The sequence below is a fragment of the Sphingomonas sp. GlSt437 genome, from assembly GCF_048015635.2.
GTDB lineage: Bacteria > Pseudomonadota > Alphaproteobacteria > Sphingomonadales > Sphingomonadaceae > Sphingomonas.
This window is the reverse complement of the sequence record NZ_JBPGYA010000001.1, coordinates 57,672-114,089: the sequence shown is the minus strand read 5'-3', so window position 1 is coordinate 114,089 and position 56,418 is coordinate 57,672. Positions and strand designations below refer to the sequence as shown.

The following is a 56,418-nucleotide window of genomic DNA, read 5'->3' as shown; positions in this document are numbered from 1 at the left end:
TCCATTATGACAGGTATGTTGCTCAAGAAAGTAAATATCGATGTACCGATCGAATACGGTTGGCAACCAGACGGTAGCGGAAAGAAGTGGGATAATCTGGCTAAACCACGGGTGGAGATTGAGGGCTACAGTCTTATACTTGCGAAATTGGACTGTGAGGCGAGTGTCGCTGATCCTGGCGAGATCAAAGATGATCTAAAATCCTCGCAATTAATGGATTTGCAAAGAATTTCTAAGACCGTCGCCTATATTCTTTATGCGTTGGTAATTGTCCTTGTAGTACTAATCGTTCGGCTTCGCTGATAAAGATCTATAATTAATACGAAAAGGCTCGAACTGCAATAAGTCCGCCTTTATCGGTCGCGCGCACGTTTCGCCACCCACCGCTCGCGCGACTTACCCCAACACCCCCACCAGCTTCGGGTGCATCGTCTCCGCCAGCGGGTTCACCACCGTCACCCCGCGCGTGATGAAGCCGTGTTGCATATCTTCGGACAGCAGCAGCGCGCAGCCAGCCTCCGCTGTCGCCGTCAGGATCAGCGCGTCCCAATATTGCAGCTGGTGATCGACCACCAGGTCGGCGGCGGCAAGCGCGGTGCGGGCCTCGCTGGCGGGCGCGCCAAAGGCATCGGCGAATTCGAGCAGGATTTGGCGCGCGTCGCTCGCCGTCGCCCCGCTGCGGCGGAGCACGATGAACAGTTCGCCCAGCGCCTGCACCGGCGCAATCAGCGTGGCGGCGGGCGCGAGTCTTTCGATCAGCGACCGCACCGTCGCGATCTTGGCGTCATCGGCGGGCACGCGCGATACCCCCGCCAGATAGGCCAGGATGTTGGTATCGAGCGCGACGCGCATCAATCGTAAAGGTCGGCGCGAGTCCACGCGCCCGAATGGCGGACCGGCAGAGTCGCGACAAAATCGAGCAGCCGGGCAACCGCGCGTTGATCGCCCTCACGGTCGACGGGCAGCACGCGCGCAACGGGCTTGCCGTGCGAGGTGACGGTGAAGCTTTCGCCATCGGCCACGTCGCGGAGCAGTTCCGAGAAGCGCTGATTGGCTTCGCTGGCGGTGATCGCGCGGTCCATGGGGTGGAGGTTAGTGAATTTCACTAAAATTGGCAAGAGGCGCGACGCGGAAGTGAATTCCGCGTCGTCGGTCGGGTTCGCCCTTCGGGCGACCCGCCGGCCGGTCGAGCGCCGTCTCAGGATTAGCCTTGGCTAATCCTGTGCGGCTCGCAAGTCAGGCCGCTTGCGGCCTTACTTGCTGCGCTCGACTTGCTCGAAATCCAGTTCCACCGGCGTTGCGCGGCCGAAGATGCTGACCGAGACCTTGACCTTCGATTTGTCGAAGTCGAGTTCTTCCACCGTGCCGTTGAAGCTCGCGAACGGGCCGTCCAGCACTTTCACCGCGTCGCCGATTTCGTAATCGACCTTCACTTGCTGCTTGGGGTTGGCGGCCGCTTCGTCCTTGGTGTTGAGCATGCGCGCGGCTTCGCTGTCGGGGATGGCCTGCGGCTTGCCGTTCGGCCCCAGAAAGCCCGTCACCTTGGGCGTGTTCTTGACGAGGTGATAGACCTGGTCCGACATTTCGAGCTTGGCGAGCACATAGCCCGGCATAAACTTGCGCTCGACCTGGATTTTCTTGCCGCGCCGCGCTTCGGTAACGGTTTCGGTCGGCACTTCGATGGCTTCGACGAAATGATCGAGGCCAAGGCGCGTCGCCTCGCTCATGATCGCGTCGCGAACCTTGCCCTCAAAGCCCGAATAAGCGTGAATAATATACCAGCGCGACATGTTGGCGATCCGCCCCTTTGCTTGTCTTTTGGGAGTTACTTGGCGAGCGACAGCAGCATCTTGACGATGACCTCAAACACCGAATCGATGCTGAGGAAGAAGATGCCGAGCAGGAACGTCATCACCAGCACCATCACCCCGGTCATGATCGTCTCGCGGCGCGTCGGCCACACCACTTTGCGCGTTTCGGCCTGGACTTGCCGGATGAACTCGATGGGCGTCGTACGTGCCACGGTCGGTCTCGCTTTGCTGTTTCGTCGCACCCGCTTTCGGACACAGTTTCGCCGCGCGGGCCTTTCAGAAGAGCCCGGTAGCGTCATGCCCCCGATGTCGGATTACTGCGCTATCTAGCGCTTGCCCCTCGCCCGCGCAAGTACCGGTGGAAGGGGTGGCAGGAGCACTCGGATTCGAACCGAGGGCCTTCGGTTTTGGAGACCGACGCTCTAACCAGCTGAGCTATGCTCCTACACCTCTGCCCCTAGCTTTGTTGGATTGTTGGAGCAAGGGGGCGGAAGCAGGCGCGCGTCAGGCGGCGCGCGCGTTGCCTTGGGCGCGCTCGACAACGGCGCGGGCTTCTTCCACCGGCAGCGGCCGGCCGAAATAATAGCCCTGGATTTTGGTGCAGCCGAGATCGCGGACGAGGTAATACTCGCTCTCGCTTTCCACGCCTTCTGCCGTCGTCGCCATGCCGAGCGATTGGGCTAGCGCCACCACCGCACGGATGATGGCAATGGCTTCCTTCTTCCCCTTGGAGGCGGCCTGGACGAAGCTGCGATCGACCTTGATCGTCGAAAAGCGCGTCTGCGACAGATAACCCAGCGACGAATAGCCCGTGCCGAAATCATCCAACGCAAGCTTCACGCCCATGTCGAGGATACTTTCCAGCACCTTGGTCGCGCCGGTCCCTTCGCGCATGAACACGCTTTCGGTGACTTCGAGCTCGAGCCGGCCGGGGGGCAAGCCGCTATTCGCGAGCGCCGACGCGACGACCGCGGCAAAGTTCGGGCTGTTGAGCTGATCGGCCGAGACATTGACCGAGACCATCGTATCGCCCGGCCAGCGCGCCGCTTCGTCGCAGGCTGTTCGCAGTACCCATTCGCCGATCGGCGCGATCAGTCGCGCTTCCTCGGCGAGCGGGATGAACTTGGCCGGCGAGATCGGCCCCAGCTCGGGGTGGGTCCAGCGCAGCAACGCTTCGAAGGAGGCCAGCGCGCCGGCTTCGGCGGAAACGACCGGTTGATAATTGAGGTGCATCTCGCCTTTGCGGACGGCTTCGCGCAGTGCGATTTCGAGCACGCGGCGTTCCTCCGCCTGCATGTGCAGCTGTGGCTCGTAGAGATGGAAGACGCCGCCACCGGCATCTTTGGAGCGGTACAGCGCAAGGTCGGCCGAGCGGACCAGCATTTCGGCGGTGCGCCCGTCGCGCGGCCCCACCGCGACGCCCAGGCTGGCGCCGATATAGAGACGATGCTGATCGATCTCATAAGGGCGCGACACGCTTTCGATAATGTTGGTCGCCAGTCGCTCGAGCCGGGCACTGTCGGTCGCGTCGCGGACGACGACGGCAAATTCGTCGCCGCCGAGCCGGCCGACCATCTCGTTATCGGTCATGATCTGCGCCAGCCGCTGGGCGACACGGCCGAGCAAGCGATCGCCAACCGGGTGGCCGAGCGTGTCGTTGACGGCCTTGAAGCGATCAAGGTCGATCATGATGAAGGCGCAGCGCGAGCTCCACTTGTCAGCCTCGGCCATTGCCTTGGCCAGCGTCTCGTTGAGCAGCAATCGATTGGGGAGGCCAGTCAGCGTGTCGAACCGCGCCATGCGGCTGATCTGTTCGGCCGACGCCCGCGCCTCGGTTACGTCGGAGCCGACGCCGCGAAAGCCGACAAAGGCGCCCGAATCGTCGAAACGCGGCGTCGCGGCGATTTCCCACCAGCGGTCTTCGCCCTTGACATGCACCCTGACCAACAGCCCGCGAAAGGTTTCGCGCGCTTTCAGTTTGGCGGCGAGATCGCGCAAGGCTTCAGAAAAGTCGCCGGTTTCCCAGGCGGGGCCCGCCAGCACCTGCAGGAACGGCATGTTGTTGATCTTGATCGGATCAAGGCCAGCGGCATAGGCAAAGCGCGGGCTGGCGCGGACGACGCGGCGGGCGGCATCGATCTCCCACAGCCAGTCGCCTTGCTGATCCTCGCTGCTGCCGTCCTGGTCGTCGCGGAGCAGCAACGCGACGGTTTCGTCACGTTCGGACATGGCGATCTCGTGTGCGCGGATCACGACCAGTGCGCGGGCGCGATCGAGGCAGCCAAGCATCACCAGGATAACGAACATCGCCGCGACCGCCGCCAGCATCGGCCCGGTCGAGACATAGAGCATCGCCACGACGCTGGCGCCGGTTAGAAGCAGGAAGCTGAGCGTCGCCAGCGGCAGCGCCGCCATCGCGACTGCCGATGCCGCCATCAGCACCGCCAGCACGGCCCAGAAGCCGAGCACCTCGGCCGTGGCGCCATGATTGGTGGCGACAAGCGGCGGCAGCGTCCAGATCAGCCCCAAGGCGAGGCCGTCAGCCATCGTCGATCGCACGTCATGCAGGCTGGCGCTGATCGCGTCGCGATGACGGCTGGCCAGGCGGCGGAAAGTGACGGCGGCGGCGACCGCAGCCACGATCGCGGCCCAGCTTTCGGGCATCCATGCGGGGAGAAAGCGCCGCGCGATGACGGTGATGATCGCCGCGCCGATCACATTCGCGGCGAGCATGAACAGCGCAAGCTGCCGCCCGGCATGCAGCTGGGCGGCGCGAATCGGGCCCCAATCGGTCGCGTCTGCCGGGTCGTAAAGCCCTAGCAACGCTCGCGTATCGATGCGCGGCTGCGCAAATTGTGATGTCGTCTGCTTGCTCACGAGGCGCAGAATAGCGCGCGGCTGGTTAGCGGATGGTTAGGTTTCGCTCCGCATTGACCGAAATTCGCGACGAATTATGCGGCGATGGCGTAGGGTTTGATCTCGCCGGCGAGATACAGGTTGCGCGCTTTCGATCGGCTGAGCTTGCCCGAGCTGGTGCGGGGCAGGGTGCGCGGCGGCACCAGCTCGATCACGCAGTTCATGCCGGTAACGGCGCGGACGCGCTCGCGGATGGCTTCCAGCAAGCGCTGGCGCTCGTCGGCGTCGGACGTGCGGCACTGGACGAGCACGGCGGGTGTTTCTTCGCCGCCGGGGGTGGTGATCGCAAAGGCGGCGATGTCGCCGGCCTTGAACCCCGGCAGCTGCTCCACTGCCCATTCAATGTCTTGCGGCCAGTGGTTCTTGCCGTTGATGATGATCATGTCCTTGGCGCGGCCGACAATATAGACATAGCCGTCCGACAAATAGCCCATGTCGCCCGTATCGAGCCAACCATTCACCATGCACGCCTCGGTCGCGGCTTCATCGCGGAAATAGCCGGACATCAGCGATGGCCCCGTGCACCAGAGCTTGCCGATCGCGCGTTCGGGCAGTGGCGCGCCGTCTTCATCGCGGACCTCGACCGACATGCCGAGTACCGGCTTGCCGCAATTGACGATGGCGCGATAGCGCTGCGGGCGTCCCTCAGCGGCGGGCGAACCTGACAGCTCGGTCTCCTCGACCAGCTCGACGCGGATCCCTTCGCCTGGCGGCATGATTGATACCGCCAGCGTCGCTTCGGCAAGGCCATAGCTCGGCAGGAAAGCGTTCGCCTTGAACCCCGCCTCACCGAAGGCATCGACAAAGCTCTGCATCACATCGGGACGGATCATGTCGGCGCCATTGCCGGCGAGCCGCCAGCGCGACAGGTCGAAACGATCAAAGGCGCGCGTCTGGCTCGAAATGCGGCGCGCACAAATATCATAGCCGAACGTCGGCGAGTAGCTCACCGTCGTGCCCTGATTGCGCGTGATGAGGTCGAGCCACGCCAATGGCCGGCGCGCGAAATCCTCGGTCTTGAGGTAATCGACCGACAAGCCATTCGCCATCGGTGACAGGAAGCACCCGACCAGCCCCATGTCGTGATACCAGGGCAGCCAAGAAACGCAGCGATCGCTGTCGACAAGGGCCATGCCATGGCCATGCGCGGCGAGGTTCGACATCAATGCGCGGTGGGTGATGATCACGCCGTGGGGAAAGCGCGTCGAGCCGCTCGAATATTGGAGATAGGCAATATCATCAGCGCTTGCCTGGTGCAGCGGCACGACGGGCGCTGCGCGCGTGGCGAACTCGGCCCAGTCGATGCCCTCGACGCCGTTCAGCCGCGCCGCCTCTGCCGCCATCGCCGTCAATTCCGGCGGGAAGAACAGCATCACCGGATCGCTGCTCAAAAGCTGCACGCGGATTTGGTCGATGTAGGAATCGCGCGCACCGAACGAGGTCGGCAGCGGCAGCGGCACGGGCCAGGCACCGGCGTAAACCGCGCCGTAGAACAGCGCGGCGAATTCGGCGCCGGTCTCGGCAATCAGCGCGATCCGGTCACCGGGCTTCACGCCGGCGGCGATGAGGCGGAAAGCAGCGTTGATGGCGTCGCGGCGCAGATCGGCATAACGATAGGCACGCACCAACGTGCCGCGCGCATCGTGAAAATTCAGGCCAAGATCGCCCGCGGCGACATAGTCCAGCGCTTCGGTCAGCGTCTCGAAATCGCTCAGCCGGCGCGGCAAATCGTCTTGCGTTGGGGTGGGGGAGAGCGCCTGCTCTTTCACCGCCACGTCCAAACTACCATCAATGGCCATCCTAATGCGCCCTCTAACGCGGTTTCCCCAAACCGCTAGCTGGTAAATCCCTTGTGTCCTTTAGGGAACACCAACGTTCAAAATCGAGCCCGACTATGGCACAATGATGGCGAAATGCCCCGCCAGGCCCGCAATCTGCCCCCGCTCGATCGTGCCACGCTGGAACGCATGGCGCTGCGCTATGTCGAGCGCTTCGCCACAACCCGTGCCAGGTTGGAACGTTATCTGCGCCGCAAGATCGCTGAGCGGGGATGGGAAGGCGAGGCTGCGGACCCTGCCGGCCTGGCCGACGCCATGGTGTCCCGCGGCTATGTCGATGATCGTGCTTATGCCGATGCGAAAGCGCGCTCGATGCACGGCCGCGGGCTTGGCGCGCGCCGGGTCGGGGACGCTTTATGGGCGGCGGGTGTCGCAGAGGGCGATCGCGCGGCGGTCGCTGAGGAAAATGCGCCAAATGCCGCCATTGCAGCGCTGGCCTTTGCCCGGCGGCGTCGAATCGGTCCGTTTGCTGAAATTCCCGCCGACCGACCGCTGCGCGACAAGCATCTCGCCGCCATGCTGCGCGCCGGGCACGACATAACGCTGTCGCGGCAGATCGTGCGGATGGCGCCGGGCGAGGAAATCGACGAGTTGATTGCAGGAAATGATTGAGCAGCCGCAATGAAATGGTTGACAGTTTTTTCCAGATAGAGGCACCCTTATTGTGATAAAACGTCAGCCGGGGGACTGATGGCAATGACCAGGGGGCGGGACGCGCTGGCGCGCGAACACGTCGAGGATGAAGAAGGCAGCCAAGCCGTGCCGCAGGTTGATGCGGCGGGGCGGGATTGCCATTTGTCCGGTGCCATCAAGTGGTTCGACTTGACGCGCGGCTTTGGCTTCATGGTCGCCGATCAGCCCGGTTATGGCGACGTGCTCATTCATTTCTCGGTGCTGCAGCCGCTGGGTCGGCGCAGCTTGCCCGAAGGCGCGCGGCTTGATTGCATCGCGGTGCGGCGCGACCGTGGCTATCAGGCTCGCGAAGTCAGCAATATCGACTTGAGCAGCGCGATCGAGCCGCAGCCCCGCGCGCGGCCGCCCATCGATCGGATCGACCCGATCGACCTGATCGACGAGGCCGGCCCGTTCGAGCCCGTGATCGTCAAATGGTTCAACCGGCTGAAAGGCTATGGCTTTCTGGTGCGCGAAGCCGATGGCGCCGACGTCTTCATCCATATGGAAACGCTGCGCCGCGCCGATATCATGCTCGTCGAGCCCGATGAGCGGTTGCGCGCCCGCATTGTCGATGGACGCAAGGGGCCGCTCGCGGTCGAGATCGACTTCGACTGATCGCCGCCGCGCGAAACGCGGTTGATGGCGCCAGCCCGGCGGGCTAAGCGCAACGGCCATGGGCATCCTCGGCACGATCTTCACTTGGTGGAACGGCGCGACCTTCGGCACGCGGCTAGGCCTGCGCGGCAAGACGCGGGTGGGTGAGGATGCGCTCGGCAACGTCTATTATGAAGGCGGCACCGATCCCAATGGCATCACGCGGCGCTGGGTGATCTATAACGGCGCCAATGACGCGAGCCGCGTGCCGCCCGAATGGTTCGGCTGGCTGTCGCATCAGGTCGACGCCTTGCCCGAGAAGGCGCTGCCGCCGCGTCGCACGTGGCAAAAGCCGGCGTTGCCCAATCTGACCGGCACGCCCGCTGCTTATCGGCCCGCCGGGGCACTGGAGCGCGGCGGCCATCGCGCGCAGGCGACGGGCGATTACGAAGCCTGGACGCCGGGCGAATGAACAAATGGCTGATTGCCGGCGGCGGGGTACTGCTGCTCGGCCTCGCCATTCTGGTCGGCGTCGGCGTTTATCGCAGCTACAATCCGCCGTCGTCGGGCCCGGTAAAGTCGCAAGGATCCTCCGCGCTCGACGAAGCGCAGACCGAGGCCGGCGTTGCGACCGTTGACCTGTCGACCGATCAGGATCCGGCCAAAGGCGCGACGCCGATGAAGGATCGCGTGGCGGTGCTCGGCCTGCTCAACAAGCGCAACGGCGTCAGCCGCGACGTGACGTTGAAGCCCGGCCAGGCGGTGCGCTTGAACGACGTCATCATCCGGCTGCGCGCCTGCGAGCAGACCGCGCCGTGGGAGCAGGATCATTATACCGGCGCGTTCGTGCAGGTGGATGTCGAGCAGGTCGATCGTACCTGGCGGCGGGTCTTCTCAGGCTGGCTGTTCAAGGAGCGGCCGGCGCTCAACGTCGTCCAGCACCCGGTTTATGACGTCTGGACCAAAAGCTGCGCGATGAGCTTCCCGTTGACCGGCGCCGAATCGGCGAGCGATGCCGCGCCGACCCGGTCCAAGGCGAAGAAATCGGCCAGCGACGGCGCGGCGAGTGCCGACAACGGCACCGCACCGCCGCCCGCAGCCGCTGCATCGCCGAGCCCCGACAAGGCAGCGGACAACAGCCCGAGATAATCGGCGCGCGAAATCTCGACCGCGCCGAGCGAGGCGAGATGATCGGTCTGGAACTGGCAATCGAGCAGCGTAAAGCCTCCCGCGCGCAGCCTTGCAACGAGCCAGGCCAGCGCAACCTTGGAAGCATCGCGCGCGCGGCTCACCATGCTTTCGCCGAAGAACGCGCGGCCGAGCGCCAGGCCGTACAGGCCGCCGACCAGATCATCGCCGTCCCAGCATTCGATCGAATGCGCAAAGCCCATGTCATGCAGCCGGCCGAACACCTCGGCGATCGAGCTGTTGATCCAGGTTTCGGGGCGGTCGGGCGCGGCCTCGCCGCACAGGGCCAGCACGTCGCCAAATGCCTGATCGGCGGTCACGCGATAGCGATCCTGCGCCAGCACTTTGCGCAACGAGTGCGACAGCCGGAACCCGTCGAGCGGCAGCACCGCGCGCCTTTTTGGTTCGACCCAATAAACCGTCTCGGCGTTGCGGTGATCGGCCATCGGAAAAACGCCCACGGCATAAGCGCCGAGGACGATTTCCGGGTCGAGCCACTTCATCTGCGCCACGGCGAACTCCCTAGTCGCCATGGAACCATGCTTAGCCTTTGCGCACCAGCCGTTTTTCGATCGCCTGCCACAATTGCGCGAACGATTGCGCGGCGGGCGACTTGGCCGCGAACGCTCCAACTGGCGCGCGCCGCGCGGCCATTTGCTCGATGATGCTGGCCATCGGCACCACCGGCCAATCGGCGTACCGCGCAACCGCCTCGGCGTGGAGCTTGCGCCGCCGGTCGACCATCGCGTGGACCGGCATCACGGGTGCCTTGCTGCCCAGCCGCTCGAGCACGCCTTCCAGCGCGCGTTCGGACAAGGGCGAGGGGATGACGGGTACCACGATCAAATCGGCAGCGCGCATCACCTGGTCGCTCGTCTCGGTCAGCCCCGGCGGGCAATCGAGCAGGATGCGGTCATAATCCTTGAGCAGCCCGTCGAGCAGCTTTGCCAGCCGGTTCTTCTTGTCGATTTCATGGAACAATATGTCGAGCCCGCGCAACGACGCGTCGGCGCCGATCAGGTCGAGCCGCGGGAAAGCCGATTTGCGCACCAGCTTTTCCGGGTCGACATCCTTGGTGAAGATCGCCTGCGCGCTGTCCTTGCCCTTGCGATCGCTGAGCAGAAAGGTGCTCGCGGCCTGTGGGTCTAAATCCCACAACAGCGTTCGGCGCGATGACAGGGTAGCGGATGCCCAGGCGAGGTTTACCGCCAGGGTGGTTTTGCCAACCCCGCCCTTCAAACTGTAAATCGCGATCGTCGCCAACCCGCTTGCGCTCCTGTTCTGTTGCTCGTTGCGGCTATGGTGCCGTAGCGAGCGGGGGAGGGCAAGCGGGGTCGGCGCAGCGCCGCTAAATCGCGCGGGTTACTTCTTGCAGGTCTGGGTGCCCTTGGGCGTTTCCAGCGTGATCGCGTCGGGCGTGCCGGTCAGCGAATAGCCGTCAGCCTTTAGCGGGTCGCCATTCTTGGCGGCGGTCAGCTTGATGATCGGGCCATCCTTCTCGGTGCGGAGATTCGCCTGGGTGTTGCCGCTGAAAAAGTCGACATAAACCAGGCTGTTGTCCCTGCAGCGCAGCGTGACCTGCGCCTTGATCGACGGCGGCAGCTGGATGGGCGCCTGCTTGTTGAGCAGCTCGGCCTGGGGATCGGGCGCTTCGGCCGTCACGGTCTGGGTTTTTTGCTCGCAAGCAGCGAGCGGCAGGAGCAGCGGCAGCGCCGCGATCAGGATGCGTTTGGTCATGATGGACTAGCGCTTCGCCGATGCCCTCGTGTGCGTCAAGGCGCTTTGTGCGGCGCCCCCCGGAAAGCGACCAAAGCAGGTAGCAATCGGCACCGTAAGGGCGAAAAACGTAACAAATCCGCCATAAATCGCGTGGTTTACTCGTGGAATTCGGCGGCTTCGGGAATGCGGCCAAAGGCGATCTTGGTGCCGACGCGGTCGAGGCGGCCACCCGTCATCGGCCCCACCGATACGGCATGGCGGCCGAAGCGCTCGTTTAGGCTATCCATTGCGCGGCTCAGCGCCAGCCCACGCGTTTCGCGCGCGAGCGGATCATTAGGGTCGAGCAGGCCGAACAACGATCCCTGCTCGCCATCGGTCGGCGCGATTTCGGACAGCGTGACGCCGATCATCCGAACCTGAAAGCCGCCGCCTTGCGCCTTGGCCGCATCGAGCAGGCGCGGGAACAGCGCATCGAGCGCGTCGAGGATCACGAAGCTGTCCTGGGTCGCCGGCAATCGGACGGACCCCTGCCATTTCGCCTTGTTCGTTTCGAACCGGGCGTGGAGCACGAGCAGCCGGGCGCGATAGCCTTTGCGGCGCAACCGGCTCGCGGCTTTGAGCGTCAGTCGTCGCGCGGTAAGGCGCGCCGGTTCCGCCCCGCGCTGGCGGGGAGAGAGGACGTGGCTGTGCCCGATGGTGCGGCTCTGCGTCGGCTTGTCGGGCAAGTCGACGCCGTGGAGCAGATACCAGAGCCGGTCGCCATTGGTGCCGCCCCAGGCGGTGCCGGCGTCGCGCGGTCGGCGGGCGCATAATTGGCGGATATCGTTGATGCCATCCTGCGCCAATCGCCGCTCCATTTTCGCACCGATGCCAGCGATCTCACGCAATTTTAGGCCGAACAGCGCGTGCGGCAGCATCTCGGCGCTGAGCACGATGAGGCCGTCGGGCTTTTGCAAGTCGGAGGCGAGTTTCGCGAGCAATCGGTTGGGCGCAATGCCGACCGAGCTTGTCAAGCAGTCCCCGACATGGGCGCGGATGCCCGCCTTGATTCGCCTGGCGAGCGCAACAGCGCCGTCGCGATCATTCTCGTTGTCGAGCAACCGGCAAGCGACTTCGTCGATCGAGCAGACATGGGCGACGGGGATGTGGCGCCATACTTCCTCGATCACCGCGTCGTGGAACTCGACATAGCGGTCATGCCGCGCCGGCGTGATGAGCAACTCGCGGCACAAGCGCTTGGCTTCCCACACCGGCGTGCCGGTCGAGATGCCATAACGTTTGGCCTCGACCGAGGCGGCGATGGCGACGGTCGTGTCGCTGTCCACCGGCGCGACGATGATCGGCTTGCCGCGCAGCTCGGGCTGGAGCTGCTGTTCGACGCTGGCGAAATAGCTGTTGAGATCCAGGTACAGCCAGCGCAGCGGGCGCGGCGGCAAGACAAGATCGGCAGCGTTCGACATGGTTGGAACAATAGCAGAACGCGTGCTCACGGCAAGGCGCCACGGGTCGGCCAAGCCAGTATTGGCTGCGCCCATTTGCAACGCTTATTGCGGTCGGCCCGTGACGGCTTATTGAAGGCGCATGACCATCGCTCCCACCAGCATCGCGCTTATCGGCAACACCCCGCTTGTCCGGCTGAAGGGGCCGAGCGATGCCGCCGGCGCCGAGATTTTCGCCAAGTGCGAATACACCAACCCCGGCGCCAGCGTGAAAGACCGCGCGGCGCTCTACATCGTCCAGGATGCCGAGGAACGCGGCGCGCTGAAATCGGGCGGGACGATCGTGGAGGGGACGGCGGGCAATACCGGCATCGGCCTCGCGCTCGTCGGCAATGCCAAGGGCTATAAGACGATCATCGTGATGCCCGAAACGCAGAGCCGCGAGAAGATGGACACGCTGCGCGCGCTGGGTGCCGAGCTGGTGCTGGTACCGGCGGCGCCCTATGCTAATCCCGGCCATTTCGTCCACACCAGCCGCCGCATCGCGGAAGAGACGCCCGGCGCGATCTGGGCCAATCAGTTCGACAATATCGCCAACCGCAAGGCGCATATCCTGGGCACGGCTGAGGAAATCTGGGAGCAGATGGACGGCCGGATCGACGGCTTCACTTGCGCGGTCGGTACCGGGGGGACGCTGGCAGGCGTTGGCCTGGGACTAAAATCGCACGACGAGAATGTTACGATCGCGCTGACCGATCCTTACGGTGCCGCGCTCTATAATTACTACGCGCATGGCGAGCTGAAAGCCGAAGGATCGTCGGTCGCCGAAGGCATTGGTCAGGGCCGCATCACCGCCAATCTCGATGGCGCGCCGATCGACACGCAATTCCGCATCTCGGATGCCGAGGGCCTTGAATGGGTCGAGCGGTTGCTGAACGAGGAGGGGCTGTGCCTTGGCCTCTCCTCGGGCATCAACGTTGCCGGGGCGATCGAACTGGCGCGCCAACTGGGGCCGGGCAGCCGCGTCGTGACCATCCTGTGCGACACAGGCTTCCGCTACCTCTCGACGCTCTACAACCGCGAGTGGCTGGAGGCGAAGGGCTTGCCGGTGCCGGCGCATTTTCGCGCTCATTGACGTCGTTGCCGCTACGGCAAGCACAGGGGTTCGACAACGCGGCCGATCGGCGCTAAATTGTGCACCGGGCCATGACGAACGACATTTCCGATACTGCCCAGGCAATGCAGCGCATCAAGGTCGGGGTAACCGGCCTGGCAGCGGTGCTGTTGCTCATCCTGCTTGCAAGCGCGGTGCTCAGCTGGGCCAGCAAGGAAAAGCCTGTCGCGGTGGCCGGCTCGGCCAAGCCCGATGTCGTCGCCAATATGACTCAGGCCAATGCCAGCACGCCGGCCGATGCGCCCGCCAAGGAACCGCTCGCCGAGCTGGGCGTCGCCCCGAGCGCTGCGCCGGGCGGCGCTGCCAACAGCGCCGCACCCGCATCTCGCGGCCATTGATCGTGGCTCGCGCAGCGAGTCGTCTTGCCGGGCGCGCCACCTCTGCCGCCGCAATACTTGTCGCGCCCGCGCCAACCCAAGAACAAGCCATGAACATATCGCCCGATCCCCGTTTTCACCCCGATCCCGGATAGAAATTCCCGCGATTTCCCCTCTAAAACCCATTTCGCCCGTTGCATCCCAACCACACCCCTGATACCGATACGGTTAACAGGGGCGGGCACCCTCTTATTCGTTGGTGATCGGCGAAGGGCGCGACGGCGCGCTTTTCGGCGGGAGGAAGTGCGCGCCCCGCAAGTGAGGGCGGCGTGTCGGGGAAGGGGATCTATCAGGGCTATGCCTTGCAGGCGGTCGACGACAAGGGTCGCGTCGCGATCCCGTCGTCGCTGCGCGCAACGCTGATCGCCCGGGCGCCGGCCGGCGTCGATCCCAAGGACGCGATGAGCGTCGTGCTCGGCTTTCACGAAAGCGACCCCTGCCTGATAGGGTATGACGCTGGCTATGCCGAGGCGCTCCACGCTGAGCTCGCCGAGCGCGCCCGCGCCCATGCCGGTGCCGACGGCGCGCCCAAGGGCGCCATCCTACGCAACGCGATGGCCGCCGAGACGCTGCCCTTCGATAGTAGCGGCCGCTTCATCCTGCCCCCGTTCCCGCGCCGCCGGATGAACATCGGCCGCTACGCCTTCTTCTACGGCATGGGCGACTGGTTCGAGATGTGGGACCCCGCCACGCTCGTCGCCAGCGACGCCGCCAGCGATGTGATGAAGGACGCCGTTCGCTTCTTCATGGAAGAGCGGGGCGAAACGCTGTGAGCGATGCCCGACACACCCCCGTATTGCTCGACGAAGTGATCGATGCGCTCGCCATCGCCCCCGGCGAGCGCCATGTTGACGCGACCTTCGGCGCCGGCGGCTACACCCGCGCCATGCTCGGCCAAGGCGCCGAGGTGATCGCTTTCGATCGCGACCCTGATGCGATTGCCGGCGGCCAGGCGCTGGTTGCCGAGGCGGCGGGGCGGCTGACGCTGATCCACGCGCCTTTCTCGGCGATGGAGAGCGAGCTTGCCGCGCGCGACAAGCTGCCCGTCGACGGCGTCGCAATGGACATCGGCGTCTCGTCGATGCAGCTCGACCAGGCCGAACGCGGTTTTTCGTTCCAGGCGGATGGCCCGCTCGACATGCGGATGGGCCAGGCGGGCATGAGCGCCGCCGATTTCCTCAACACCGCCGACGAAGCCGAAATCGCCGATGTCATCTATCTGTACGGCGAGGAGCCGCGCGCCCGGCGCGTCGCGCGCGCGATCGTGGCTGCCCGCCCCATCGCGCGCACGGGCGAGCTGGCGCAGATCGTCCGTCGCGCGCTCGGCCACAAGCCGCACGACAAGAAGGACCCGGCGACGCGGACCTTCCAGGCGATCCGCATCCATGTGAATCGCGAGCTCGCCGAGTTGACCGAGGGCTTGTCGGCGGCGGAACGCGTGCTGGGCGAGGGCGGCCGGCTGGCGGTGGTGACGTTCCATAGCCTGGAGGACCGCATCGCCAAGCGCTTCTTCAAGGAACGCGGCGGCGCCTTGCCGGCGGGATCGCGCCATTTGCCCGCGCAGGCGCCCGCTGCGGCACCCAGCTTTGCTCGCGTCAGCCGCGCGATCCGCGCGAGCGACGAGGAAACCGCCCGCAATCCGCGGGCACGATCAGCAACCTTAAGGGCAGCGATGCGTACCGGCGCTGCCCCGTGGCCGTTGGGAGAAGCACGGTGACGGCAGCGTATCGAATGCGGGGTTTGGGCTGGTTCATGGCGGTCGTCGCCATGGCGCTGGGGTTCTATCTGGTATCGCTGCAGGTCGCCGCCGAGCGCAAGAAGCTCGATGATGTCAATCGCGCGATCGCCGCCACCAACCGCACCATGCGCCAGTTGCAGACCGAATTCGATACCCGCGCCAATCTCGCCCAGCTCGAGCGCTGGAATGGCACGGTGCTGGCGATGGCGGCGCCCAATGCCGATCAGTTCATGGCGGATGACGCGCAGCTGGCGATGGTCGATTTCCACACCGGTGAGGCGCCGGCGGTGGCGCGTAGCGCTACCTATGTCGTGCCGGCGCTGCCGGTGGATGCTGATCGCGGATCGGCGCCTGCTCCGGCGACTGCCCAGCCTTCGCCCGCTTCAAAAACGCCGCAACCTGCGGCTCGGCCGGTCGCACCGGCGCGTGTCGCGCCAGTGGGCGCAGTCATGATGGCATCGGCAACCCCGCACAAGGCGGCGCCCGCCAAGGTCGTGCCTGCCAAGGCCACGACGCGGCTGGCCGCGCCAACCCCCGCACCGACGGCTGTCGCGATGCTCAGCCGCCGCGCGGCCGACGATCGCACGCTAAGCGATCTGCTCAGCCGCGCCGATGTCATCACCGAGCGGGCGCGTTGAGCGTCATCGTCGCCCGTATCGCACCGATGCGCCGCCCCGCCGCCGAGCGGCAGTCAGCCGTGGCGACCACGCAGGTGCGCCTGATGGTGCTGATGCTGATGATCGCCGCCGGCGTGCTCGCCATTATCTTGCGCCTTGCCTGGCTCGCGGTCTTTTCGAGTCCGGCCACGACGCTGGAAGGCGCCGCTGCGCTCGTACCGCTGCGGGGCGACATCGTCGATCGCAACGGCGCGCCGCTGGCCCGCACGATCGATGCCTGGTCGATCGGCATCCACCCCAACAAGGTGATCAGCGACAAGCACGAGCTGGCGGAGAAGCTGGCTGAGCTGATTCCGACGCATGATGCCGGCTGGTATGAAGCACTGCTTCGTTCGGGCGCGAACTTCGCCTATCTCGAGCGCCGCGCGATGCCCGATGTCGTCGCCAAGGTGAACGCGCTTGGCGAGCCCGCCATGGCCTATACCCGCGAGCCGGAGCGGCTCTATCCGCAATCGGAAATGGCAGCGCAGACGCTTGGCTTTGTCGATCTCGACGGGCAGGGCAATGGCGGCATGGAGCGCGCGCTCGAAGATCAGCTGAGCAAGCCCGAGCGGCGCGGCCAGCCAGTGGCGCTGTCGATCGATTCGCGCGTGCAAGCAGCGATGGAAAGCGAGCTGGGCGCGGCGATGGCGAGCTTCCACGCCCGCGATGCCGCCGGCGTGGTGCTCGATGTGCAAACGGGCGAAGTCGTCGCGATGACCTCGCTGCCCACCTACAACGCCAATCGCGTGCCGCCGATCCTCGACCCCAATAACCCCGATGATCCCGGCGCGATGGCGCGGCGCAACAATGTGACACAGTCGATCTATGAATTGGGCTCGACCTTCAAGCCGATCACCATGGCGGCCGCGATCGACGATGGCGTCGTCACCTCGATGGCGCGGCGCTTCGACGCGACCCAGCCACTCGAAATCGGTCGCTTCAAAATCCATGACGATCATGCCCAGAAGCGCTTCCTCGATATTCCCGAGGCGCTGGTCCATTCCTCCAACATCGTCACCGCGCGGATTGCCGACGAAATCGGCGCGGATCGCATGCAGGCGATGTTCAAGAAGCTCGGCTTCGATACCCGGCCCGACATCGAGCTGCATGAGCGCCAGAAGCCGCGCTGGCCGCAATTCTGGGCGCGGGTGACGGTGATGACGAGCGGCTATGGCCACGGCATCGCGGTGACGCCGCTCCACCTCGCCAGCGCTTATGCGGCGCTGGTGAATGGCGGCATCTGGCGCCCGGCGACCTTGCTCAAGGTTGCGCCGGGGAAAGCGCCCGAGGGTCGGCGCGTGATTTCCGAGGCGACTAGCGCGCGGATGCGCCAGCTACTCCGCCTCGTCGTGCTGCAAGGCACCGGCAGAAAGGGCGAGGCGCCCGGCTATCGCGTCGGCGGCAAGACGGGAACGGCTGAAATTGCCATGAAGAACGGCTATTCGAGGAATCGAAATGTTTCGACCTTCGCTGCCGCTTTCCCCATGGATTCACCGCGTTACGTCGTCATCGCGATGCTCGACTCGCCCATTGGCAACGCGCAGTCGGGCGGGCAGACGACGGCGGCGTGGACCGTCGCCCCGGTCGTCTCGCGCGTCATCATGCGGACCGCGCCGATGCTAGGCGTGATGCCCGACACCAACCGCGACGTCGACGTGTCTGAATTGCTGCCCTTGCTCTGGCACGCGCCCGGCGAGGACCAGGCCGTGCCCGAATGAGGGCGGCGGCATGAAGCTCGGCCAGCTGATTGACGTGCCCGAGGGCGGCGAGCGCCAGGTGACGGGCTTTGCGATCGATCATCGCAAAGTCGCGCCCGGCACGGTTTTCGGCGCGTTTCCGGGCCTGCGCTTCAACGGCGAGGATTTCGTGCCTGCGGCGGTGGCGGCGGGTGCGATCGCGATTGTCGCGCGGCCAGGGGTTGCCGTGGCCGGTGCCGCGCATATCGGCGCCGAAAACCCCCGCGAGACTTTCGCCGCGCTTGCCGCCAAATTCTTCGCGCCGTTCCCGGAAACCTGCGTTGCCGTCACCGGCACCAACGGCAAAACCTCGACCGTCGAGATGACGCGGCAATTGTGGCGGATGGTGGGACTGAGCGCGGCGTCGATCGGCACGCTAGGCGTGACGACGGCGGACGATCGTGCGACAACCGGGCTGACGACGCCCGACGTTGTCACTTTCCTCTCCAACGTCGCCGGGCTGGCGCGCGAGGGGGTCACGCATCTGGCGTTCGAGGCATCGAGCCATGGCCTGTCGCAATATCGCATCGATGGGCCAAAGGTCTCGGCCGCCGCCTTCACCAATCTCAGCCGCGATCACCTCGATTACCACAAGGACATGGCCGATTACTTCACCGCCAAGATGCGGCTGTTTTCGGAAGTGCTTGATCCGGCCGGAACCGCCGTGGTGTGGGTCGATGACAATGAATATGCCGCGCGCGTCATCGATCTCGCGCACGAACGCGGCAATCGGCTGATCACGGTCGGGCCGTCGGGCGATACGATCCGGCTGGTCAGCCGTGATCCGACCTTGCTGGGGCAGGGGCTCGTCGTTGCCATCGATGGCCGCGAACACAAGGTAACGCTGCCGCTGATCGGCGCTTATCAAGCGGCGAACGCGCTGACGGCAGCGGGGCTGGTGATCGCGACGGGTGGCGACGTGACGACGACGATCGGCAATCTCTCGCGGCTTCAGCCGGTGCGTGGTCGGCTCGAACGCGCGGTAATCGCGAAGTCGGGCGCGCCGGTCTATGTCGATTATGCCCACACGCCGGATGCTGTCGAGGCGGCCGTGGCGGCGCTCAAGCCCCATGCGGGCGGGCGGCTGATCGTCGTGCTGGGCGCTGGCGGCGATCGCGACGTTGGCAAGCGGGCGGCGATGGGCCGCGTCGCTGCTGACACCGCCGACATCGTCTATGTGACCGACGACAATCCGCGCACCGAGCAGCCGGCGCAGATCCGAGCGCACATCATGGAAGGCGCGCCGAGCGCGATCGAAATCGGCGACCGCCGCCGCGCCATCGGCGCCGCTATTGCCGACGCCGAGGCGCAGGACATCGTGCTGATCGTCGGCAAAGGGCACGAGCAGGGGCAGATCGTCGGCGATCTGGTGCTGCCGTTCGATGACGTGACGGTGGCGCGGGAGTGCGCGGCGTGAGCGCGCCGCTCTGGACAGCTGCCGAGATCGCCACCGCGACCGGTGGGCGTGCCTCGGCCGATTTCGCGGCGACTTCGGTGACGTTCGACTCGCGCGAGGTTGAGGCAGGCTCCCTGTTCATCGCGCTCAAGGGGGCCGCGACCGACGGCCATCGCTTCATTGATGAGGTGTTTGCCCGCGGCGCGGCGGGCGCGATTGTCTCTACCCCCGTCGATCACCCGCATGTGCTGGTGCCCGACACCATGGCCGCGCTCGAAGCGTTGGGGATCGCGGCGCGGGCGCGCACCGGCGCAACCGTCATCGGCGTCACCGGCTCGGTCGGCAAGACGGGCACCAAAGAAGCGCTTGCTGCCGCGCTGGAGCGAAGCGCGCCGGGCCATGTTCACCGCTCGGTCAAAAGCTACAACAACCACACCGGCGTGCCGCTCAGCCTGGCGCGGATGCCCGCCGACAGCCGCTACGCCGTGCTCGAAATGGGCATGAACCATGCGGGTGAGCTTGCCGCGCTGACCCGCTTCGTACGGCCCCACATCGCCATCATCACCGCCATCGCGCCCGCGCATATCGAATTCTTCGATAGCGAAGAAGGCATTGCCGACGCCAAGGCCGAGATTTTCCAGGGGCTTGAGCCCGGTGGCACTGCGATCGTGCCGTTCAACAGCCGCCATTATGCGAGGCTCGACGCGGCAGCGCGGCAGCATGCCGATACCGTAATCAGCTTCGGCCTGAACGACGGCGCCGATGTCCGCGCGCTGGAAACGATGCGCACCGAAACCGGCGGCACGTTCGTGACCGCGCGCCTTCGCCACTCCGAATTGAGCTTCACCATCGGCCTGCCCGGCGCGCATTGGGTGTCGAACGCGCTTGCCGTGCTGGCGGCGGTGGAAGCGGCGGGGGCGGATGTCGCGCTGGCCGGCCTCGCGCTTGCTGAAATGAGCGATTTGCCAGGCCGCGGCGCGCGCTTCATGGCGGCGGTGGGTAACGGCAAGGCGCTGGTGATCGACGAAAGCTACAACGCTAATCCCACCTCCATGCGCGCGACGCTGGCCGTGCTGGGCGCCGAACCCGCCGCCCGCAAGATCGCCGTGCTGGGCGCGATGCGCGAACTGGGCGCCGACAGCGCTGCCTATCACGCCGACCTTGCCGAGCCCGTTGTGGCGGCCGGCGTCAGCCACGCCGTGCTGGTCGGCGACGAGATGGCGCCGCTGGCCGATCGGCTGCTTGAGCATGGCATCGATTTCGTCCATGTCGCGGATGCTTCGGCGGCGCGGCAAGCACTCGCAAACGTGCTTGCGCCTGGCGATGCGGTGCTCGTCAAGGGGTCGAACGGGGTGGGGCTGGCGGCGGTGGTCGCCAGCCTGAAAGGCCAAAGCTAATGCTCTATCTTATCGCGCAATCACTGGGCTTTCCGGGGGTCTTGAACCTCATTCGCTATCTGAGCTTCCGTTCGGGCGGGGCGGTGGCGACGGCGCTGTTCCTCGGGCTGATCATCGGGCCGCGCTTCATCGGCTGGCTGCGCGTGCGGCAAGGCAAGGGCCAGCCGATCCGCGACGACGGCCCGCAATCGCACCTCGCCAAGCGCGGCACGCCGACGATGGGCGGGCTGATGATCCTGACCAGCCTGGTCGTCTCCAGCCTGCTCTGGATGGACCTGACCAATCCTTACGTCTGGGCGTGTCTGTTCGTGACGCTCGGCTTCGGGCTGATCGGCTTCCTCGACGACTATGATAAGGTCCGCAAGCAGAAGACGGCGGGGGTTTCCGGCCGCGTCCGCCTGCTGGGTGAGTTCGCGATTGCCGGGGGCGCCGCTTTCCTGATCAGCCGACTGAACGGCATGACGCTCTATCTGCCCTTTTACGACCGGGGCTTCGATATCGGCTACGCCTATATTGCCTTTGCCGCGTTCACGATCGTCGCGTTCGGCAACGCGGTGAACCTGACCGACGGGCTCGATGGGCTGGCGACAATGCCGGTGATCATTGCAGCAGTGACGTTCATGTTGATCGTTTACCTGACCGGCAACGCCAAATTCGCTGAATATCTCGGCATTCCCCACGTCCCGCGCGCCGGCGATCTCGCGATTTTCTGCGGGGCGATGGTGGGGGCGGGGCTGGCGTTCCTTTGGTTCAACGCGCCGCCGGCCGCGGTGTTCATGGGCGACACCGGTAGTCTCGCTCTGGGCGGCGCGCTCGGCACGATCGCCGTCGTTGCGCATCACGAGATCGTGCTGGGCATCATCGGCGGCCTGTTCGTCGTCGAGGCGCTGAGCGTCATCATTCAGGTGTTCATTTTCAAGCGCACCGGCAAGCGCGTGTTCAAGATGGCGCCAATCCACCACCATTTCGAGCAATTGGGCTGGGCTGAACCCACCGTGGTGGTCCGCTTCTGGATCATCGCGCTGGTGCTGGCGCTCGCTGGCTTGTCGACGCTGAAACTGCGGTGATCACCAGCCCTGCCTGGCGCGGTAAACGCTATGCAGTGCTGGGGCTGGCGCGGTCCGGCGCGGCGACGGTCGATGCTCTGCTGGCGGCGGGGGCAAGCGTTGTAGCGTGGGACAGTGATGAGGGACGGCGCAATGCCATCGGCGAGCGCGTGTCGATCGCCAATCCCGAAACGATCGACCTCACCAGTTTCGAAGCAATTATCGTCTCCCCCGGCGTCCCCCTCAACACCCATCCCATCGCTGCCAAGGCGCGCTCCGCAGGCGTGCCAATCATCGGCGATATCGAGCTGTTCGCTCAAGCCCGCCCTTCGCTGCCCCCGCACAAGGTTGTCGGCATTACCGGCACCAATGGCAAGTCGACGACCACGGCGCTCATCCACCACATTATCCAGACCGCCGGCGTGCCGACGTTGATGGGCGGCAATATCGGTCTGCCGATCCTGGCGCAGAAGCCGCTCCTGTCCGGTGGCATTTATGTACTGGAGCTCTCGAGCTACCAGATCGACCTGACCCACACCCTCGATTGCGACGTCGCGGTGCTGCTCAACATCACGCCCGATCATCTCTATCGCTATGACGGCTTCGAGGGCTATGCCGCCGCCAAGGCGCGGTTGTTCGCGATGCAGTCGGCGGATCATGTCGCGATCGTCAACATCGGCGATGTCCCCTCGGCCAAGATCGCGCGCGGCTTGTCGGCGCGGGCGGAACATCTGATCAAGATCGCCCCTGGTTTCTGCATGGATCAATCGCGCTGGCCGTCGCTTCAGGGCCCGCACAATGCGCAGAATGCGCTCGCCGCGATCAACGCTTGTGAGGCGTTGGGCATTCCCGGCGCGGCGATCGACAAGGGGTTGGAGACCTTCGCCGGGCTGCCGCACCGCACCCAGCGGATCGCGACGATCAATAGCGTCGCTTATGTCGATGACAGCAAGGCGACCAACCCGGAATCGACGGCGCCGGCGCTGGCGGCTTTCGACCGAATCCACTGGATCGTCGGTGGCCGCGCCAAGAGCGACAATCTCGATCCCTGTCGCCCGCAGTTCGGCCATGTCGTCTGCGCCTATACGATCGGCGAAGCGGGGCCGCGCTTTGCCGAGATCCTGGCGGACGCCATGCCGGTCGAGCAATGCGGGACGCTGGACGTCGCGGTGGCGCGTGCCGCTGCCCAGGCTAAGCCGGGCGAGACGGTGCTGCTGTCGCCCGCCTGCGCATCGTTCGACCAATTCACCGATTACGAAGCGCGGGGCGCGGCATTTCGCGCGGCAGTGGAGGGGCTGCAATGACCGAGGCACGGATGGGCGCGGGCGGGCAAGCGCTGTGGGCGCGGATGAAACCGCGCGGCGGGCGCGGCGATCGCAGCCCGCTCGGCATGTGGTTCTGGGATATCGATCGCGTGCTGCTGCTGCTTGCGCTGCTGCTGATCGCGATCGGGTTGCTGGCGGTGGCGGCCGCCTCGCCGGCGTCGGCGGTGCGCTATTCGGGCGACCATACCCACATCGCGCCACTCTTCTATTTCTGGCGACAGCTTGGCTGGGTGGCGATTTCGCTGCCGATCATGTTCGTTGTCTCGATGCTGCCGGTGCCGGTCGCGCGGCGGCTGTCGTTGATCGGGGCGGGTGTGTTTCTGCTGCTGCTGGCGGCGGTGCCGTTCATCGGCGTCGAGGTGAATGGCGCGCGGCGCTGGATTGGCGTCGGCATCGCGCAGTTCCAGCCGTCGGAGTTCCTCAAGCCGTTCTTCGTCGTCGCGCTGGCCTGGCTGTTGTCGCTCAAGGCCAAGGATGAAACGCTGCCGATCGTACCGCTCTCGGTCGTGCTGATCGGCGGTATCGCGGCGTGCCTAATGATGCAGCCCGATCTGGGCCAGACGATTATCTTCGGCGTGCTGTGGCTGGCGCTGCTCGCGCTGGCCGGCACGCCGATGAAGGTGCTCGGCACGATGATCGGCGCGGTGCCGGTCGGGCTGCTGCTCGCTTATGAATTTTACGATACGGCGCGGCTGCGCATCAACGCGTTCCTGCACCTCGACGACAAGACCGCGCCCATTGACCATTACCAGACCGACAAGGCGCACGCGACGCTCACTGCCGGCGGACTCGTCGGCACTGGCCCCGGCGGCGGCACGATGAAGTTCAACCTGCCCGAGGCGCATACCGATTATATTTTCTCGGTGATCGGGGAGGAATTCGGGCTGATCGCGTGTGCGATCATTGCGCTGCTGTTTTTGGCGCTGGTCGTCCGCGTCTTCGTCAAGTTGCTCGACGAGCAGGACGAGTTCCGCCTGCTCGCCGCCGCCGGCCTTGCTACCCAATTCGGCGCGCAGGCTTTGGTCAGCATGGCGGTCAACACCGGCATCGCGCCGTCGAAAGGCATGACGCTGCCCTTCATCAGCTATGGCGGATCGTCGATGATTGCCCTTTCGATCGCAATGGGCTTGCTGCTGGCGTTCACCCGGCGCAATCCGTTCCTCAACCGATCACCCTATAGTGTTCGCTGGAGCGGCCAATGACGACGCAGCGCCATTTCATCCTCGCCGCTGGCGGCACTGGTGGGCATATGGTGCCTGCCGCTGCACTGGCGATCGAGTTGCAGCGGCGCGGCCACCATGTTTCGCTGATTTCGGACGAGCGCGGCGTGCGCTTTCCGGGCCTGTTCGAAGGCATCGCGACGCACATCCTGCCGGCCGGGCGCTTCGCCGGCGGCCCGATGGGCTGGCTGCGCGCCGGCGCGGCGATGTGGCGCGGCCGCGCGCAGGCAATCCGGCTGATGAAAGCGCAGCGCCCGGCGGCGGTGATCGGCTTTGGCGGCTATCCGGCCTTTCCCGCGCTCTCCGCCGCGTTCGCCCAGCGGGTGCCGACCGCGATCCACGAGCAGAACGCCGTGCTCGGTCGCGTCAACCGGCTGGTCGCGGGACGCGTCGATGCGATCGCCACCTCTTATGCCGAAGTCGAGCGCCTGGCGGACAAGGCGCGCGGCAAGACGCATCTTGTCGGTAATCCGGTGCGCGATGAGGTCGTGGCGCTGCGCTCGATGCCCTATCCGTTGCTCGAGGAAGACGGCATTTTCCGGGTGCTGGTAACGGGCGGCAGCCAGGGCGCGAGCGTGCTGAGCCAAGTCGTGCCCGATGGCCTGGCGCTGCTCCCCGTCAGCTTCCGCCGGCGCCTTCAGGTCACGCATCAGGCGCGGATCGAGGACATCGACAAGGTCCGCGCCAAATATGCCGAACTTTCGATCGCGGCTGAGCTGGCGACCTATCTGCCCGACATGCCCGAGCAGTTGAAATGGGCGCACCTCGTCATCGCCCGCGCCGGCGCCTCGACGATTGCGGAGCTCACCTGCGCCGGCCGCCCCGCGATCCTGGTGCCGCTGCCGAGCGCGACCGACGACCATCAGACCGCCAATGCCCGCGAGATCGCCCAGGCCGGCGGCGCGCGGACCATCTCGCAGACCGCCTTCACGCCGGTCGAACTTGCCAAGCAGATGCAGAAATTGGGGCTCGACCCTTCCGCGTTGCAAAACGCCGCTGGCCGCGCCCGCGCCTGCGGCCGGCCCGATGCCGCGCGCGATCTCGCCGATCTCGTCGAGAGCCTCGACATGCCGCCCGCACCGCGCCGCATCGGCCGCGTCAAGACCGGCAATGGCTTCGTCACCACCGCAGCGGCGGCGTCATGACCGGCGTCGCTACGGATATCGGCACGATCCACTTCGTCGGCATCGGCGGCATCGGTATGTCGGGCATTGCCGAAGTGATGCACAATCTCGGCTATCGTGTGCAGGGATCGGATGTGGCCGAGGGCTATGTCGTCGCCGGGCTGCGCGACAAGGGCATCCCCGTCCATATCGGCCATGATGCCGATAATCTCGGTGATGCGGCGGTGCTGGTCTGCTCGACCGCGATCAAGCGCGGCAACCCGGAAGTCGAAGCGGCCTATGAGCGCCGCATCCCCGTCGTCCGCCGCGCGGAAATGCTTGCCGAGTTGATGCGGCTGAAATCCACGGTCGCGGTTGCCGGCACGCATGGCAAGACGACGACGACCAGCATGGTCGCCGCGCTGCTCGATGCAGGCGGCGTGGACCCGACCGTGATCAACGGCGGCATCATCAACAGCTATGGCTCGAACGCGCGGCTCGGCGCCAGCGATTGGATGGTGGTCGAGGCCGACGAGAGCGACGGTAGCTTCCTGCGGCTCGATGGCACGATTGCGGTCGTCACCAACATCGATCCCGAACATCTCGATCATTACGGCTCGTTCGATGCGGTGAAGGATGCTTTCGTCGAGTTTGTCGAGAATGTGCCTTTTTACGGCGCGGCGCTGCTGTGCCTCGATCACCCCGAAGTGCAGGGCATCATCCCGCGCCTGCGCGACCGGCGCGTGGTGACTTATGGCTTTTCGGCGCAAGCGGACGTGCGCGGCGTCAATGTCACCCCCGTGCCCGGCGGCAACCGTTTCGAAGCGATCGTCCGCCAGCGCGACGGCAGCAGCCGATCGATCGAGGGGATCGAGCTGCCGATGCCCGGCCGCCATAATGTCCAGAATGCGCTCGCCGCGATCGGCGTGGCGCTGGAGCTGGGCATCGATGATGCGACGATCGCCAAGGGCTTCGCCAAGTTCGGCGGGGTCAAGCGGCGCTTCACCAAGGTGGGTGAGGTGCCAGTTGACGGTGGGGTCGCGACAATCATCGACGATTACGGCCACCACCCGGTCGAGATTCGCGCCGTCCTGGCCGCGGCACGCGAGGGCGCCGAGAACCGGGTGATTGCGGTCGCGCAGCCGCACCGCTTCACCCGATTGCGCGACTTGATGGAAGATTTCCAGCAAGCGTTCAACGACGCCGACATCGTCTATGTCGCGCCTGTCTATCCCGCCGGCGAAGCGCCGATCGAGGGCGTCGATGCCGAGGCATTGGTCACCGGCATCCGCAATCGCGGGCATCGCTCGGCGCAAACGGTCGCCGACGCAGGCGCGCTGGCGAAGACGCTGGCCGAAACGATTGAGCCCGGCGATATGGTGATCTGCCTGGGGGCGGGCGACATCACCAAATGGGCCGCGGGTCTGGCCGACGCGATCCGGGAGGTGCGGGCGTGAACGCAGTGGCGCCGATCTCGTCCGTTCGCGGCCGCCTGACTGCCGACGCGCCGCTTGCGCCGCTCGTCTGGTTCAAGTCGGGCGGGCCAGCGCAGTGGTTGTTCGAGCCGGCTGACATCGACGATCTGCGCGCCTTTCTTGCTGATCTCGATCCCGCCTTGCCGGTGATGGCGCTGGGGCTGGGCTCCAACCTCATCGTCCGCGATGGCGGCGTGCCCGGCGTCGTGGTGCGGCTGGGCAAGGCGTTCAGCTATGCGACGCCGGGCGAGGACGGCGTGTCGCTGCGCTGCGGCGGCGGCACCTCGGGCATCCTCGTGTCATCGACCGCGCGTGACGAGGGCATTGCGGGGCTGGAATTTCTCCGCTCGATTCCGGGCACCGTCGGCGGCTTCGTGAGAATGAACGGCGGCGCTTATGGCCGCGAGACCAAGGATGTGCTGACGCGGTGCACGGTGGTGCTGCGCGACGGCTCGATCCGCGAGCTGGCCGTCGATCAGCTCGGCTATACTTATCGCCACTCGACCCTGCCCGAAGGCGCCATCGTGGTCGAGGCGACCTTTGCCGGCACGCCGGGTGATCCTGCCGCGATCCAGGCCGAAATGGACCGCATCGCCGCCGCGCGCGAAGCCTCGCAGCCGCTGCGCAGCAAGACCGGCGGCTCGACCTTCAAGAACCCGCTGCCGCACAAGGCGTGGGAAGTGATCGATGCCGCCGGCTGTCGCGGCCTGAAGCGCGGCGACGCGCAGGTGAGCGAGAAGCATTGCAATTTCCTGCTCAATCTGGGGGCGGCAACGAGCGCGGATATCGAAGGGCTGGGCGAGGACGTGCGCGCGCGGGTGAAGGCGCAGTCGGGTATCGAGCTCGAATGGGAAATTCAGCGCGTGGGGGCGGGGCTGTGAGCTTGATCGCTCCAAATCCTCCCCTGAAAGGGGAGGTGGCAGCGCGCAGCGCTGACGGAGGGGTATCCCCCTCACGATGGCACCATACCCCTCCACCATGCCTGCGGCATGGTCCCCCTCCCCTTGCAGGGGAGGATTTGTGGTAGCGCCCCTCCACGTCGCAGTCCTGATGGGCGGCTGGTCGGCCGAGCGCGAGGTGTCGTTGTCCTCGGGCAAGGGCGTTGTCGCCGCGCTTGAGACGCTCGGCCATCGCGTCACCGCGATCGACATGGGCCGCGACGTCGCACTGAAGCTCGCCGAGGCGGCGCCCGACGTGGTGTTCAACGCCCTGCACGGCACACCGGGCGAGGACGGCTCGGTGCAGGGCATGCTCGACCTGATGGGGCTCAAATACACGCATTCGGGCATGGCGACCTCGGTCATCGCGATCGACAAGCACCTGACCAAACAAGCGCTGGTGCCGCACGGCATCCCGATGCCCGGTGGGCGGATGGTCAAGAGCGAGGAGCTTTACGACCGCGATCCGCTGCCGCGCCCTTATGTGCTCAAACCCGTCAATGAAGGCTCGTCGGTCGGCGTCGCGATCGTGACGGTCGAAGGCAATTACGGCAGCCCGATTGCGCGCGGATCGGCGGGGCCGTGGGGGGAATTCGAGGAATTGCTCGCCGAGCCGTTCATCCGCGGCCGCGAGTTGACAACGGCGGTGCTGGGCAACCGGGCGCTCGGCGTCACCGAACTCCAGCCCAAAAGCGGCTTCTACGACTATGACGCCAAATATACCGACGGGATGACGACGCACATCTTCCCCGCGCAAATCCCGGATGATGTCGCGGAAGCCTGCAAGCGCATCGCACTCGACGCGCATCGCCTGCTCGGCTGCAAGGGGTGCAGTCGCGCCGATTTCCGCTGGGATGACAATCAGGGCGTCGAGGGGCTTTTCCTGCTCGAGGTCAACACCCAGCCCGGCATGACGCCGCTCAGCTTGGTGCCCGAGCAGGCGAAGCATCTCGGCATCGATTACCCGCAACTCGTCCAGATGATCATCGATGAGGCGCTGACATGAGCCGATCGCTCAAACGCACCGCTCAGCGGCCAACGCCGCGCCGCAAAACCAAGGCCAAGCGCCAGCCATCGACGCTCGACAAGGTCGTCGCTTCACTGCCGGTGAGTGAAGCAACGCTGCGCCGCTTGTCGACCGCAGCGATGATGACGTTGTTGATCGGCGGCGCGACTGGCGCGGCGTTCTTCTTCGGCGTGCCGCAAGCAGCGGCGGTGGCGGCGGCAGAGCAGATCGGCAGGGCGGGCTTCCGCGTCGATGGTATCGAGGTGACCGGCACGCACCACGTCAACGCGATGAGCGTCTATACGGCAGCGCTCGACCAGCAATCGCGCGCGATGCCGCTGGTCGATGTCGCCGCGGTGCGCCAGCGGCTGCTCGGCCAGCCCTGGGTCGCGGATGCGCAAGTCAGCCGGCGCTTGCCCAACAAGCTCGTCATCAACATCGTCGAGCGTACGCCGGCGGCGATCTGGCAGAACCATGGCGCGCTGCAATTGGTCGATGCAGATGGCCGGCCGCTCCAGCAGATCAAGCCCGAGGATGCGCCCGACTTGCCGCTGCTGATCGGCGAGGGCGCCAATTGGCGCAACCCCGATTATCGCGCGCTGCTCGCTCAGGCGCCGGCGCTGAAGCCCCTGGTGCGCGCGGCGACCTGGGTGGGCAATCGCCGCTGGAACTTGCTGTTCCAGACCGGCGAAACCCTCGCGCTGCCCGAAGAAGAGCCCGAAAAGGCACTGATCAAATTCGCCGAGCTTGATGGCTCGCGCTCGCTGCTCGGCAAGGGCTGGGTGCGCTTCGACATGCGCGACCCGAGCCGGCTCGTCGCGCGCAAGCCGAGCCTGGAAGTCCTGCACGCGGCCGGCAGCACCGCGCCGATTGGCGGCGCCGGCGGCTTGACCACCACGACGTTCGCAACCGACGACCAGGGCAGGGAGGGCTAACGACATGGCCAAGGCAGCACCCGAGGGACTGATTACCGCGATCGACATCGGCTCGTCCAAAGTCTCGGCGCTGATCGCGCAAAGGGCCGATGGCGGCGAACTGGTCGTGCTCGGCACGGGCCAGCGCGAGAGCCGCGGCGTCAAGCGCGGCTATATCGCCGATATGCAGGCGACCGAATCGGCGGTGCGCGAAGCGGTCGAGCAGGCGGAGCGGATCGCGGGCCTCAATATCGAGAATGTCTGGGTCGGCTTTTCGGCGGGCGGGCTGGTGAGCGATGTTGCCTCGGTAGAGGTCGAGCTGGGCGGGCACCGCATCGAGCAGGCCGATATCGACGATCTGCTGCGCGCCGGGCGTGAGTCGATCGACCCCCAGGGGCGCATGGTGCTGCACGCGCAGCCGACGCTCTACACGCTTGACGGGCTGACCGGCGTGAAGAACCCGCTCGGGCTCCATGCCGACCGGCTCGGCGTCCATATCCATGTCGTCGCCGCGGACGGGTCGCCGGTGCGCAATCTCGATCTGTGCGTGCGCTCGGCGCATCTCGATGTGAAGTCGATCATCGCAGCGCCGGTGGCAACCGGGCTCGCGTGCCTGTCCGATGAGGAGCGCGAGCTCGGCGTCGCGTTGGTCGAGCTGGGCGCGGGCATCACCAACGTCTCGCTGTTCGCGGGCGGCATGCTGGTCGGCTTGACCTCGATTCCAATCGGCGCCGCCGACATTACCGATGATATCGCCAGCGCCTTCGGCACGCGCCGCGCCGAGGCCGAGCGGATGAAGTGCTTCTACGGCTCGGCCAACGCCACGCCGCGCGACAATCACGACATGATCGACGTCGCGCCGATCTCGGTCGACGAGGAGTCGGGTGAAGCATCGCGCATCACCCGCGCGCAGCTGATCGCGGTCATTCGCCAGCGGCTCGACCATCTGATGAACGAAATCCGCAAAGCGCTCGCCGATCTCGGCTTTGATGGCCCGGTCGGGCGCCAGGTCGTGCTGACCGGCGGCGGCGCGGAATTGAAGGGCATCGCCGATTATGCGCAGGCGGCGCTGGGTCGCGCGGTGCGCGTCGGGCGTCCGCGCCGGCTGACCGCGCTGCCCGATGCGCATAGCGGGCCGGCCTTCGCGACGCTGGCGGGGCTCGCCCAATATGCTGCGTCCAACCCGGTCGATCTGCGCGCGGTGGCGTTTGACCATCAACAAGTCATCCGCCCGGCCGGTTTCGCCTCGATCCGGCGCCTGATCCAGGCGTTCCGGGCGAATTATTAAGAAAATGCGACACTGAAATGGCGATGGGGGCTAGGATCGCCTCAACGCTTGGTGCAGAACAGCGATAACGGTGCTGCCCGCCGATCATTGGCCAGGCAGCGGGGGCGTGTGGAGACTGGGTGATGAGCATCGAATTTCTTCCTCCCGAAGTGGATGAGCTGAAGCCGCGCATCGCGGTGATCGGCGTCGGCGGGGCAGGCGGCAACGCCATCGGCAACATGATGCGCGCGGACGTGCAGGGCGTCGATTTCTGCGTCGCCAACACCGATGCGCAGGCGCTGAAGCAATCGACCGCGGGGCAGCGCATTCAGCTGGGTGCGAAGATAACGCAAGGCCTGGGCGCGGGCTCGCGGCCCGAAATCGGTCGCGCCGCAGCCGAAGAGACGATCGAGTCGATCGCCAAGACGCTGGAAGGTGCGCATATGTGCTTCATTGCCGCCGGCATGGGCGGCGGCACCGGCACGGGTGCTGCCCCCGTCATCGCCAAGGCAGCGCGCGACATGGGCATTTTGACCGTGGGCGTCGTCACCAAGCCCTTCTCGTTCGAAGGCGCGCGCCGCGCCAAATCGGCCGAAGCGGGCATCGAGGAACTGCAGAAGTACGTCGATACGCTGATCGTCATTCCCAACCAGAATCTGTTCCTCATCGCCAACGCCAACACGACCTTCAAGCAGGCGTTCGAAATGGCGGACGAGGTGTTGCAGCAAGGCGTGCGCGGCATCACCGACCTGATGGTCATGCCCGGCCTCATCAACCTCGATTTTGCCGATGTTCGCTCGGTGATGCAGGAAATGGGTAAGGCGATGATGGGCACCGGCGAAGCCGAGGGCGATGACCGCGCGCTCGTCGCGGCGCAGAAAGCGATCAACAACCCGTTGCTTGACGGTGTCAGCATGCGGGGCGCCAAGGGCGTCATCATCTCGATCACCGGCGGCGAGGATATGCGCCTGCTAGAAGTCGACGAGGCGGCCAATCATATCCGCGAACTCGTCGATCCAGATGCCAACATCATCTGGGGCTCGGCGTTCAATCCCGAGCTTGAAGGCAAGATCCGCGTGTCGGTGGTTGCGACCGGCATCGATGCCGAAGCCAATGCGGCCAAGCCGGCGGCGGAGCCGGCGCGCGCCTTCACCTTCGGCGCGCCGCGCCGCCCTGTCGAAGCGCCGGTTGCTGCCCCCGCCGAGCCCGAAACGCCCGAGCACGCCGCCGAGCCGGCGCATGAGCACGAGGTGGCAGCTGAGCCGGCCGCTGACCCCGCGCCGCAGCCGGTGCCCGTGTTCAGCGATCTGCCGGGCGAGCCGCCTGTCACCAAGATCGAGGCTCCCGCCGCGCATGACGAGCTCGTACTCGGCGCCGACAATGCCGTGCCCGGGGAAGCCGATGCGCCTGCGGAGCCCGAGGCACCCGCACGTCGCCGGTGGATTTCGCCCGGGGCGGCCGCCGGTACGTCCGCGTCGGAGCCCGCTGCCGAAGAGCCCGCGCCTGCGCCTAAGCCGCGGCTGGGCGGTACGCTGTTCGAGCGGATGTCGAGCGCAACGCGCGGCGCGGCCAAGGAAGAAAGCGACAGCGAGCGCGAGCCGCTCGATATCCCGCGTTTCCTCCACCGCCAGAACAACCAGTAATTCCCGGGTGATAGGCTGGTCGCTGGGTCCAGTCGCTCCGGCGATTGGTCCAGCGCCAGCCCCTTGCTTTAGCGGCAGCGCCATCGTTTAAGCGGATTGTGATCAAGCGCCCCTCTCGTCACCCCGGCCGTGCGCCGGGGTCACGCATAATTTCAGGCCATAGGGTTATGCGCCGCACAACGCTGGGCCTGCTGGCACTGATCAACGTGCTTGCCGCTGCGCCGTTGGCTGAGGCGCAGGTGGCGCCAGCGCCAGGCATACCGCAAGCGCCGAGCGCCAATCCCGACGCCGATATGCTCTCGGCGCAGATGCGCGTGTTGGCCGACAATCCGGAAAATCTCGATGCGCTGATCGCAGCAGGGCAGGCAGCAACGCGGCTCGGCGATTTGCCGGGAGCCGAGGCGTTCTTCCGCCGCGCCGGGCAAGTCGCGCCATCGGACCCGCGCCTGTTGGCTGCCAAAGCCGCGCTTGCGGTGCGCGAAGAACATCCCGGCGAAGCGCTTGGCCTGTTTGCGCAATCGGCGTCGCGCGGTGTCGCGCTCGATGACTATCTCGGCGACCGCGGCCTCGCTTATGATCTGGTCGGGGATCAGCCGCGCGCGCAGCAGGATTATCGCGCCGCCCTGAAGCTCGCGCCGAATGACGAGACGACGCGACGCCTGGCGCTCTCGCTGGCGATTGCGGGCAAGCGCGAGGCGGCGCTCGCTGCGCTCGATCCGCTTGTGCGCAAAAGCGATCGCGGTGCATGGCGGGTGCGCGCGTTCGTCCTGGCGATGACCGGCGATCCCGCCGGCGCCGAGCAGATCGCCAACGCGATGCTTTCGCCGGCGATGGCGAGCGGCCTCCAGCATTTCTTCTATGTGCTGCCGACGTTGACGCCCGTCGACAAGGCGTTTGCGGTGCATTTCGGCGAGCTGCGCGCGACGCCTGACCGGGTCGCCGATGCGCGGCTGGCGCCCGTGCTGCCGCCGCTGGTCGTTCCGGCAGAAGCGCCGCCGCGCGTTGCCGTCGCTGCGGTGCCGACGCCAGCAGCCAAGGGTCGGCGCAAGCGGGAGCGCGTCGCGCCGGTCGTGGTTGCGCCGCCGGTTCAGGTCGCCGCCGCGCCATTGCCACCACCGCCCAGGGAAGAAGTGGTGACGGTCGATACCAATGTGCCGCCGGCGCGCGAGGTGGCACTTGCTTCGCCGCCTCAGGTGAGCCGCCCGGTGCCGGCGCCGACCCCGGCGCCAGCCTATCCCACGCCTGCCCCGCAACCAGCGCCGAAAGTAACCCCGCCGCCGGTCGCCGTGGTCAGCGCACCCGCCGTCGTCAGTCCGCCAGTGGTGAAGCCGATCGAGACCAGGACCGTGACGGCAGCGACAGTCACGCCCGCGCCACCTCCGGCCTCGCCTCCGGTTGACCGTGGCACTCCCGAACGGCCGAGCGAGCACGTCGAGGTGACGGGCCAATCGATCGTCGCCCCGCCGGTAACGACTCCCCCGCCGGCGCCCGCGACCGCCGTTGCGCCGCCCCCGACGGTGCCGGTGCCCGCCGTTCCCACGCCGGTCGCGACGGCTAAGCCCGTGGAGCAACCCGCTGTCACCACATCTCGCCCGGTACGGAGCGATGATGCCTTGCTCGCCAATATCGTCGCTGGCTTGTCCGAGAAGCCCGCGCCGCGCGTCAAGAGCAAGCCGGCGCCGGCGCCCGATGCCGAGGCGACTAAGGAGCCTGCACCCCCGCGCGGCAAAAGTGCGGCCGCCGACAAAGAAGATTGTGCGCCGTTGAAATCCGCTCATGGCAAGAAACCAGCAACGCCCGCTCGCAAGGCGAAAGCCAGCTCAGCCTGCCCGGTCGACAAGGACGCCAAGCCGACCAAGAAGAAGGATGATCCGGCGAAAAAGGAACCGGCCCGCATCTGGGTCCAGGTCGCCGGCGGCGCCAATCATCGTGATTTGATCAAGGCATGGAATGCCGCCAAGGCCAAGGCACCGGCCGCGTTCAAAGGCCGCAAAGGCTGGACGACGCCGCTACGCGCCACCAATCGCGTGCTCACCGGCCCGTTCAAGACGCGCGACGATGCGCAGGACTTCGTCAACAGCGTCGCGAAATCGGGCATCTCGGCATTCGTGTTCGAAAGCGAGGCGGGGCAGAAGATCGATCCGCTGGACGCCAAGTGACCGCGCGCGCACCCTGGGCAGCGGATCCGGCGCGGTCGCGCGGGCGGCTCCATCGCGAAGAACCCGTCGGCAGTCGCGGCCCGCGCGATGCCTTCCAACGCGACCGCGATCGCATCATCCATTCGATCAGCTTCCGTCGGCTGCGCCACAAGACTCAGGTGTTCATGGCGCCCGATGGCGACCATTTCCGCGTGCGGATGACGCACAGCCTGGAAGTCGCGCAGATCGGCCGGACGATCGCGCGCGCGCTTGGTCTCAACGAGGATCTGACCGAGGCGTTGTGTCTCGCGCATGACATCGGCCACCCGCCCTTCGGCCATGCCGGCGAGCGCGCGCTGACTGAAGCGCTGGTGGGGCAGGGCGGCTTCGATCACAACGGCCATACGCTGCGCGCGCTGATGGACATGGAGCGCTGCTACCCGCGCTGGAACGGCCTGAACCTCAGCTGGGAAACGCTCGAAGGGCTCGCCAAGCACAACGGCCCGGTCGCAGCCCCCGGTTGGGCCTTGGCGGCGGCGGATGCGGCGTTCCCGCTGGATTTGAACCGTTATTCCTCGCTCGAAGCGCAGGTCGCGGCGATTGCCGACGATATCGCCTACGACAATCACGATATCGATGACGGCTTGCGCGCTGGCTTGCTCGATTTCGCCGAATTGCTGACCATCCCGTTCGTCGCGGAACTGTGGGGCGAGATCGAGCGCGCACATCCCGGCATTGAACCGCGTCGGCTGACCAGCGAGTTGGTCCGCACCCAGATTGGCGCGATGGTCACCGATGTGATCGCCGAAACGCAGCGACGGCTGACGGCTCGGAATATCACGAGCGCCGACGATGTCCGCGCCGCCGCCGAGCCGCTCGTCGGCTTTTCAGAGCCGATGCGCGAGCATGAGCGCACGCTCAAGCGGCTGATGTACGCCAAGCTTTACCACCATCCGCATCAGCTCGCGGCAGCGGAGATCGCGCATGGCATCGTCGCCGGGCTGTTCGCCGCTTATCGCGACGCGCCCGACCGGCTTCCCGATGACTGGCACAAGCGACTGCCCGAGAGCGACCCCTGGCGCAGTCGCCACATTGCCGATTTCATCGCCGGCATGACCGATCGCTACGCCATCGCGCGCTATCGCGAGGTGGTCGGCCCGCTCGATTTGCCCGAAGGCTTTTGACACCGCCGCCGTTAATCGGCTGAACATCCGGCGGCTGCCATTAAGGGTGGCGCCAGGGCAAGCTGATGAAAGGCATTGCGAGTGTCCGCTACCAGCATCGCGCTCAATCGTTTCGGCCTTGGCACGCGGCCCGATCAGCCGCTGCCCGAGGAGCCGCATCGCTGGCTGATTGCCCAGTTCGACCGGTTCGATCCGCGCCCCGCGCCGATCGCCGCACTGCCGGGCCGCGCCCAGATCGCGCAGGAGCTCGCCGATTATCTGGAGCGCAACAAGGCGTTCACCCAAGCGGCCAATGGTGGAACCCCGGCGCGGGTAACCATGGCGGCATCGACAGTGGCGATCACGCCCGTCATCCCCAAAGGCCCGACGGGGGGCCTAGACCTGTTGATGGCGGCAACCTCGGCGCCGCCGCCGCCGCCGCCCAAGCCCCCGGCTCCCGCACCCGGCGAAACGCCCGAACAGACCGCCAAGCAGGAGCTGCGGCGCTTTATCGGGCAGGAAAGCCGCAACAACTATGTCGCCGCGGTCGGCGCGCGCGGCCAGGTCGCTGTCGGCACCGACACGCCGTTCGTCGAGCGGATGGTGCATTTCTGGGCGAACCACTTCGCCGTCTCGGCCGACAAGCTGACGACGATTGGCATGGCCGGCCTGCTCGAATTCGAAGCGATCCGCCCGCATGTGCTCGCCACCTTCGGCCAGATGGTCAACGCGGTCGAGCGCCACCCGGCGATGCTGCTTTATCTCGATCAGGCGCAGTCGATCGGCCCTAATTCGATGGTCGGCGAACGCGCCGCCAATCGGCCCAATGGTCGCCGCCCTGGCCTGAACGAGAATCTCGCGCGCGAGATCATGGAGCTGCACACGCTCGGCGTGCGCACCGGTTATACGCAGGCCGACGTCACCGAATTCGCTCGCGCAATGACCGGCTGGAGCATTTCCGGCCTGGCGCGCGGGCCCTATGCCAAGCTCCTCGGCATCAACGACAATCCCGGCGAGTTCACCTTCGTCGATGCGACGCACGAGCCCGGCACGCGGACGATCATGGGCAAGCGCTATGGCCAGTCGGGCGAACGCCAGGCGCAGGCAGTGATCGACGATCTCGTCGCGCACCCGGCGACCGCGACGCACATCGCGACCAAGCTCGCCCGCCATTTCGCCGGCGATACACCGCCGCCCGCCTTGGTCGATCGGTTGCGCACCTGCTACCTGCAGACCGGCGGCCATCTCCCCGCGATGTACCGGGTACTGGTCGATGCGCCCGAGCTCTGGGTCGAGGTGCCGACCAAGTTCCGTTCGCCGTGGGAGTGGTCGGTTGCGTCGTTCCGGGCGCTGCAAGTGAAGGACGTGCCGGCGCAGCAATTTACCGGCATGGTGCAGCAGCTCGGCCAGCCCGTTTGGCGGCCCGGCTCGCCGGCGGGGTATGAAGACCTCAACGCGACCTGGGCCGGCGCTGACGCGGTGATGCGTCGCGTCGAGGCGGCCGAACGGATGGCGGCCAAGGCAGGCGCGACGGTCGATGCGCGCGCGCTGGCGAACAGGCTTTATCCCGGCGGCCTCAGCGCGGCCACCAAGCAGGCGATCGCGCAGGCCGATAGCCCGCAGCAGGCGCTGGCGCTGCTGTTAGTCTCTCCCGAAGCGATGCGGAGGTAATCATGCTCGATCGTCGTTCTTTCCTTGTCCGTGGTGGCGCCGCTACCCTGGCGCTAGGCCTTGCCCCCCGCATCGCCTTTGCCCGCGCGGCGACCGAGCGTCGCTTCGTCTTCATCATCCAGCGCGGCGCCGCCGATGGGCTGGGCACGCTGGCGCCAATGGGTGATCCCGCGTTCGCCGGCTTGCGCGGCCCGTTCGCGGACGATTTCGCCACCGGCGTCAAGCTCAACGGCATGTTCACGCTGCACCCCAATCTGGTGACGCTGAGCAATCTCTATCAGCAGCGCCAGGCGATTTTCGCGCACGCCGTTGCCTCGCCGTATCGCGATCGATCGCATTTCGATGGGCAGAATGTGCTCGAGACAGGGGCGGCGGCTGCCTTTCAAGTCAATGATGGCTGGATGAACCGGCTGCTCGGCCTGCTGCCCGCCGACGAGGCGCGGGCGATGGCGATTTCGGCGACGGTGCCGATGGCGCTGCGCGGGCCGCACGATGTCGATTCCTACGCGCCATCCAACTTGCCCCAGGCCAGCGACGACCTGATCCAGCGCGTGACGACGCTGTATGAGGGCGATACGCAGCTCCATGGCCTGTGGACCGAGGCGATGAGCACGCGCAGCCTCGCCGGCGATCTCACCGCGAACAACGGCCAGGGGGGCGCGTCGACTGGCGTGCTAGCCGCCAAGCTGCTCAGCCCGACGAACGGCGCGCGGATCGCGATGATCGAGACGGGCGGCTGGGACACGCATGCCGGCCAGCGCGGCCGGCTCGCGGCGCAGCTAAAGGGCCTGGACGGCCTGATCGCGTCGCTCAAGGATGGGCTGGGGCCGCTCTGGGCGAATACGCTGGTGGTCGTCGCGACTGAGTTCGGCCGCACCGCGGCAGTCAACGGCACCGGTGGCACCGATCACGGCACGGCATCGTGCGCCATGCTGCTCGGCGGCGCGGTGCGCGGCGGCCGCGTCTTGGCCGATTGGCCCGGGCTGGCTCAGGGCGCCTTATTCGAGGGCCGCGACTTGAAGCCGACGACGTCGCTTGACGGGCTGATCGGCGGCGCCGTTTCAAGCCACTTCGCGGTCGATCCCGGCCGGGTGATGCCGACTCTGTTCCCCGGCGCCACCAACGCGCGCGCGATCGAGGGGCTGGTCTAGTATCCAATCCTCCCCTGGAAGGGGAGGTGGCAGGCGTAGCCTGACGGAGGGGTAGCGGACCTCGCTGCACTTGGTTGCGGTGCGCAACCCAACCCCTCCACCATCGCTTTGCGATGGTCCCCCTCCCCTTGCAGGGGAGGATTTTTATTTCAACCGCGCCGGCGGGCTCTTGCCCAGCTCCATCAGCAGGCGCGTCAGCACGTACAGGCGCGGCGTCAAGCTCGGCAGCTCGATATATTCGCGCTCCGAATGGGCGTACCAGATGATCGGGCCGAGCCCGTCAAGCGCGGCGATGCCGCCTTCATAAGCCAGCGCCGATTCAGACGCGCCGCCATTGCCGCCATGCGGCAGCTTCAGGCCGATCTCCGCCGCGACGCGGTCGGCGGTCGCTGCCAGCGCATCGGTCGCCGGGTTGTTCGGCAGCGGCGGGAAGGACACATCGTGCGTCACGGTGACACGCGTGTCCGGGATCAGCGTGTTTTGCGCATTGCGGTCGAGCAGGGCAGTGACCTCCTCGCCCTGCGCCTTGGTGCGGACTCGAACGTTGATGATCGCTTGCGCGTCTTCCGGAATGATGTTGTAGCGCGATCCAGCCTTCAGGATCGTCAGGTTGGCGGTCACCCCATCGCCGGTCTTGGGCAGGCTATCGGCCAGCTGGAGCTGGTGGATCAACTCATAAGCGGCATTGCGACCGTTCTGGGGATCGACGCCGGCATGGGCCGGGCGGCCCTTGACTGAGATCGTGAAGCTCGTCGAGCCCTTGCGCCACACGGTGATCGCGCCGCCGGGCTGGCCGGGTTCCAGATTGAGTTCGACATCGGCCTCGCGCACCAGCTCGTCGATCAGCTTGCGCGTGCCGGGCGAGCCGCGTTCCTCGCTGGTTTCGACGAGGAACGTGATCGACTTATAATCGTGGAAGTTCAGTTGTTTGAGCAGGGTGAGCGCGGTGATCCCCTCGACCACGCCGCCTTTTTCGTCGCCGACACCGGGGCCGGTCGCGCGGTCGCCGTCGATGTGGAAGGGGCGCTGCGCGGCGGTGCCGGGCTCGAACACCGTGTCGATGTGGCCGATCATCAGGATACGGCCCTTGCCCTTGCCGCTGATCGTCGCGACGAGATTGTCGGGCAGGCCGGGCGCTTCGGCGGGTACCGTCCGCACCGTCAGGCCCAGCCCGCGCAGCCGCTCGGCGACGATTGCCTGCACCTTGGTGCCGCCGGCGACATCACCCGTGCCCGAGTCGATGTTGACCAGGGTTTCCAGGAGCTTGAGCTGTTCCGCGCGCGCCGCTTCCGCCGCTGCCATCACCGGATTGTTCTTGGCGGCAAGCGGCGCGGCGGCAGTGGCCAGCGCGAGGGCGGCGATACGGTGCAGCTTCATGAACATCCCCCGATTTTGGTTGCGGCGCTGGGCGTGCCGAGGCGCGGCGCGCGAGTCAAGCGGGCCTGAGCGCCGCTTTGCGATTGCGCCGATCATCGGCTAAGCGCCGCCACCATGACGCTGTACGCCCGCTTCGCCGCGCATCTCGATGCCGCGCTCGATCGCCTTGTTGCCGCTGGGGACCTGCCGGCCGGGCTCGATCGCGCCAACGTGACGGTCGAGCCGCCGCGCGACGCGAGCCATGGCGATCTCGCCACCAACGCCTCGATGGTGCTCGCCAAGCCGGCAAGCACAAATCCGCGCGCGCTTGCCGAGAAGATTGCGGCCGAGTTGCGCACGGTGGAGGGCGTCACCAACGTCGCGATCGCCGGACCGGGCTTCATCAACCTGACGCTCGCCGACGATGTCTGGCGGGGCGAGCTCAGCACCATCCTCGATGACGGCGACAATTATGGCCGCACGCCTGCCGGCTCGCGGCCGACGGTCAACGTCGAATATGTCTCCGCCAACCCGACCGGCCCGATGCATATGGGCCATTGTCGCGGCGCGGTAGTCGGCGATGCGCTTGCCAGCCTGCTCGAATTCGCCGGGCACAAGGTTATCCGCGAATATTATGTCAACGATGCGGGCGGGCAGGTCGATGTGCTCGCGCGATCGGTCCACCTTCGCTACCGTGAAGCTCTGGGCGAGGAGATTGGCGAGATTCCGTCGGGGCTTTACCCCGGCGATTATCTCGTGCCGGTCGGTGAAGCGTTGGCGGCGGAATTTGGCGATCGCTACGCGGCCGCGCCCGAGGATGAGTGGCTCGCGCTGTTCCGCACCCGCGCGGTCGCGGCGATGATCGAGCTGATCAAGGCCGATCTCGCCCTGCTCGGCATCCATCACGACCTGTTCTCGTCCGAGGCCGAGCTTCAGGCCGCCGGCAAGCCCGAAGCCGCCGAGGCCGAGTTGCGCGCGCGGGGGCTGGTCTATGATGGCGTGCTCGAAGCGCCCAAAGGCGAGACGCCCGAGGATTGGGAGCCGGTCGAGCTGCCGCTTTTTCGCTCGACCGAGTTCGGCGACGATCAGGACCGCCCGATCAAGAAATCGAACGGGCAATGGACCTATTTCGGCGCCGATCTCGCTTATCATTACCAGAAAGCGCAGTCGGCCGATCAGCTGATCGACATTTGGGGCGCGGACCATGCCGGCACGGTCAAGCGCATCCAGGCGGCGGTCGCGGCGCTAACCGGCGGCAAGATGCGCTTCGACGTCAAGCTCGTTCAGATGGTGCGGCTGCTCCGCGCCGGTGAGCCGGTGAAGATGTCGAAGCGCGCCGGCAATTTCGTGACGCTCGCCGATGTGGTGCGCGAGGTCGGCAAGGACGTCGTCCGCTTCACCATGCTGACGCGCAAGGCCGACGCGCAGATGGACTTCGATTTCGCCAAGGTCGTTGAAGCGTCGAAGGACAATCCGGTCTTTTACGTGCAATATGCCCATGCCCGAATCGCCTCGCTCGGCCGGCGCGCGGCGGAGGCGGGGTTGAGCGCCGATGCTGCCGATCTGTCCCGGCTTGATACGGAGGACCTGGCGCTGGTGAAGCTCGCCGCGCAGTTCCCGCGCGTGGTGGAAGGCGCGGCCGCGCAACGCGAGCCGCACCGGATTGCCTTTTATCTCTATGACTTGGCGGCAGCGTTCCACGCGCAATGGAATGTCGGCAATGATCGCCCCGATCGCCGTTTCTTGCTGCCCGATGACGCGGGGATGACAGCGGCGCGTCTTTTCCTCGCTCGTGCGATAGGGCAAATAATTCGTAACGGCCTTGCGATAATGGGTGTTGAGGCTGTTCAGGAGATGAATTGATGGCGACGTCGGGCGAGTTCGAGCTTGGCGACGAAGATCGGCTCCCCTGGCTGGAGACGGTTGACGAGGATTATTCGGCGGGGCCTTCGGTCTTCCGCACCGTCCTGTTCGTCTTGCTGAGCCTCGCGGTCGTCGGCGCGATCGTTTACGGCGTCTATTGGTATCAGCAGCATCACGCCAAACCCGGCTCCGGCGAACTCATCCAGGCGCAGGAAGGCGATTATAAGGTTCGCCCTGACGATCCTGGCGGGATGAAGGTCGAAGGCCAGGGCGATACCGCGTTCGCGACGAGCGAAGGCAAGACCGACGGCAACGCGCAGATCGACATGAAGGCAATGCCCGAGGCGCCGGTTGTGGCCCCGAAGAGCGCAGCGCCCACGGCGACGCCAAGCGCCAAGCCCGCCGACACCGCCAAACCCAAAGATCAGCCCAAGCCTGCCGTCACCCCGGCGTCGGGCGGCAAGGGCGCGGTGGTCCAGCTCGGCTCGTTCCCGAGCGAGGCGGAAGCCAACAAGGCCTGGGCCGCGCAGGCCAAGCGCTTTGCCTATCTGGCGCCGCTCGGCAAATCGGTCGAGCCGGCGATCGTCGGCGGTCGCACCGTCTTTCGCCTGCGCGTCAACGCGGGCAGTGCCGGCGCCGCGTCCGACCTGTGCGACAAGCTGAAGGTTGCCGGCGAGGCTTGTTTCATCCCCTGATGCTGGCTAGCGCCAGCGCATGAAGCCCGTCATCTTCGGCCTGGCCGGCCTGTCGCTCTCCGTTGATGAAGCGGCGTTCTTCCGCGAAGCCCAGCCGGTCGGGTTCATCCTGTTCCGGCGTAACATCGACAATCGCGAGCAGGTCCGCGCGCTGACCGATGCCGTGCGAGCGCTGATGGGCCGGGATGATGTGCCGATCCTGATCGATCAGGAAGGCGGCAAGGTTCAGCGGATGGCGCCGCCCGAATGGCCCGCGTTCCCTGCCGGGCCGGCGTTCGACCGGCTCTACGAGGTGGCGCCGATTTCCGCGATCGAGGCAGCGCGGGTGAATGCTCAAGCGATTGCGCTCACCTTGAGCGAGGTCGGCATCAATGTCGATTGCATGCCGCTGCTCGATGTCGCGCAACCCGACACGACCGAAGCGATTGGGTGCCGATTGTACGGCAGCGAGCCGATGCGCGTCGCGGCGATGGGACGAGCAGCGCTCGATGGCCTGCGGCGCGGCGGTGTCGTCGGTGTCGTCAAGCATTTGCCCGGTTATGGCCGTGCGGTCGTCGATCCGCACCACCATCTGCCCACTGTCGCCGCGCCGGCCGAGGATCTCCAAATCGACCTTGCCCCCTTCATCGCGCTCAAGGACGCGCCGATGGGGATGACCTCGCACATCATCTTCGAGGCCTGGGACAAAGAGCGCCCAGCGACGCTCTCGCCGATCATCGTCAACGACATCATCCGCCGGCGGATCGGCTTTGACGGGCTGCTGATGACCGACGACATCGACATGAAGGCGCTCTCCGGCAGCGCCGGCGACAAGGCGGCGGGCGCGATCGCGGCGGGGTGCGATCTGGTGCTCGATTGCTGGGCGCGGATGGACGAGATGGCGGATATCGCCAATCGGCTCGGCGAGATCGATGGGGCGGGTAAGGCTCGGCTCGATCGCGCGATGGCGACGATTGCCGGCAAGGCACCCGAAGGCGATCTCGCCGACCTCATCGCCAAGCGCGACGATCTGCTCGCGCTTGCAGGATAAGCAGCCGCTCTTGGCGCGCGCCGCCAATCGTGTAGCGTGGCTGGTCTCATGAACGACGCCGACGACACGCTGACGCTGGATATCGACGGGTGGGAAGGGCCGCTCGACTTGCTGCTTGCGCTGGCGCGGACGCAGAAGGTCGATTTGCGCGCGATTTCGATCCTCGCGCTGGTCGATCAGTATCTCGTCTATGTCGAGCAGGCGCGCGCGCTGAAGCTTGAAGTCGCCGCCGATTATCTGGTGATGGCGGCGTGGCTCGCCTACCTCAAATCGGCGCTGCTGCTGCCGCGCGACCCGGAGGTCGAGCCGAGCCCCGAGGAACTGGCGCTGCGCCTCCAGCTGCGGCTCGAGCGGCTGAACGCGATGCGCGAAGCAGGCGCGCGGCTGATGGCGCGTGACCGGCTGGGGCGCGATGTGTTCGCGCGTGGTGCGCCGGAAGGGCTGCGCACGGTGCGCAAGGCGGTGTGGCAGGCGGAGATTTATGACCTGATCGCGGCTTATGGCCGAGTCAGCGCGCGCACCCGGCCCGTGCTCCATGTCGTGTCGCGCCGACCAGTGATGACGCTTGAAGCCGCGATCGAGCGTGTTTCGCGCCTTGTCGGCAGCGCGGTCGACTGGACGACGATCGAGACTTTCCTCCCCGATGGCGCGGCGGGCGCGTTCCGCAAATCGGCGCTGGCATCGAGCTTTCTCGCCGCGCTGGAACTGGCGCGGCAAGGCAGGGTGGAACTCCGCCAGAAATCGCCCTTCGCGCCGCTGTACCTGAAGGCGCTCGCATGACGCCGCCCGACGATCTCGTCCGCGCGGTGGAAGCGCTGCTGTTCGCCGCCGGCGAGCCGCTGACGATCGATGCGATGCGCGCGCATCTCGGCGCCGAGGCGGATGTCCGCGGCGCGCTGGCGCAACTGGAAACCGATTATGCCGGGCGCGGCATCAGCCTCGTGCGGCGTGGCGAGCGCTGGCATTTCCAGACCGCGGCCGATCTCGCCCATCTGCTTCGCCGCGATCGCGAGGAGCCGCGCAAGCTGAGCCGCGCGGCGGTCGAGACGCTGGCGATCATCGCGTATCACGAGCCGGTCACCCGCGCCGAAATCGAGGCCATTCGCGGCGTGCAGATTTCCAAGGGCACGCTCGATGTGCTGATGGAAGCCGGCTGGGTGCGCCCCGCTGGCCGAAGGGAAGTACCCGGCCGGCCGTTGACTTATGCGACGACGGCGGAGTTTCTCGGCCATTTCGGCCTCGCCAGCCGGCGCGATTTGCCGGGGATTGACGACCTGCGCGCGGCGGGTTTGCTCGACCCGGTCGACCTCGCTTTGGAGCATGCCTTGCCCGACGCCGGTAACGATGCGGACGCCGATAACGTAAGAGAAGAGGCCGAGGACGACGCGGAGGTGGAAAACGCTGACGATCGGGTCTAAATAGGCAGTTCTTCTGGGAGTATTGGTAATGGGCAGTTTCAGCCTGGTTCACTGGCTCATCTTCGGCGGCATCCTCGTGCTGGTGCTGGGTGGCGGCCGTTTTTCCAACCTGATGGGTGATGTCGCCAAGGGCATCAAGCAGTTCAAGAAGGGCATGGCCGAGGAGGACGAGACCGCGCGGCCGCGCGACCCCAGCCTGCTCGAAGCCAAGCGCGCCGAGCCTGCGCCTGCCTTCGACAAGGAAGCGACGCCGGTGCGCGACGAGCGCTGATTTCGTCGCCAGCCATGCTTAAGCCGAGGGCGGTTCGCCGTGTTTGATGTTGCCCCATCCGAGCTGCTCTTGCTGGGCACGGTGGCGCTGATCGTCATTCCGCCCAAGGATCTGCCCAAGGCGATGCGGGTGGCGGGCTATTGGGTCGGCAAGGCGCGGGGCGTGGCGCGCCAGTTTCGCGCCGGGTTTGACGACATCATTCGCGACTCCGAACTGAAGGAAATCGAAGCGCGTTGGGCGGCCGAGAATGACCGCATCATGCGTGAGCATCCCTCAACGCCGATGCTGGCGCATGAGGAGCTTGCCGAGGCCAATGTCGCTGGCGAGCCGACCGATGAGGGCGCTGGCGACGCCAAGCCACTCATGGTCGCCAAGCCCAAGGTCGCGCCGGCGCCTACTGCCGAGGCGCAGTCCGGCGCCGAACAACCGTGAGGGATATCGACGATAGCCGCGCGCCGCTGCTCGACCATCTGATCGAGCTGCGCACGCGCCTGATCCGCTCGCTGCTCGCGCTGCTGGTGAGTTGCATTCTCTGCTACGTCTTCGCCGAGGACATCCTGGCAATCTTGGTCCGGCCGGGACTGCATGCCGGGCTGCACAAGCTCATCTATACACGGCCGTTCGACGCTTTCTTCGTGAACCTGAAGGTGGCTTTCTTCGCGGGGCTGATGTGTGCCTTCCCGGTGATCGCCAACCAGCTCTGGCAGTTTGTGGCACCGGGGCTCTACCGCAAGGAAAAGAAGGCGCTGCTGCCGTTCCTGTTTGCGACGCCAGTGCTTTTCTGCACCGGGGCGGCGATGGCGTATTTCGTGGCGGTGCCGGCAGCGCTACATTTTCTCTTGAGCTTTCAAGGGGATGTTGGCGGCGTTCAGCGCGAGGCCTTGCCGGCTGTTGACGCCTATCTCGATTTCATGATGCAGTTTCTGTTTGGCTTTGGCATCGCGTTCCTGATGCCGATCCTGCTGATGCTGCTCGAACGCGCCGGCATCGTTACGCGCAAGCAGCTGGTGGGCGCGCGGCGGTATGCGGTCGTCGGCAATTTCGGCATCGCGCTCATTCTGGCGCCGCCGGATGCGGGATCGATGCTGCTGCTCGCGCTGCCGCTATGCGTGCTCTACGAACTCGCGCTGATCGGTATCTGGTTCACCGAGCGGCGGCGCGGCAATGCCGACGCTACCCTGGAAACCACCTGATTTTCTGAGAGATATAAGGCCCGGGCGCGCTACCGGGGGGGGGGAGGGTTCGACGCACCCGGGCCTTGTTCGTGGATAGCGGGAGCGGGGGGCATTGCCGCTATCCGAAGCCTAAACGAGCGACTGGAAAAGCGGTTCCGCACCGATCAAAAAAATTTCAGTCGTGGCCGGTGATCTGGAACGCGATCGAAAAGACGCCATCAGGGTCCTTGATCAGCGGCGTCCGCAGCTGGCGCGACAGGCCTTCGAGCACCCGGCCATAGCGCGTTCGGAGCAGTTCATCGAGCAGGGACGAGGCAGCAAGCGCCGTCGACCGGATCGCCAGCATCGCGCGATTCTCGAGCCCCTCGGTCGAAACGCTGACCCGCAGCGCCGCCGATGCGGAGACCGATATCGCCAGCTCGACCAGCTCGGTCACCAGAAAGCAGAGCGGCGTCGCGACGTCCTGCGTCGTGTAGACGCTCTCGACGTCGAGCGTCATCGTCACCCCGGCCAGATTGTCGGGCAAGGTCGCGCGCAGGTTGGAGACGAGATCGCCCAGCACCGAGCGCATGTTGAGGCCGCGATTGACCTCGAGCTCGGCATAATGGTTTCGGTGCATCACAGCCAGCGCGTCGACGCGGCGCTGGATCGAGGCGTAAGCGGCGAGCACGTCGGGCGATTGCGCCGCCCGCGCGTGGAAATTGATGAGGCTGGAGATCACCTGCAGGTTGTTCTTCACCCGGTGGTGGACTTCGCGGGTCAGCTTGGTCTGGCGGATCAGCCCTTCGGCGAGCCCCGCTTCGTGATCGATCACGGTGCGGCTGATCGCGCGGAAGGTTTCGCCGAGCGCGCGAATTTCCTGCGCGGGGATGGTCGGGCGGATGGCGGGGTCGATTTCCTGCCCCGGCTGATAGCGCGCGACCGTCTGGGTCAAGTGCCGCAACGGCCGGATCAGCACGCGCTCGACGACGAACCATGAAATGCTGATCGCGGCGAGCCACATCATCAGCGGCAACACCATCGCCACGATCAACGCGGACGTGAGCGGCGCGGCGCGGGCGCGCATGACGAGCGTGATATCGGCGATCCCGATCGGCGCGCGGATCGCTGCCGATTGATCGACGGTTTCGCCGGGCGCTGGCGGTTGCAGCACCAGCTTGGCGCTGCCGACATCCAGCTCGGTCGCGAAAGGGTGCACATAGCCCGCCGGCTTGGCGACCGACGCGAGGAACGGGCGCGGGTAAAGCGCTGTCGCAACCAGCGCGCCGCGCGGGCTGGCGATTGCGAGAACCAGGCTGTCGTCGGGGCCGACCGCGGCGGTTGTCGCGCCGGCACGCGGCGTTGGCGGCGAGACCGGGATCGTCCGCTCGTCACTCGCGCACCAGATCTGGCCGCGCGCATCGGTAATGACGAAGCGAGCGCCTTGCGCGGTCTGCTCGGCGAACACCCCGCGGGCCCGCGCGCAGCTGGTCAGGTCCTGCGGCGCTTGCTCGAGCCCGGCAACCGTAACGCGCAGGGCATTGGTGTCGCCGCCCAGCTCGATCGCCAGCGCCCGCGATGCTTCTGCCGAGGCGATGCGGAGCCGCGATTGCATCTCCTCATCGGCGAGCCGGCTGGTCTGCGCGGTGGCATAAATCGCGATCAGCGCGAGCGGCAACAACGCGGCACTCAGGATAAGGAACAGCTTGGCGCCGGTCCCAATCCTGTCGAGCGCGGCACTGATGCCGTTGGCGTTACCGATCCTGGGTTCGCGCAGGCCCGACCTGGCCGCCGCCGGCGCTGTGCTGTCGCTTGTTTCCCCCGGCACGGCGCTCAGGTAAGCTTGTTCAGCAGGTCGAGCATTTCCGCCGGAATTTCTTCCTCAACCGCACGCTGGTAAACCTTGCGCAAGGCAGCCCCGGTCGAGCCGGCGTCGTTGGGACGCTCAGCTTTCTGCCCGGCTGGTTGCTTCTTTGAAGATCGGTCAGTCGGTTGCAACGCCCAAATCCCTGTTACCGCTCAGCCCCGCTGTACTGGTTGAAAACAGCAAATTTGATCCGCTCGCCCTACAAGCCGTCAATGCACTCGCGCAACAAATATCCATGGGCGTGAAACCAATTTGCCTTTCAATGGTTCCCTCTACGGCGTAAAAATTCATGACGGGCGGGGAACGACACTCCCCGACCGGCGCCAACGGGTTCGGATTACCGGGAGTAGCTACAGATTATGCCGCTTGGACAACAACTTGCTCCGCATCTCCCCTTTTTGCGCCGCTATGCCCGCGCGTTGACCGGCAGCCAGCCACAGGGCGATCATTATGTACGCGCGACGCTGGAAGCGATTGTTGCTGCGCCGGCTGAATTTCCCAGCGACGTCGATCCCCGGCTTGCCTTGTACCGGATGTTCCAGGGCATCTGGAACTCGGTGAACCACGAAACACTCAACGGCGCGGGTGCAGACGCGATCGGCGACGCGGAAGCGATCGCCAAGGCGCGGCTCGCGCGGATGACGCCGCTGTCGCGCCAGGCGCTGCTGCTGACCGCCATGGAAGGCTTTTCGCCCGAAGACACGGCCTATCTGATCGATGTCGATAATGGCGAGGTTGAGGCGCTGGTCGCCGAGGCGCTGGGCGAGATCGAGCGCCAGACCCGCGCGCGCGTGCTAATCATCGAGGACGAGCCGATCATCGCGATGGATATCGAGACGATCGTTCGCGATCTGGGCCATGAAGTCACCGGCGTTGCGGTCACGCGCGACGAGGCGGTGGCGCTGGCGATGGAAGACCGGCCGGGCCTGGTGCTTGCCGATATCCAGCTTGCCGATGACAGTTCGGGCATCGACGCGGTGAAGGACATTCTCGGCGAATTCACCGTGCCCGTCATCTTCATCACGGCGTTCCCCGAGCGGTTGCTGACCGGCGAGCGGCCCGAGCCGACGTTCCTGATTACCAAGCCTTTCCAGCGCTCGACGGTGAAGGCGGCGATCAGCCAGGCATTGTTCTTCGACTCCGCGACGGTTCCGGCGGCCTGAAACAAATCGCCGGAACCCGATAGTCGTTCGCGGGTTGATGGGGCGATGACAGATCGTGACAGTCTTGTACCAATCTGGTCCGCTCACGCGCCGTTGGGCGCGGGCAACGCGATGAGCGGCGCATGACGGTGCCGGCCACCGATACCGGTCAGCCGGTCGTGCCCGATCAGGCGGATCGCGTTGCCTTGCCCGACGCCGAGTTCAAGCGGCTGCTGGGCGAGGTGATCCCGCACCTTCGCGCTTTTGGTCGCTCGCTATCGGGCAATCGCGACCTCGCCGACGATCTGGTGCAGGATACGCTGATGCGCGCCTGGGCGGCGCGCGACCGCTTCCATGCCGGCACCAACATGCGCGCCTGGACCTTCATCATCCTGCGCAACCTGTATTTGTCGCAAATGCGCCGGCAGCGCTTTCACGGTGAATGGGACGATCTGGTCGCCGATCGGGTGCTCGCGGCGCCGGCAGGCCAGGACAAGCAGATCGAGCTTGCCGATCTTCAGCGTGGCCTGATGCAGCTCCCCGCCCCGCAACGCGAGGCGCTGATCCTCGTCGGCGCCGGCGGCTTTGCCTATGAGGAAGCGGCGGAAATCTGCGGGGTTGCCGTCGGCACGATCAAGAGCCGCGTCGCGCGCGGCCGTGCAGCGCTCGATGCGCTGATGGCAGGCAGCGAGCTTGCGTCGCGAAACTCGACCAACGGCGATGACAAACGCTCGGCACTCGATGCGATTATCGACGAGGTGAACGATCTAAGCCGCGATCACCGCTCGTCGCATTGATCCAGGTCGTCGAGCCGGCCAAGCAAGTCCGCCAATTCCTTGGGCATGCCATCGGCGCAATCGAACGCGCGGTTGAGCGTCTGCCCGATCGACTGTACCACGCCCGGACGATCGACCATGACCGCGCCGTCGCCGCTGCGCGCTATCTGGTGGGTGGAAAAGGCGTTCGGGGGTGACATGAACCATATAACGACCGGGCGACGGTTTCGTTTCGTGGCACCTCATACGGCTTATGGGCTGTGACGACCCAGGATGATGCTGAAGCGCTGAATAATGCGATTGCGCGGGCGCGCCGACACGCGCCTTTTCTCGCGCGGCTGATCGACCTGGAGCCGGCTCTGGTCGACCAGATGGCAATGGGCAACCTGCCGACTGCCGACACGCTGCGGATCGACGACGTCGCCATGCCGGTCGCGCAGCGGTTGCGGATCGAGCGACGGCGGCTGGCGCTGGTCGTCGCGCTCGGCGATCTCGCGGGACTGCTCGATCTGACTGCCGTCACCGCGTCGCTCAGCGATTTCGCCGATTACGCGCTCGATGCCGCGATCCGTGCGGCGATTGTCGAGCGGACGCCCGAGGCGGTGCCGGCGGGGTTCACCGCGATCGCGCTCGGCAAGCAGGGCAGCCGCGAGCTCAACTATTCGTCGGATATCGACCCCATCCTGCTCTACGATCCCGCCACCTTGCCCTGTCGCTCGCGCGAGGCGCCGGAAGAAGCCGCAGTTCGCATCGCGCGGCGCGTCGTCGAGCTGCTCCAGGCGCGCGATGGCGACGGCTATGTGCTGCGCGTCGATCTGCGCTTGCGGCCATCGCCCGAGGTGACGCCGATCGCGCTGTCGGTCGATGCGGCGACGACTTATTATGAGTCGATGGCGCTGCCGTGGGAGCGCGCCGCTTTCATCCGCGCACGTGCCGCGGCGGGCGATGTCGAGCTCGGCCAGCGCTTCCTCGCCTCGATCCGCCCGTTCGTGTGGCGGCGCGCGCTCGATTTCGGTGCGATTCGGGAAATTCGGGGCATTTCGCGGCGCATTCGCGACCATTATCGCGCCGGTGAGCATTTCGGGCCGGGTTGGGACCTGAAGCGCGGGCGCGGCGGCATTCGCGAGGTCGAGTTCTTCGCGCAAATCCACCAGCTCATTCACGGCGGCCGCGACCCGGAATTGCGCGCGCCCGCGACGCGCGACGCGCTCGCGGCGCTGGGTGCAGCGGGCATTATCTCTCCCGAAGACGCCACGATCCTCAGCGAGGCCTACACACTCTACCGCACAATCGAGCACCGCGTGCAGATGATCGACGATCGCCAGACACATCATCTGCCCGAAGGCGCCGCGCTCGACGGCGTCGCGCAGTTGCATGGGTTGGAGAGCGGCGAGGATTTGCTCGACCTGCTCGCGCCGCACGTCGCGCAAGTCGAACAGCGTTACGACGCGCTCGATGCCGGCGAGGGCGAGGCGCCGGTCGACGAGGGGCGGCTAGGGGCGCTGCTCGCTGCACAAGGCTTTGCCGACCCGGCCGCGGCGCAGCGTTTGGTCGAGCAATGGCGCAGCGGCACCTATCCGGCCTTACGGGGATCGGCAGCGCGCGGCGCGCTCGATACCGTGTTGCCGGGGCTGATCGAGGCCTTGGGCCGCGCGCCCGATCCGCAAGCAGCGCTCGCGCGGCTCGATCGCATCTTCGCCAAGCTGCCTAGCGCGATCAATTTCTTCCGGTTGCTCGAAGCGCAGCCGGCGCTGGCGCGGTTGCTCGGGTTAATCCTCAGCCACGCGCCGCCACTTGCCGAAACGCTGGGCCGGCGGATCGAATTGTTCGACGGGTTGATCGATGCCAGCGCGCTTGATCCGGTGCCGCCAGTCGACCGGCTGATCGCCGAAATGACCGTGCCGGAAGCCGACGCGGATTATCAGGCAGTGCTCGATCACGTCCGCCGGATCGTCAATGAGCGACGGTTCGCGCTGGGCACGCAGATCGTCGCCGGCGCAGCCGATCCGCTCGATGTCGCGAAAGGCTATGCGCGGGTTGCGGAAGCCGCGATCGTCGCGCTGGCGGATGCGACCGTCGTCGATTTCGCGCGGCGTCATGGCAAGGTGCCCGATAGCGAACTCGTCGTGCTGGCATTGGGCCGGCTCGGCGGCGGTGCGCTCACCCATGCTTCCGACCTCGACCTGATTTACCTCTTCACCGGCGATTATGCGGCGGAATCGGATGGGGAGAAGCCGCTCGGCGCGGTCCATTATTACAACCGGCTTGCCCAGCGATTGAGTGCAGCGCTGTCGGTGCCGACCGCTTCGGGGCCGCTCTATGAGATCGACACGCGGCTGCGACCCTCGGGCGCGCAAGGGCCGCTGGTTGTGTCGCTCGACGGATTCGCGCGCTACCAGCGCGAAAGCGCGTGGACGTGGGAGCATATGGCGCTCACCCGCGCACGCCCGGTGTTCGGCTCGCCAGAGACGCGTCAGGCCGCGAGCAATGTGATCGGGGAAGTGCTCGCCGGCAATCGCCCCGCCCGCGACATCGCGGCCGATGCGCTGGCGATGCGCGCCGATATCGCTCAGCACAAACCGCCAACCGGCCCGCTTGACGCCAAGCTGTTGCCCGGTGGCCTCGTCGATCTCGAATTTGCAGTGCATGTACTGCAGTTGACCGAGCGGGTCGGCTTCGATCCCGACCTGGAAGGTGCCATTACTAAGCTGAAGGCTGCCGGGCTGTGCCCGCCGTCTGTCGGCAGCGCCTACCAAATCTTGATGCGCTTGCTCGTCACCGTGCGGCTGGTCGCGCCCGATACCCAGCCGCCATCGCCGGCGACCCGCGCTGTCATTGCGCGTGCGCTGGGTACGGCCGATTGGGCAGGGGCTGTTGCCTCGTTCGACGCTGTGCGGCAGGAAGTGGCGGCATTCTGGACCCGCATATCGACAGGAGCGACACGAGCATGAGCTTGCAGGAAGGCGCCAAAATCCCCGATGTCACGCTGACCGGCATCGATAACCAGCCGATCAAGCTCAGCAGCTTTGTCGGCAAGCCGCTCGTGCTCTACTTCTACCCGAAGGACGACACCTCGGGCTGCACGCGCGAGGCGCAGGATTTCAGCCAGCATCTGAAGGAATTCGAGGCGCTGGGAGCGGCAGTTATCGGCGTGTCTAAAGATTCACCGATCAAGCATCAGAAATTCATCGATAAATATGATCTGACCGTGCCGCTCGCGACCGATGCTGACAGCAGCGCGATGGAAGCTTTCGGCGTGTGGGTCGAAAAGAGCATGTACGGCAAAACCTATATGGGCATTGACCGTTCGACCTTCCTGTTCGGATCGGATGGCAAGCTCGCGCGCGCATGGCGGCGGGTGAAGGTGCCGGGCCACGCGATCGAAGTGCTGGAGTCGCTGCGCAGGATCGCGTAGCCCGATTCGGAACGAACGGCGTACACTCACGGGCCGAAATCGTGCCAGTCCGGGACAAGCGTCGCGGTTCCAACGACTCGCCGCGCCAGAGCCGCAACTCACCCTGCACTTTCGGCACAGCGCTTGCCGACATGCCCCCATCTTTGCCATGACCCAATTGCCGGGGACGGGGGGCGTCCATCGGCTATGCGCACAATTAAAGCGCCGATTGGGTCGCCGGGGTAGAATGACGAAAATCAGGTCGATTTCGCTCGCGCAACTGCAGAGCAAATTTAAGACGCGCGATTTCATCCTCCATGATGGCCGCGACCTGCGCCGGTTCAGCGTCAGTGGGCGGAGCCAGGCCGCGGTTGCCGCCGTCGCTGGCGTCACTCTGTGTTTCTCGATTTATGGTGTCGGCCAGGCTGCGGCTGGCGCCGTGGTCGCTTCCGGCGCGCTCGGCACGCCGCTGTCGCCCGAAGCCAAGGTCGTCCAGCTCCAGACCAAGCTGCAGTCGCTGCATGAAGATGTCGAGGCGATCAAGCGTGCCGCCGCGGCCCAGGCTCAGCGCGTCGAGCAGCGCCAAAAGCTGATCGCAGCGGTCGTAGAAGGCAAAACGGCCGATGCCAGGCTCGCGCTCAACGCGCCGGTGATTGACAGCGAGACCGCCGCGCGCGCCGCCGACGTGATCGCGCCGCTGCGCAAGGTCGAGGCGCATCAGGTCGCGATGGCGGTCCGCGCCCGGCAGCTTACCGAGCACCGCTACGCGATCGCAGTCGGCGAAGTGCGCCGGCTCGGCATCGCGCCGGAGCGCTTCTCGCCCCGGATGCCGGCGATGGGCGGCCCTTACGAGCCGGTCACGACCAACCAGAGCGCCGAGGACGCCAATGCCGACGCGCAGTTTCGTTCGCTGTTCATGACATGGAAGAAGCTCGACTCGCTCGAGCAGGGCGTCATCGCCATTCCGTCGGGCCAGCCGGTTGCCAACATCAACTTCACCAGCTTCTACGGCGTCCGCTCGGACCCGTTCCGTGGCACGCCGGCGATGCATCCGGGCGTCGATATCCCCGGCTCGATCGGCACGCCGATTTATGCCACCGCCGACGGCGTCGTGTCGCGCGCTGAGCGGGCGGGGGGCTATGGCAACATGGTGGAGATCGACCATGGTCGCGGCATCGCCACGCGCTATGGCCATTTGTCGAAGATTCTCATCGGCCCCAACACTCGCGTGAAGCGCGGCCAGCTGATCGCGCTGATGGGCTCGACCGGCCGCTCGACCGGCAGCCATCTGCATTATGAAGTGCGGATCGACGGCAAGGCGGTCAACCCGATCCCGTTCCTGCAGACCAACGCTTATCTCGCCTCGGTCCAGCAGCGCGCGCAGCAGTCGCGCGTTGCGGTTGGCGGCCCGGCGGCGGATCAGGTTCAGTAAGCAAGCGGTTGCCGCGCGCGGGGTCGCGCCCTATCTTCGTGGCATGACCGATCAACCCGACCTCGTGCTCACCGACGCTGCTGCGGCGCGCGTCGCCGCTATTGCCGAGCGCCAGCACAAGCCCGCCATCCTGCGTCTGTCGGTCGAAGGCGGCGGCTGCTCGGGTTTCCAATATCGCTTCGGCTTGGCTGACGGCGTCGAAACCGACGATCGCGTGGCCGAGACGGCGGGGGTCAAGCTCGTTGTCGATTCGATCAGCCTCGATCTGGTTCGCGGCGCGCGCGTCGATTTCGTCGAGAGCCTGGGCGGCACTGCGTTCCGCGTCGACAATCCCAATGCCGCGTCGGGCTGCGGCTGCGGATCGAGCTTTTCGGTCTGACAAGCGCTTGAAGATCGTCACTTACAACGTCAACGGCATCAAGGCGCGACTGCCCCGGCTGATCGAGTATCTGGCCGAGCAGCAGCCCGATATCGTCTGCCTGCAAGAGCTCAAGTCGAGCGACGAGACGTTCCCCGAAGCTGACATCCGCGCCGCTGGCTATGGCGCGGTATGGCACGGCCAGAAAGGCTTTAACGGCGTCGCGTTGCTCGCCAAGGGGGCCGATCCGGTCGAGCGCCAGCGCGGGCTCGCCGGTGAGGATGAGGACGATCATAGCCGTTATCTGGAGGTCGAGGTTGGCGACCTGGTTGTCGCTTCGATCTATTTGCCCAACGGCAACCCCCAGCCAGGGCCGAAATTCGATTATAAGTTACGCTGGATCGAACGGCTCGCCGCCCGCGCGCGCGATCTGCTCGCCGAAGAGCGTCCAACGGTGCTCGCCGGGGATTACAACGTCATTCCCAATGACGACGACGTGTTTTCCGTCCGCGCGATGGCCCACGATGCGCTGATGCAGCCGGAAAGCCGCGCCGGTTACCGAGCCCTGGTGGCACAAGGGTGGACCGATGCGTTGCGCACGCGCCACCCGCGCGGCGGCATCTGGACGTTCTGGGATTATCAGGCCGGTGCCTGGCAGCGCGATGCGGGTTTTCGCATTGACCATTTGTTGCTGAGTCCGCAAGCTGCCGACCGGCTGATCGATGCCGGCGTCGACAAGGACTATCGCGGTCGCGACAAGGCAAGCGACCACGCGCCGACCTGGGTTTCGCTGCGCTAGCCGAAGTCCGGCGTGCTGGCGATCTACACCAATAATACGCAAGCGTTACCAATCGCTGGCAAAGAACAAGCCGATCCACTTTGAGCGGAAACGGCTTAACTCACTGAAATAACAATATTCCACTGTTTGGCATGACTAATGCACTC

The 56,418-nt window shown here is 66.0% G+C and carries 55 protein-coding genes, 1 tRNA gene and 1 pseudogene (1 of these 57 cut by a window edge); 42 read left to right on the top strand and 15 right to left on the bottom strand.

Features of this window, described 5'->3' with window-relative positions:
* Positions 1-303, top strand: partial view of a hypothetical protein gene (locus tag ACLB0R_RS00555; RefSeq protein ID WP_434953655.1) — the 3' end only. 315 nt of this gene lie to the left of the window's left edge; only the last 303 of its 618 coding nucleotides appear in the window; its start codon lies off the left edge, out of view; it ends in the stop codon at positions 301-303.
* Between the two features lie 93 nt (positions 304-396).
* On the opposite strand, the gene ACLB0R_RS00550 is transcribed toward ACLB0R_RS00555, so the two are convergent.
* From ACLB0R_RS00550 to ACLB0R_RS00520, 7 genes are all read right to left on the bottom strand, one after another.
* Positions 397-852, bottom strand: a complete 456-nt coding sequence (locus tag ACLB0R_RS00550) for a PIN domain-containing protein (protein WP_416641226.1) — start codon at positions 850-852, stop codon at positions 397-399.
* Positions 852-1,106 carry a type II toxin-antitoxin system Phd/YefM family antitoxin gene (locus ACLB0R_RS00545; RefSeq protein ID WP_416641224.1) on the bottom strand — a complete coding sequence of 85 codons (255 nt, stop codon included), beginning with the start codon at positions 1,104-1,106 and terminating at the stop codon, positions 852-854. The genes ACLB0R_RS00550 and ACLB0R_RS00545 overlap by 1 nt, the downstream gene beginning before the upstream one ends.
* A gap of 147 nt (positions 1,107-1,253) precedes the next feature.
* Positions 1,254-1,790 carry a transcription termination/antitermination protein NusG gene (gene nusG / locus ACLB0R_RS00540; protein ID WP_416641223.1) on the bottom strand — a complete coding sequence of 179 codons (537 nt, stop codon included), beginning with the start codon at positions 1,788-1,790 and terminating at the stop codon, positions 1,254-1,256.
* A gap of 35 nt (positions 1,791-1,825) precedes the next feature.
* Positions 1,826-2,023, bottom strand: coding sequence for a preprotein translocase subunit SecE (secE, locus tag ACLB0R_RS00535; RefSeq protein ID WP_416641221.1), 198 nt, complete (start codon positions 2,021-2,023; stop codon positions 1,826-1,828).
* 156 nt (positions 2,024-2,179) lie between these two features.
* Positions 2,180-2,256: transfer RNA gene (locus tag ACLB0R_RS00530), tRNA-Trp, on the bottom strand.
* Between the two features lie 59 nt (positions 2,257-2,315).
* Positions 2,316-4,688, bottom strand: coding sequence for a putative bifunctional diguanylate cyclase/phosphodiesterase (locus ACLB0R_RS00525; RefSeq protein ID WP_416641219.1), 2,373 nt, complete (start codon positions 4,686-4,688; stop codon positions 2,316-2,318).
* Between the two features lie 74 nt (positions 4,689-4,762).
* Positions 4,763-6,526, bottom strand: a complete 1,764-nt coding sequence (locus ACLB0R_RS00520; RefSeq protein ID WP_416641217.1) for a fatty acyl-AMP ligase — start codon at positions 6,524-6,526, stop codon at positions 4,763-4,765.
* A 114-nt stretch (positions 6,527-6,640) separates the two neighbouring features.
* On the opposite strand from ACLB0R_RS00520, the gene ACLB0R_RS00515 reads away from it, so the two are divergent.
* From ACLB0R_RS00515 to ACLB0R_RS00500, 4 genes and pseudogenes are all read left to right on the top strand, one after another.
* On the top strand, positions 6,641-7,177 hold the full coding sequence (locus tag ACLB0R_RS00515) for a regulatory protein RecX (RefSeq protein ID WP_416641216.1): 537 nt from the start codon (positions 6,641-6,643) through the stop codon (positions 7,175-7,177).
* Between the two features lie 84 nt (positions 7,178-7,261).
* Complete coding sequence (locus tag ACLB0R_RS00510; protein ID WP_416641214.1) at positions 7,262-7,855, top strand: cold-shock protein; 594 nt, start codon at positions 7,262-7,264, stop codon at positions 7,853-7,855.
* 58 nt (positions 7,856-7,913) lie between these two features.
* Positions 7,914-8,306, top strand: a complete 393-nt coding sequence (locus ACLB0R_RS00505; RefSeq protein WP_416641213.1) for an NADH:ubiquinone oxidoreductase subunit NDUFA12 — start codon at positions 7,914-7,916, stop codon at positions 8,304-8,306.
* Positions 8,303-8,746: pseudogene (locus ACLB0R_RS00500) on the top strand (DUF2155 domain-containing protein); the annotation flags it as partial. The gene ACLB0R_RS00505 and the pseudogene ACLB0R_RS00500, both read left to right, overlap by 4 nt.
* 35 nt (positions 8,747-8,781) lie before the next feature.
* Here the strand turns inward: ACLB0R_RS00500 and aat are convergent.
* The 4 genes from aat to ACLB0R_RS00480 all read right to left on the bottom strand — a co-directional run bounded on the left by aat (position 8,782) and on the right by ACLB0R_RS00480 (position 12,201).
* Positions 8,782-9,525, bottom strand: a complete 744-nt coding sequence (aat, locus tag ACLB0R_RS00495) for a leucyl/phenylalanyl-tRNA--protein transferase (protein WP_416643069.1) — start codon at positions 9,523-9,525, stop codon at positions 8,782-8,784.
* Positions 9,526-9,565: 40 nt separating this feature from the next.
* Positions 9,566-10,285 carry a ParA family protein gene (locus tag ACLB0R_RS00490; protein WP_416641211.1) on the bottom strand — a complete coding sequence of 240 codons (720 nt, stop codon included), beginning with the start codon at positions 10,283-10,285 and terminating at the stop codon, positions 9,566-9,568.
* Positions 10,286-10,384: 99 nt separating this feature from the next.
* Positions 10,385-10,759, bottom strand: a complete 375-nt coding sequence (locus ACLB0R_RS00485; protein ID WP_416641210.1) for a hypothetical protein — start codon at positions 10,757-10,759, stop codon at positions 10,385-10,387.
* Positions 10,760-10,896: 137 nt separating this feature from the next.
* The gene (locus tag ACLB0R_RS00480; RefSeq protein WP_434953654.1) at positions 10,897-12,201 is read right to left on the bottom strand and encodes a DNA polymerase Y family protein; all 1,305 of its coding nucleotides are present in this window, start codon (positions 12,199-12,201) and stop codon (positions 10,897-10,899) included.
* A gap of 121 nt (positions 12,202-12,322) precedes the next feature.
* Here ACLB0R_RS00480 and ACLB0R_RS00475 point away from each other — a divergent pair, with 121 nt between their 5' ends.
* The 22 genes from ACLB0R_RS00475 to ACLB0R_RS00370 all read left to right on the top strand — a co-directional run bounded on the left by ACLB0R_RS00475 (position 12,323) and on the right by ACLB0R_RS00370 (position 38,717).
* Complete coding sequence (locus tag ACLB0R_RS00475; RefSeq protein WP_416641208.1) at positions 12,323-13,315, top strand: cysteine synthase A; 993 nt, start codon at positions 12,323-12,325, stop codon at positions 13,313-13,315.
* 71 nt (positions 13,316-13,386) lie between these two features.
* Positions 13,387-13,692 (top strand): hypothetical protein, encoded by a 306-nt coding sequence (locus ACLB0R_RS00470; protein WP_416641207.1) that lies wholly within the window; start codon positions 13,387-13,389, stop codon positions 13,690-13,692.
* A gap of 308 nt (positions 13,693-14,000) precedes the next feature.
* Entirely contained in the window at positions 14,001-14,504 is a 504-nt protein-coding gene (locus tag ACLB0R_RS00465) for a division/cell wall cluster transcriptional repressor MraZ (RefSeq protein ID WP_416641205.1), read from the top strand.
* Positions 14,501-15,448, top strand: coding sequence for a 16S rRNA (cytosine(1402)-N(4))-methyltransferase RsmH (gene rsmH / locus ACLB0R_RS00460; protein ID WP_416641204.1), 948 nt, complete (start codon positions 14,501-14,503; stop codon positions 15,446-15,448). The genes ACLB0R_RS00465 and rsmH overlap by 4 nt, the downstream gene beginning before the upstream one ends.
* A 35-nt stretch (positions 15,449-15,483) precedes the next feature.
* The gene (locus tag ACLB0R_RS00455) at positions 15,484-16,107 is read left to right on the top strand and encodes a hypothetical protein (protein WP_434953652.1); all 624 of its coding nucleotides are present in this window, start codon (positions 15,484-15,486) and stop codon (positions 16,105-16,107) included.
* Entirely contained in the window at positions 16,104-17,846 is a 1,743-nt protein-coding gene (locus tag ACLB0R_RS00450; protein WP_416641201.1) for a peptidoglycan D,D-transpeptidase FtsI family protein, read from the top strand. The genes ACLB0R_RS00455 and ACLB0R_RS00450 overlap by 4 nt, the downstream gene beginning before the upstream one ends.
* A 10-nt stretch (positions 17,847-17,856) precedes the next feature.
* Entirely contained in the window at positions 17,857-19,281 is a 1,425-nt protein-coding gene (locus tag ACLB0R_RS00445; RefSeq protein ID WP_416641199.1) for a UDP-N-acetylmuramoyl-L-alanyl-D-glutamate--2,6-diaminopimelate ligase, read from the top strand.
* On the top strand, positions 19,278-20,657 hold the full coding sequence (locus tag ACLB0R_RS00440) for a UDP-N-acetylmuramoyl-tripeptide--D-alanyl-D-alanine ligase (protein ID WP_416641198.1): 1,380 nt from the start codon (positions 19,278-19,280) through the stop codon (positions 20,655-20,657). Before ACLB0R_RS00445 ends, ACLB0R_RS00440 begins: the two co-directional genes overlap by 4 nt.
* Positions 20,657-21,724 (top strand): phospho-N-acetylmuramoyl-pentapeptide-transferase, encoded by a 1,068-nt coding sequence (gene mraY / locus ACLB0R_RS00435; RefSeq protein ID WP_416641196.1) that lies wholly within the window; start codon positions 20,657-20,659, stop codon positions 21,722-21,724. The genes ACLB0R_RS00440 and mraY overlap by 1 nt, the downstream gene beginning before the upstream one ends.
* On the top strand, positions 21,721-23,007 hold the full coding sequence (gene murD, locus ACLB0R_RS00430) for a UDP-N-acetylmuramoyl-L-alanine--D-glutamate ligase (protein WP_416641195.1): 1,287 nt from the start codon (positions 21,721-21,723) through the stop codon (positions 23,005-23,007). The genes mraY and murD overlap by 4 nt, the downstream gene beginning before the upstream one ends.
* A complete protein-coding gene (locus tag ACLB0R_RS00425) occupies positions 23,004-24,230 on the top strand; it encodes a peptidoglycan glycosyltransferase FtsW (protein ID WP_416641193.1) in 1,227 nt (408 codons plus the stop codon). Before murD ends, ACLB0R_RS00425 begins: the two co-directional genes overlap by 4 nt.
* Entirely contained in the window at positions 24,227-25,393 is a 1,167-nt protein-coding gene (gene murG / locus ACLB0R_RS00420; RefSeq protein ID WP_416641191.1) for an undecaprenyldiphospho-muramoylpentapeptide beta-N-acetylglucosaminyltransferase, read from the top strand. The genes ACLB0R_RS00425 and murG overlap by 4 nt, the downstream gene beginning before the upstream one ends.
* Positions 25,390-26,808, top strand: a complete 1,419-nt coding sequence (murC, locus tag ACLB0R_RS00415) for a UDP-N-acetylmuramate--L-alanine ligase (RefSeq protein WP_416641189.1) — start codon at positions 25,390-25,392, stop codon at positions 26,806-26,808. Before murG ends, murC begins: the two co-directional genes overlap by 4 nt.
* Entirely contained in the window at positions 26,763-27,707 is a 945-nt protein-coding gene (murB, locus tag ACLB0R_RS00410) for a UDP-N-acetylmuramate dehydrogenase (protein ID WP_416641187.1), read from the top strand. The genes murC and murB overlap by 46 nt, the downstream gene beginning before the upstream one ends.
* A gap of 139 nt (positions 27,708-27,846) precedes the next feature.
* Complete coding sequence (locus tag ACLB0R_RS00405) at positions 27,847-28,770, top strand: D-alanine--D-alanine ligase (RefSeq protein WP_434953649.1); 924 nt, start codon at positions 27,847-27,849, stop codon at positions 28,768-28,770.
* Positions 28,767-29,705 carry a cell division protein FtsQ/DivIB gene (locus tag ACLB0R_RS00400; RefSeq protein WP_416641186.1) on the top strand — a complete coding sequence of 313 codons (939 nt, stop codon included), beginning with the start codon at positions 28,767-28,769 and terminating at the stop codon, positions 29,703-29,705. The genes ACLB0R_RS00405 and ACLB0R_RS00400 overlap by 4 nt, the downstream gene beginning before the upstream one ends.
* A 4-nt stretch (positions 29,706-29,709) precedes the next feature.
* Positions 29,710-30,972 (top strand): cell division protein FtsA, encoded by a 1,263-nt coding sequence (ftsA, locus tag ACLB0R_RS00395; protein ID WP_416641184.1) that lies wholly within the window; start codon positions 29,710-29,712, stop codon positions 30,970-30,972.
* Positions 30,973-31,094: 122 nt separating this feature from the next.
* Complete coding sequence (ftsZ, locus tag ACLB0R_RS00390; protein ID WP_416641182.1) at positions 31,095-32,594, top strand: cell division protein FtsZ; 1,500 nt, start codon at positions 31,095-31,097, stop codon at positions 32,592-32,594.
* Between the two features lie 167 nt (positions 32,595-32,761).
* Positions 32,762-34,753: a tetratricopeptide repeat protein gene (locus tag ACLB0R_RS00385; RefSeq protein WP_416641180.1), complete on the top strand. Its 1,992-nt coding sequence runs from the start codon at positions 32,762-32,764 to the stop codon at positions 34,751-34,753.
* The gene (locus ACLB0R_RS00380; RefSeq protein WP_416641179.1) at positions 34,750-35,916 is read left to right on the top strand and encodes a deoxyguanosinetriphosphate triphosphohydrolase; all 1,167 of its coding nucleotides are present in this window, start codon (positions 34,750-34,752) and stop codon (positions 35,914-35,916) included. Before ACLB0R_RS00385 ends, ACLB0R_RS00380 begins: the two co-directional genes overlap by 4 nt.
* A gap of 81 nt (positions 35,917-35,997) precedes the next feature.
* The gene (locus ACLB0R_RS00375; protein WP_416641177.1) at positions 35,998-37,566 is read left to right on the top strand and encodes a DUF1800 domain-containing protein; all 1,569 of its coding nucleotides are present in this window, start codon (positions 35,998-36,000) and stop codon (positions 37,564-37,566) included.
* Positions 37,567-37,568: 2 nt separating this feature from the next.
* Positions 37,569-38,717 carry a DUF1501 domain-containing protein gene (locus tag ACLB0R_RS00370; protein ID WP_416641176.1) on the top strand — a complete coding sequence of 383 codons (1,149 nt, stop codon included), beginning with the start codon at positions 37,569-37,571 and terminating at the stop codon, positions 38,715-38,717.
* Between the two features lie 144 nt (positions 38,718-38,861).
* On the opposite strand, the gene ACLB0R_RS00365 is transcribed toward ACLB0R_RS00370, so the two are convergent.
* Complete coding sequence (locus ACLB0R_RS00365) at positions 38,862-40,094, bottom strand: glutamate carboxypeptidase (RefSeq protein ID WP_416641174.1); 1,233 nt, start codon at positions 40,092-40,094, stop codon at positions 38,862-38,864.
* A gap of 114 nt (positions 40,095-40,208) precedes the next feature.
* Between ACLB0R_RS00365 and argS the strand changes: the two genes are divergently transcribed.
* The 8 genes from argS to tatC are packed head-to-tail and all read left to right on the top strand — an operon-like array spanning position 40,209 to position 46,543.
* A complete protein-coding gene (gene argS, locus ACLB0R_RS00360) occupies positions 40,209-41,936 on the top strand; it encodes an arginine--tRNA ligase (RefSeq protein ID WP_416641172.1) in 1,728 nt (575 codons plus the stop codon).
* Positions 41,936-42,631 carry an SPOR domain-containing protein gene (locus tag ACLB0R_RS00355; protein ID WP_416641170.1) on the top strand — a complete coding sequence of 232 codons (696 nt, stop codon included), beginning with the start codon at positions 41,936-41,938 and terminating at the stop codon, positions 42,629-42,631. Before argS ends, ACLB0R_RS00355 begins: the two co-directional genes overlap by 1 nt.
* Before the next feature lie 19 nt (positions 42,632-42,650).
* Complete coding sequence (locus tag ACLB0R_RS00350) at positions 42,651-43,661, top strand: glycoside hydrolase family 3 N-terminal domain-containing protein (RefSeq protein ID WP_416641168.1); 1,011 nt, start codon at positions 42,651-42,653, stop codon at positions 43,659-43,661.
* Positions 43,662-43,709: 48 nt separating this feature from the next.
* On the top strand, positions 43,710-44,441 hold the full coding sequence (locus ACLB0R_RS00345; RefSeq protein WP_416641167.1) for a segregation and condensation protein A: 732 nt from the start codon (positions 43,710-43,712) through the stop codon (positions 44,439-44,441).
* Positions 44,438-45,079 carry an SMC-Scp complex subunit ScpB gene (gene scpB, locus ACLB0R_RS00340; protein WP_416641166.1) on the top strand — a complete coding sequence of 214 codons (642 nt, stop codon included), beginning with the start codon at positions 44,438-44,440 and terminating at the stop codon, positions 45,077-45,079. The genes ACLB0R_RS00345 and scpB overlap by 4 nt, the downstream gene beginning before the upstream one ends.
* Before the next feature lie 28 nt (positions 45,080-45,107).
* A complete protein-coding gene (locus ACLB0R_RS00335) occupies positions 45,108-45,350 on the top strand; it encodes a twin-arginine translocase TatA/TatE family subunit (protein ID WP_416641165.1) in 243 nt (80 codons plus the stop codon).
* Between the two features lie 39 nt (positions 45,351-45,389).
* The gene (locus ACLB0R_RS00330) at positions 45,390-45,782 is read left to right on the top strand and encodes a twin-arginine translocase subunit TatB (RefSeq protein WP_416641163.1); all 393 of its coding nucleotides are present in this window, start codon (positions 45,390-45,392) and stop codon (positions 45,780-45,782) included.
* Entirely contained in the window at positions 45,779-46,543 is a 765-nt protein-coding gene (gene tatC, locus ACLB0R_RS00325; RefSeq protein ID WP_416641161.1) for a twin-arginine translocase subunit TatC, read from the top strand. The genes ACLB0R_RS00330 and tatC overlap by 4 nt, the downstream gene beginning before the upstream one ends.
* A 157-nt stretch (positions 46,544-46,700) precedes the next feature.
* Here the strand turns inward: tatC and ACLB0R_RS00320 are convergent, their stop codons facing one another.
* Complete coding sequence (locus ACLB0R_RS00320) at positions 46,701-48,332, bottom strand: sensor histidine kinase (protein ID WP_416641160.1); 1,632 nt, start codon at positions 48,330-48,332, stop codon at positions 46,701-46,703.
* A 5-nt stretch (positions 48,333-48,337) separates the two neighbouring features.
* The gene (locus ACLB0R_RS00315; protein WP_416641158.1) at positions 48,338-48,502 is read right to left on the bottom strand and encodes a NepR family anti-sigma factor; all 165 of its coding nucleotides are present in this window, start codon (positions 48,500-48,502) and stop codon (positions 48,338-48,340) included.
* A 228-nt stretch (positions 48,503-48,730) separates the two neighbouring features.
* Here ACLB0R_RS00315 and ACLB0R_RS00310 point away from each other — a divergent pair, with 228 nt between their 5' ends.
* Positions 48,731-49,534: a response regulator gene (locus ACLB0R_RS00310; RefSeq protein ID WP_416641157.1), complete on the top strand. Its 804-nt coding sequence runs from the start codon at positions 48,731-48,733 to the stop codon at positions 49,532-49,534.
* 122 nt (positions 49,535-49,656) lie between these two features.
* Positions 49,657-50,310 (top strand): sigma-70 family RNA polymerase sigma factor, encoded by a 654-nt coding sequence (locus ACLB0R_RS00305; RefSeq protein WP_416641156.1) that lies wholly within the window; start codon positions 49,657-49,659, stop codon positions 50,308-50,310.
* Here the strand turns inward: ACLB0R_RS00305 and ACLB0R_RS00300 are convergent.
* Entirely contained in the window at positions 50,292-50,429 is a 138-nt protein-coding gene (locus ACLB0R_RS00300; protein WP_434953642.1) for a hypothetical protein, read from the bottom strand. The two genes, ACLB0R_RS00305 and ACLB0R_RS00300, sit on opposite strands and share 19 nt — an antisense overlap.
* A 120-nt stretch (positions 50,430-50,549) precedes the next feature.
* On the opposite strand from ACLB0R_RS00300, the gene ACLB0R_RS00295 reads away from it, so the two are divergent.
* The 5 genes from ACLB0R_RS00295 to xth all read left to right on the top strand — a co-directional run bounded on the left by ACLB0R_RS00295 (position 50,550) and on the right by xth (position 56,272).
* The gene (locus ACLB0R_RS00295; protein ID WP_416641152.1) at positions 50,550-53,240 is read left to right on the top strand and encodes a bifunctional [glutamine synthetase] adenylyltransferase/[glutamine synthetase]-adenylyl-L-tyrosine phosphorylase; all 2,691 of its coding nucleotides are present in this window, start codon (positions 50,550-50,552) and stop codon (positions 53,238-53,240) included.
* Positions 53,237-53,704, top strand: coding sequence for a peroxiredoxin (locus ACLB0R_RS00290; RefSeq protein WP_416641150.1), 468 nt, complete (start codon positions 53,237-53,239; stop codon positions 53,702-53,704). Before ACLB0R_RS00295 ends, ACLB0R_RS00290 begins: the two co-directional genes overlap by 4 nt.
* A gap of 226 nt (positions 53,705-53,930) precedes the next feature.
* Positions 53,931-55,115 (top strand): M23 family metallopeptidase, encoded by a 1,185-nt coding sequence (locus ACLB0R_RS00285; protein ID WP_416641149.1) that lies wholly within the window; start codon positions 53,931-53,933, stop codon positions 55,113-55,115.
* 43 nt (positions 55,116-55,158) lie between these two features.
* Positions 55,159-55,494, top strand: a complete 336-nt coding sequence (gene erpA / locus ACLB0R_RS00280) for an iron-sulfur cluster insertion protein ErpA (protein ID WP_416641147.1) — start codon at positions 55,159-55,161, stop codon at positions 55,492-55,494.
* A gap of 7 nt (positions 55,495-55,501) precedes the next feature.
* Positions 55,502-56,272, top strand: coding sequence for an exodeoxyribonuclease III (gene xth, locus ACLB0R_RS00275; RefSeq protein WP_416641145.1), 771 nt, complete (start codon positions 55,502-55,504; stop codon positions 56,270-56,272).
* Positions 56,273-56,418 lie beyond the last annotated feature (146 nt).

Bases quoted from the DNA above. Each gene is read 5' to 3' on its own strand.
- ACLB0R_RS00505 (WP_416641213.1), top strand. From the start codon at position 7,914: ATGGGCATCCTCGGCACGATCTTCACTTGGTGGAACGGCGCGACCTTC.
- ACLB0R_RS00335 (WP_416641165.1), top strand. From the start codon at position 45,108: ATGGGCAGTTTCAGCCTGGTTCACTGGCTCATCTTCGGCGGCATCCTC.
- ACLB0R_RS00370 (WP_416641176.1), top strand. From the start codon at position 37,569: ATGCTCGATCGTCGTTCTTTCCTTGTCCGTGGTGGCGCCGCTACCCTG.
- ACLB0R_RS00510 (WP_416641214.1), top strand. From the start codon at position 7,262: ATGACCAGGGGGCGGGACGCGCTGGCGCGCGAACACGTCGAGGATGAA.
- ACLB0R_RS00425 (WP_416641193.1), top strand. From the start codon at position 23,004: ATGACCGAGGCACGGATGGGCGCGGGCGGGCAAGCGCTGTGGGCGCGG.
- ACLB0R_RS00470 (WP_416641207.1), top strand. From the start codon at position 13,387: ATGACGAACGACATTTCCGATACTGCCCAGGCAATGCAGCGCATCAAG.
- ACLB0R_RS00550 (WP_416641226.1), bottom strand. From the start codon at position 852: ATGCGCGTCGCGCTCGATACCAACATCCTGGCCTATCTGGCGGGGGTA.
- ACLB0R_RS00285 (WP_416641149.1), top strand. From the start codon at position 53,931: ATGACGAAAATCAGGTCGATTTCGCTCGCGCAACTGCAGAGCAAATTT.
- ACLB0R_RS00350 (WP_416641168.1), top strand. From the start codon at position 42,651: ATGAAGCCCGTCATCTTCGGCCTGGCCGGCCTGTCGCTCTCCGTTGAT.
- aat (WP_416643069.1), bottom strand. From the start codon at position 9,525: ATGAAGTGGCTCGACCCGGAAATCGTCCTCGGCGCTTATGCCGTGGGC.
- nusG (WP_416641223.1), bottom strand. From the start codon at position 1,790: ATGTCGCGCTGGTATATTATTCACGCTTATTCGGGCTTTGAGGGCAAG.
- ACLB0R_RS00400 (WP_416641186.1), top strand. From the start codon at position 28,767: ATGAGCCGATCGCTCAAACGCACCGCTCAGCGGCCAACGCCGCGCCGC.
- ACLB0R_RS00485 (WP_416641210.1), bottom strand. From the start codon at position 10,759: ATGACCAAACGCATCCTGATCGCGGCGCTGCCGCTGCTCCTGCCGCTC.
- ACLB0R_RS00310 (WP_416641157.1), top strand. From the start codon at position 48,731: ATGCCGCTTGGACAACAACTTGCTCCGCATCTCCCCTTTTTGCGCCGC.
- ACLB0R_RS00355 (WP_416641170.1), top strand. From the start codon at position 41,936: ATGGCGACGTCGGGCGAGTTCGAGCTTGGCGACGAAGATCGGCTCCCC.
- ftsZ (WP_416641182.1), top strand. From the start codon at position 31,095: ATGAGCATCGAATTTCTTCCTCCCGAAGTGGATGAGCTGAAGCCGCGC.
- ACLB0R_RS00385 (WP_416641180.1), top strand. From the start codon at position 32,762: ATGCGCCGCACAACGCTGGGCCTGCTGGCACTGATCAACGTGCTTGCC.
- erpA (WP_416641147.1), top strand. From the start codon at position 55,159: ATGACCGATCAACCCGACCTCGTGCTCACCGACGCTGCTGCGGCGCGC.
- ACLB0R_RS00475 (WP_416641208.1), top strand. From the start codon at position 12,323: ATGACCATCGCTCCCACCAGCATCGCGCTTATCGGCAACACCCCGCTT.
- murG (WP_416641191.1), top strand. From the start codon at position 24,227: ATGACGACGCAGCGCCATTTCATCCTCGCCGCTGGCGGCACTGGTGGG.
- ACLB0R_RS00445 (WP_416641199.1), top strand. From the start codon at position 17,857: ATGAAGCTCGGCCAGCTGATTGACGTGCCCGAGGGCGGCGAGCGCCAG.
- ACLB0R_RS00300 (WP_434953642.1), bottom strand. From the start codon at position 50,429: ATGGTCGATCGTCCGGGCGTGGTACAGTCGATCGGGCAGACGCTCAAC.
- murC (WP_416641189.1), top strand. From the start codon at position 25,390: ATGACCGGCGTCGCTACGGATATCGGCACGATCCACTTCGTCGGCATC.
- ACLB0R_RS00365 (WP_416641174.1), bottom strand. From the start codon at position 40,094: ATGAAGCTGCACCGTATCGCCGCCCTCGCGCTGGCCACTGCCGCCGCG.
- ACLB0R_RS00455 (WP_434953652.1), top strand. From the start codon at position 15,484: ATGGCGGTCGTCGCCATGGCGCTGGGGTTCTATCTGGTATCGCTGCAG.
- mraY (WP_416641196.1), top strand. From the start codon at position 20,657: ATGCTCTATCTTATCGCGCAATCACTGGGCTTTCCGGGGGTCTTGAAC.
- ACLB0R_RS00290 (WP_416641150.1), top strand. From the start codon at position 53,237: ATGAGCTTGCAGGAAGGCGCCAAAATCCCCGATGTCACGCTGACCGGC.
- ACLB0R_RS00515 (WP_416641216.1), top strand. From the start codon at position 6,641: ATGCCCCGCCAGGCCCGCAATCTGCCCCCGCTCGATCGTGCCACGCTG.
- murB (WP_416641187.1), top strand. From the start codon at position 26,763: ATGGGCCGCGGGTCTGGCCGACGCGATCCGGGAGGTGCGGGCGTGAAC.
- scpB (WP_416641166.1), top strand. From the start codon at position 44,438: ATGACGCCGCCCGACGATCTCGTCCGCGCGGTGGAAGCGCTGCTGTTC.
- ftsA (WP_416641184.1), top strand. From the start codon at position 29,710: ATGGCCAAGGCAGCACCCGAGGGACTGATTACCGCGATCGACATCGGC.
- ACLB0R_RS00305 (WP_416641156.1), top strand. From the start codon at position 49,657: ATGACGGTGCCGGCCACCGATACCGGTCAGCCGGTCGTGCCCGATCAG.
- argS (WP_416641172.1), top strand. From the start codon at position 40,209: ATGACGCTGTACGCCCGCTTCGCCGCGCATCTCGATGCCGCGCTCGAT.
- ACLB0R_RS00480 (WP_434953654.1), bottom strand. From the start codon at position 12,201: ATGTCGAACGCTGCCGATCTTGTCTTGCCGCCGCGCCCGCTGCGCTGG.
- ACLB0R_RS00520 (WP_416641217.1), bottom strand. From the start codon at position 6,526: ATGGCCATTGATGGTAGTTTGGACGTGGCGGTGAAAGAGCAGGCGCTC.
- ACLB0R_RS00345 (WP_416641167.1), top strand. From the start codon at position 43,710: ATGAACGACGCCGACGACACGCTGACGCTGGATATCGACGGGTGGGAA.